At 68.6% G+C, this 56,638-nt stretch carries 51 protein-coding genes and 6 pseudogenes (2 of these 57 only partly in view); 35 read left to right on the top strand and 22 right to left on the bottom strand.

Going from position 1 to position 56,638, the window contains the following annotated elements; all coding sequences use genetic code 11:
- From GI374_RS00240 to GI374_RS00280, 10 genes and pseudogenes are all read left to right on the top strand, one after another.
- Positions 1-599 carry the 3' portion of an MBL fold metallo-hydrolase gene (locus GI374_RS00240; RefSeq protein ID WP_154335017.1) on the top strand. It extends 436 nt beyond the left edge of the window, so only the last 599 of its 1,035 coding nucleotides appear in the window; the start codon falls outside the window, past its left edge; its stop codon occupies positions 597-599.
- A 115-nt stretch (positions 600-714) separates the two neighbouring features.
- The gene (locus tag GI374_RS00245) at positions 715-1,176 is read left to right on the top strand and encodes a tripartite tricarboxylate transporter TctB family protein (RefSeq protein ID WP_154335018.1); all 462 of its coding nucleotides are present in this window, start codon (positions 715-717) and stop codon (positions 1,174-1,176) included.
- Between the two features lie 9 nt (positions 1,177-1,185).
- Positions 1,186-2,691 (top strand): tripartite tricarboxylate transporter permease, encoded by a 1,506-nt coding sequence (locus GI374_RS00250; RefSeq protein WP_154335019.1) that lies wholly within the window; start codon positions 1,186-1,188, stop codon positions 2,689-2,691.
- A 68-nt stretch (positions 2,692-2,759) separates the two neighbouring features.
- Positions 2,760-3,725: a tripartite tricarboxylate transporter substrate binding protein gene (locus tag GI374_RS00255; RefSeq protein ID WP_154335020.1), complete on the top strand. Its 966-nt coding sequence runs from the start codon at positions 2,760-2,762 to the stop codon at positions 3,723-3,725.
- A 135-nt stretch (positions 3,726-3,860) separates the two neighbouring features.
- Positions 3,861-4,637, top strand: coding sequence for an SDR family NAD(P)-dependent oxidoreductase (locus GI374_RS00260; protein WP_154335021.1), 777 nt, complete (start codon positions 3,861-3,863; stop codon positions 4,635-4,637).
- 16 nt (positions 4,638-4,653) lie between these two features.
- On the top strand, positions 4,654-4,950 hold the full coding sequence (locus GI374_RS00265; RefSeq protein WP_154335022.1) for a Dabb family protein: 297 nt from the start codon (positions 4,654-4,656) through the stop codon (positions 4,948-4,950).
- A complete protein-coding gene (locus GI374_RS00270; protein ID WP_154335023.1) occupies positions 4,947-6,869 on the top strand; it encodes an AMP-binding protein in 1,923 nt (640 codons plus the stop codon). Before GI374_RS00265 ends, GI374_RS00270 begins: the two co-directional genes overlap by 4 nt.
- 51 nt (positions 6,870-6,920) lie before the next feature.
- A pseudogene (locus GI374_RS19735) lies at positions 6,921-7,173 on the top strand (epoxide hydrolase N-terminal domain-containing protein); the annotation flags it as partial.
- Between the two features lie 12 nt (positions 7,174-7,185).
- Positions 7,186-7,392 carry an alpha/beta fold hydrolase gene (locus GI374_RS18775; protein ID WP_195759822.1) on the top strand — a complete coding sequence of 69 codons (207 nt, stop codon included), beginning with the start codon at positions 7,186-7,188 and terminating at the stop codon, positions 7,390-7,392.
- A complete protein-coding gene (locus tag GI374_RS00280; RefSeq protein ID WP_154335025.1) occupies positions 7,392-8,069 on the top strand; it encodes an alpha/beta hydrolase in 678 nt (225 codons plus the stop codon). The genes GI374_RS18775 and GI374_RS00280 overlap by 1 nt, the downstream gene beginning before the upstream one ends.
- 260 nt (positions 8,070-8,329) lie before the next feature.
- Here GI374_RS00280 and GI374_RS18980 read toward each other — a convergent pair.
- The 11 genes and pseudogenes from GI374_RS18980 to cofH form a co-directional block, all read right to left on the bottom strand.
- A pseudogene (locus GI374_RS18980) lies at positions 8,330-9,070 on the bottom strand (transposase).
- Between the two features lie 37 nt (positions 9,071-9,107).
- Positions 9,108-9,455: pseudogene (locus tag GI374_RS00295) on the bottom strand (transposase); the annotation flags it as partial.
- A gap of 278 nt (positions 9,456-9,733) precedes the next feature.
- Positions 9,734-10,665 (bottom strand): annotated as a pseudogene (locus tag GI374_RS00300) (IS5 family transposase).
- 315 nt (positions 10,666-10,980) lie between these two features.
- Positions 10,981-12,008, bottom strand: a pseudogene (locus GI374_RS00305) (IS110 family transposase).
- A gap of 85 nt (positions 12,009-12,093) precedes the next feature.
- Positions 12,094-12,730, bottom strand: a pseudogene (locus GI374_RS00310) (transposase); the annotation flags it as partial.
- A gap of 432 nt (positions 12,731-13,162) precedes the next feature.
- The gene (locus GI374_RS00315; protein ID WP_154335028.1) at positions 13,163-14,080 is read right to left on the bottom strand and encodes an LLM class F420-dependent oxidoreductase; all 918 of its coding nucleotides are present in this window, start codon (positions 14,078-14,080) and stop codon (positions 13,163-13,165) included.
- Complete coding sequence (cofC, locus tag GI374_RS00320) at positions 14,059-14,673, bottom strand: 2-phospho-L-lactate guanylyltransferase (RefSeq protein ID WP_154335029.1); 615 nt, start codon at positions 14,671-14,673, stop codon at positions 14,059-14,061. The genes GI374_RS00315 and cofC overlap by 22 nt, the downstream gene beginning before the upstream one ends.
- Positions 14,661-15,584: a 2-phospho-L-lactate transferase gene (gene cofD, locus GI374_RS00325; protein WP_154335030.1), complete on the bottom strand. Its 924-nt coding sequence runs from the start codon at positions 15,582-15,584 to the stop codon at positions 14,661-14,663. Before cofD ends, cofC begins: the two co-directional genes overlap by 13 nt.
- Positions 15,581-16,318 carry a coenzyme F420-0:L-glutamate ligase gene (cofE, locus tag GI374_RS00330; protein WP_154335031.1) on the bottom strand — a complete coding sequence of 246 codons (738 nt, stop codon included), beginning with the start codon at positions 16,316-16,318 and terminating at the stop codon, positions 15,581-15,583. Before cofE ends, cofD begins: the two co-directional genes overlap by 4 nt.
- A gap of 2 nt (positions 16,319-16,320) precedes the next feature.
- The gene (gene npdG / locus GI374_RS00335; RefSeq protein WP_154335032.1) at positions 16,321-16,980 is read right to left on the bottom strand and encodes an NADPH-dependent F420 reductase; all 660 of its coding nucleotides are present in this window, start codon (positions 16,978-16,980) and stop codon (positions 16,321-16,323) included.
- A gap of 11 nt (positions 16,981-16,991) precedes the next feature.
- Positions 16,992-19,394 carry a 5-amino-6-(D-ribitylamino)uracil--L-tyrosine 4-hydroxyphenyl transferase CofH gene (gene cofH, locus GI374_RS00340; protein WP_154335033.1) on the bottom strand — a complete coding sequence of 801 codons (2,403 nt, stop codon included), beginning with the start codon at positions 19,392-19,394 and terminating at the stop codon, positions 16,992-16,994.
- 165 nt (positions 19,395-19,559) lie between these two features.
- On the opposite strand from cofH, the gene GI374_RS00345 reads away from it, so the two are divergent.
- From GI374_RS00345 to GI374_RS00370, 6 genes are all read left to right on the top strand, one after another.
- On the top strand, positions 19,560-20,567 hold the full coding sequence (locus GI374_RS00345; RefSeq protein WP_195759789.1) for an ABC transporter substrate-binding protein: 1,008 nt from the start codon (positions 19,560-19,562) through the stop codon (positions 20,565-20,567).
- Positions 20,568-20,825: 258 nt separating this feature from the next.
- Positions 20,826-21,839, top strand: coding sequence for an ABC transporter substrate-binding protein (locus tag GI374_RS00350; protein ID WP_154335035.1), 1,014 nt, complete (start codon positions 20,826-20,828; stop codon positions 21,837-21,839).
- A gap of 61 nt (positions 21,840-21,900) precedes the next feature.
- The gene (locus GI374_RS00355) at positions 21,901-22,689 is read left to right on the top strand and encodes an ABC transporter ATP-binding protein (RefSeq protein ID WP_154335036.1); all 789 of its coding nucleotides are present in this window, start codon (positions 21,901-21,903) and stop codon (positions 22,687-22,689) included.
- 14 nt (positions 22,690-22,703) lie between these two features.
- Positions 22,704-23,561 (top strand): ABC transporter permease, encoded by an 858-nt coding sequence (locus tag GI374_RS00360; protein ID WP_154335037.1) that lies wholly within the window; start codon positions 22,704-22,706, stop codon positions 23,559-23,561.
- Positions 23,562-23,614: 53 nt separating this feature from the next.
- Entirely contained in the window at positions 23,615-25,570 is a 1,956-nt protein-coding gene (locus GI374_RS00365; RefSeq protein ID WP_154335038.1) for an NAD(P)-binding protein, read from the top strand.
- Between the two features lie 2 nt (positions 25,571-25,572).
- Complete coding sequence (locus GI374_RS00370; RefSeq protein ID WP_195759790.1) at positions 25,573-26,325, top strand: SDR family NAD(P)-dependent oxidoreductase; 753 nt, start codon at positions 25,573-25,575, stop codon at positions 26,323-26,325.
- Positions 26,326-26,337: 12 nt separating this feature from the next.
- On the opposite strand, the gene GI374_RS00375 is transcribed toward GI374_RS00370, so the two are convergent.
- Both GI374_RS00375 and GI374_RS00380 read right to left on the bottom strand, forming a co-directional pair.
- Entirely contained in the window at positions 26,338-27,090 is a 753-nt protein-coding gene (locus GI374_RS00375) for a GntR family transcriptional regulator (RefSeq protein WP_195759791.1), read from the bottom strand.
- 13 nt (positions 27,091-27,103) lie between these two features.
- Positions 27,104-29,200, bottom strand: a complete 2,097-nt coding sequence (locus GI374_RS00380) for an acetate--CoA ligase family protein (protein ID WP_154335041.1) — start codon at positions 29,198-29,200, stop codon at positions 27,104-27,106.
- Between the two features lie 142 nt (positions 29,201-29,342).
- On the opposite strand from GI374_RS00380, the gene GI374_RS00385 reads away from it, so the two are divergent.
- From GI374_RS00385 to GI374_RS00400, 4 genes are read left to right on the top strand one after another with little or no spacing between them, the layout of a single operon-like run.
- Positions 29,343-29,837, top strand: a complete 495-nt coding sequence (locus tag GI374_RS00385; protein ID WP_229582410.1) for a MaoC family dehydratase — start codon at positions 29,343-29,345, stop codon at positions 29,835-29,837.
- Between the two features lies 1 nt (position 29,838).
- Positions 29,839-31,005 (top strand): acyl-CoA dehydrogenase family protein, encoded by a 1,167-nt coding sequence (locus GI374_RS00390; RefSeq protein ID WP_154335042.1) that lies wholly within the window; start codon positions 29,839-29,841, stop codon positions 31,003-31,005.
- A gap of 9 nt (positions 31,006-31,014) precedes the next feature.
- Positions 31,015-31,884 carry a CoA ester lyase gene (locus GI374_RS00395; RefSeq protein ID WP_154335043.1) on the top strand — a complete coding sequence of 290 codons (870 nt, stop codon included), beginning with the start codon at positions 31,015-31,017 and terminating at the stop codon, positions 31,882-31,884.
- 3 nt (positions 31,885-31,887) lie between these two features.
- On the top strand, positions 31,888-33,072 hold the full coding sequence (locus GI374_RS00400; protein WP_154335044.1) for an MFS transporter: 1,185 nt from the start codon (positions 31,888-31,890) through the stop codon (positions 33,070-33,072).
- A gap of 41 nt (positions 33,073-33,113) precedes the next feature.
- On the opposite strand, the gene GI374_RS00405 is transcribed toward GI374_RS00400, so the two are convergent.
- Genes GI374_RS00405 through GI374_RS00415 form a run of 3 tightly spaced genes read right to left on the bottom strand, consistent with a single transcriptional unit; the run spans position 33,114 to position 35,855 of the window.
- A complete protein-coding gene (locus GI374_RS00405) occupies positions 33,114-33,548 on the bottom strand; it encodes a Zn-ribbon domain-containing OB-fold protein (protein WP_154335045.1) in 435 nt (144 codons plus the stop codon).
- A gap of 1 nt (position 33,549) precedes the next feature.
- On the bottom strand, positions 33,550-34,710 hold the full coding sequence (locus GI374_RS00410) for a thiolase (RefSeq protein ID WP_154335046.1): 1,161 nt from the start codon (positions 34,708-34,710) through the stop codon (positions 33,550-33,552).
- Complete coding sequence (locus GI374_RS00415; RefSeq protein WP_154335047.1) at positions 34,707-35,855, bottom strand: acyl-CoA dehydrogenase family protein; 1,149 nt, start codon at positions 35,853-35,855, stop codon at positions 34,707-34,709. Before GI374_RS00415 ends, GI374_RS00410 begins: the two co-directional genes overlap by 4 nt.
- 180 nt (positions 35,856-36,035) lie before the next feature.
- Between GI374_RS00415 and GI374_RS00420 the strand changes: the two genes are divergently transcribed.
- The 6 genes from GI374_RS00420 to GI374_RS00445 are packed head-to-tail and all read left to right on the top strand — an operon-like array spanning position 36,036 to position 42,322.
- Positions 36,036-37,700: an AMP-binding protein gene (locus GI374_RS00420; RefSeq protein ID WP_154335048.1), complete on the top strand. Its 1,665-nt coding sequence runs from the start codon at positions 36,036-36,038 to the stop codon at positions 37,698-37,700.
- 4 nt (positions 37,701-37,704) lie between these two features.
- Positions 37,705-38,499, top strand: coding sequence for an enoyl-CoA hydratase/isomerase family protein (locus GI374_RS00425; RefSeq protein ID WP_154335049.1), 795 nt, complete (start codon positions 37,705-37,707; stop codon positions 38,497-38,499).
- A gap of 20 nt (positions 38,500-38,519) precedes the next feature.
- Positions 38,520-39,413, top strand: a complete 894-nt coding sequence (locus GI374_RS00430) for a 3-hydroxyacyl-CoA dehydrogenase (protein WP_370515067.1) — start codon at positions 38,520-38,522, stop codon at positions 39,411-39,413.
- Positions 39,413-40,582, top strand: coding sequence for a thiolase family protein (locus GI374_RS00435; protein WP_154335050.1), 1,170 nt, complete (start codon positions 39,413-39,415; stop codon positions 40,580-40,582). Before GI374_RS00430 ends, GI374_RS00435 begins: the two co-directional genes overlap by 1 nt.
- A gap of 10 nt (positions 40,583-40,592) precedes the next feature.
- On the top strand, positions 40,593-41,594 hold the full coding sequence (locus tag GI374_RS00440; RefSeq protein WP_154335051.1) for an aldo/keto reductase: 1,002 nt from the start codon (positions 40,593-40,595) through the stop codon (positions 41,592-41,594).
- The gene (locus GI374_RS00445; protein ID WP_154335052.1) at positions 41,591-42,322 is read left to right on the top strand and encodes a glutathione S-transferase family protein; all 732 of its coding nucleotides are present in this window, start codon (positions 41,591-41,593) and stop codon (positions 42,320-42,322) included. The genes GI374_RS00440 and GI374_RS00445 overlap by 4 nt, the downstream gene beginning before the upstream one ends.
- On the opposite strand, the gene GI374_RS00450 is transcribed toward GI374_RS00445, so the two are convergent.
- A complete protein-coding gene (locus tag GI374_RS00450) occupies positions 42,319-43,161 on the bottom strand; it encodes an IclR family transcriptional regulator (protein WP_195759792.1) in 843 nt (280 codons plus the stop codon). The genes GI374_RS00445 and GI374_RS00450 overlap by 4 nt on opposite strands.
- A gap of 190 nt (positions 43,162-43,351) precedes the next feature.
- Here GI374_RS00450 and GI374_RS00455 point away from each other — a divergent pair, with 190 nt between their 5' ends.
- From GI374_RS00455 to GI374_RS00475, 5 genes are all read left to right on the top strand, one after another.
- Entirely contained in the window at positions 43,352-44,506 is a 1,155-nt protein-coding gene (locus GI374_RS00455) for an acyl-CoA dehydrogenase family protein (RefSeq protein WP_229582412.1), read from the top strand.
- Positions 44,503-45,450, top strand: a complete 948-nt coding sequence (locus tag GI374_RS00460; protein WP_154335055.1) for an acyl-CoA dehydrogenase family protein — start codon at positions 44,503-44,505, stop codon at positions 45,448-45,450. The genes GI374_RS00455 and GI374_RS00460 overlap by 4 nt, the downstream gene beginning before the upstream one ends.
- Complete coding sequence (locus GI374_RS00465) at positions 45,443-46,246, top strand: enoyl-CoA hydratase-related protein (protein WP_154335056.1); 804 nt, start codon at positions 45,443-45,445, stop codon at positions 46,244-46,246. The genes GI374_RS00460 and GI374_RS00465 overlap by 8 nt, the downstream gene beginning before the upstream one ends.
- A 167-nt stretch (positions 46,247-46,413) precedes the next feature.
- On the top strand, positions 46,414-46,755 hold the full coding sequence (locus GI374_RS00470) for a hypothetical protein (protein ID WP_154335057.1): 342 nt from the start codon (positions 46,414-46,416) through the stop codon (positions 46,753-46,755).
- Positions 46,742-47,647 carry a dihydrodipicolinate synthase family protein gene (locus GI374_RS00475; RefSeq protein ID WP_154335058.1) on the top strand — a complete coding sequence of 302 codons (906 nt, stop codon included), beginning with the start codon at positions 46,742-46,744 and terminating at the stop codon, positions 47,645-47,647. Before GI374_RS00470 ends, GI374_RS00475 begins: the two co-directional genes overlap by 14 nt.
- A gap of 7 nt (positions 47,648-47,654) precedes the next feature.
- Here GI374_RS00475 and GI374_RS00480 read toward each other — a convergent pair whose 3' ends face one another.
- The 4 genes from GI374_RS00480 to GI374_RS00495 form a co-directional block, all read right to left on the bottom strand.
- Positions 47,655-48,548, bottom strand: coding sequence for a cytochrome c (locus GI374_RS00480; RefSeq protein ID WP_154335059.1), 894 nt, complete (start codon positions 48,546-48,548; stop codon positions 47,655-47,657).
- Complete coding sequence (locus GI374_RS00485; RefSeq protein ID WP_154335060.1) at positions 48,548-49,012, bottom strand: cytochrome c; 465 nt, start codon at positions 49,010-49,012, stop codon at positions 48,548-48,550. The genes GI374_RS00480 and GI374_RS00485 overlap by 1 nt, the downstream gene beginning before the upstream one ends.
- A 248-nt stretch (positions 49,013-49,260) precedes the next feature.
- Positions 49,261-50,112 (bottom strand): sulfite exporter TauE/SafE family protein, encoded by an 852-nt coding sequence (locus GI374_RS00490; protein ID WP_370515068.1) that lies wholly within the window; start codon positions 50,110-50,112, stop codon positions 49,261-49,263.
- A gap of 78 nt (positions 50,113-50,190) precedes the next feature.
- Positions 50,191-51,288: an AbrB family transcriptional regulator gene (locus GI374_RS00495; protein ID WP_195759793.1), complete on the bottom strand. Its 1,098-nt coding sequence runs from the start codon at positions 51,286-51,288 to the stop codon at positions 50,191-50,193.
- A 770-nt stretch (positions 51,289-52,058) separates the two neighbouring features.
- Here GI374_RS00495 and GI374_RS00500 point away from each other — a divergent pair.
- The 4 genes from GI374_RS00500 to GI374_RS00515 are packed head-to-tail and all read left to right on the top strand — an operon-like array spanning position 52,059 to position 56,091.
- Positions 52,059-53,009, top strand: a complete 951-nt coding sequence (locus GI374_RS00500) for a tripartite tricarboxylate transporter substrate binding protein (protein ID WP_154335062.1) — start codon at positions 52,059-52,061, stop codon at positions 53,007-53,009.
- Between the two features lie 52 nt (positions 53,010-53,061).
- The gene (locus GI374_RS00505) at positions 53,062-53,541 is read left to right on the top strand and encodes a tripartite tricarboxylate transporter TctB family protein (RefSeq protein WP_154335063.1); all 480 of its coding nucleotides are present in this window, start codon (positions 53,062-53,064) and stop codon (positions 53,539-53,541) included.
- 3 nt (positions 53,542-53,544) lie between these two features.
- Complete coding sequence (locus GI374_RS00510; RefSeq protein ID WP_154335064.1) at positions 53,545-55,050, top strand: tripartite tricarboxylate transporter permease; 1,506 nt, start codon at positions 53,545-53,547, stop codon at positions 55,048-55,050.
- Positions 55,051-55,059: 9 nt separating this feature from the next.
- Positions 55,060-56,091, top strand: coding sequence for an AbrB family transcriptional regulator (locus GI374_RS00515; RefSeq protein WP_154335065.1), 1,032 nt, complete (start codon positions 55,060-55,062; stop codon positions 56,089-56,091).
- A gap of 52 nt (positions 56,092-56,143) precedes the next feature.
- Here the strand turns inward: GI374_RS00515 and GI374_RS00520 are convergent, their stop codons facing one another.
- Positions 56,144-56,638, bottom strand: the end of a protein-coding gene (locus GI374_RS00520; protein ID WP_154335066.1) for a 2-methylaconitate cis-trans isomerase PrpF family protein. It continues 633 nt past the right edge of the window; 495 of the gene's 1,128 nt are visible here — the last part of the coding sequence; its start codon lies beyond the right edge, outside the window; it ends in the stop codon at positions 56,144-56,146.

Here is a 56,638-nt window from a genome sequence, read left to right on the forward strand (position 1 = left end):
CCGCGGAACTGATCTCGATCCATGGCCGGGAGTATCCGCAGTATGTCGCGCCGCTGCCTTCGAGGTTCCAGCGACTCGTGCATGGCGACACCCTGACCATCGGCGCGAGGAGCTTCCGGGTGATGACCGGCGACGGGCATGCCCCCGAACAGGTCATGCTTCACTGCGCCGACGAAGGCCTTTTCTTCGCTGCGGATCAGGTTCTGGAGCGGATCAGTCCGAACATCAGCGTCGATGCGACCGAGCCGATGAGCGATCCCTTGGGACACTTCATGCGCAGTCTGCGCCAGATCGAGGCCGAGGTGCCCGACAACGTGCTCGTCCTGCCGGGCCATCATCGTCCGTTCAAGGGCCTGTCTGCCCGTTGCCGCGATCTTGTCCTGCACCACCAGGAGCGCTGCGACACGATCCTTGCGGCATGCGCCAAACGGCCGCATTCGGCCGCGGATCTGGTCCCTCTGCTGTTTCAACGGCAGCTTGACCCGCACCAGATGTGGTTCGCCATCACCGAAACGCTCGCCCATGCCAACCGGCTGATACGCCGCAGCCAGCTTACCGTGATCGACCAGAGCGATCGCAGCTTGCTGACACTGGCCTGAGCGGGATGACTCACTTTCTGCTTGCCTAGCGATAAAAGCATGCTTGCCTAGCGCTAAAAACAAACGCACGTTTGTCGTATCTGACCGGGGCCTGACCATTCAGGGGGAAAAGCCCATGCGACCCAGAGTCACGAAGCCCCACTCCGCGCTTGCCGGGATCTTCTTCCTGGCCGCCGGCATCTTCGTCCTGTGGGACATGCGCGGCCACGAACTGGGCACCTTGCGGAACATGGGGCCCGGCTACTTTCCGTCCGTCCTCGGCGGGCTGCTCATCGTGATCGCCTTCGGGATCCTTGCCGACTCGTTCACCGGCAAGGTCGAGGCGATGGAGAAGTTTGACGTCGTTTCGCTGGTTGCCGTGCTGACGGGGACCACGCTTTTCGGCCTGCTCCTGCGACCGGCCGGCCTCATCCCTGCGCTGATCGTGCTGACGCTGTGTGCCGGTGCAGCCCCGCGATCCGGCCTCGGGTGGCGGAGGGCGCTCATCCTCGGGATTGTGCTGGCGGTGGCCAGTGCGGTCATTTTCGTGCTGCTGCTGCGCCAGCCGCTGCCCTTGCTCGGCAGCTGGTTCAGGTAGGCGCCCGGCATGGATTTCATCGCAAATCTCGGGCTGGGGTTTGAGACCGCGCTCTCGCCCGTTAACCTGCTCTACTGTTTCATCGGCTGCTTTCTCGGGACGCTGATCGGCGTGCTTCCCGGGCTCGGCCCGGCAGCGACGGTCGCGATGCTGTTGCCGCTGACGTTCACGCTGGACCCGACGACCTCGCTCATCATGCTGGCGGGCATCTACTACGGCGCGCAGTATGGCGGATCGACCACCGCGATACTCGTGAACCTGCCGGGCGAGGTCTCGTCGGTCGTGACCGCCATCGACGGCTATCAAATGGCGCGTCAGGGCAAGGCAGGGCTGGCGCTCAGCACAGCGGCGCTCGGGTCGTTCTTCGCCGGCTCGGTCGCGACGCTGGCGATCGCCCTCTTTGCGCCGCTGATCGCCGCGGCGGCGCTGCAGTTCCGCGCCCCTGACTACTTCGCCCTGATGGTCCTCGGCCTGATCGCGTCCATCGTCCTGGCCCACGGATCATTCCTCAAGGCGCTGGCCATGGTCGTCCTGGGCGTGACGGTCGGGTTGGTCGGCATCGATGTGACATCGGGCCATTCCCGGATGACCTTCGGCCTCGTCGAGTTGTCGTCCGGCGTCAATCTGGTTGCGGTGGCGATGGGCCTGTTCGGACTGGGCGAGATCATCCACAACCTGTCGTCGGATCAGGAGACCCGCAGCGCCTATGGCAAGGCGATCCGTGGCCTGCTGCCCACCCGGCAGGAACTTCGACAGATCTTTCCGCCGGTCTTGCGGGGAACGGTTCTCGGCTCATTACTGGGCGTCCTTCCTGGAGGCGGCGCGATCCTGTCCTCGTTTACGGCCTATGCCGTCGAGAAACGGATCGCCAAGGATCCCTCCCGATTCGGAAAGGGCGCAATCGAAGGGCTGGCCGCGCCGGAAGCTGCGAACAACGCAGGCGCTCAGACCTCCTTCGTCCCGCTGTTGACCCTTGGCATTCCGTCGAACGTGGTGATTGCGCTGCTGATGGGAGCTATGATCATTCACGGCATCCAGCCGGGCCCGGCAATCATCCGCGAACAGCCCGAACTCTTCTGGGGTCTGATCGTTTCGATGTGGGTCGGAAACCTGATGCTGGTGGTGTTGAACCTGCCGCTGATCGGCCTGTGGGTGAAGCTGCTGACCGTGCCATACCGGTTTCTCTTCCCGGCAATTCTTGCCTTCTGCTGCATCGGGGTGTTTACCGTCAACGGCAGCACGTTCGATGTCGTCGTGATGACCGTTTTCGGTTTCCTCGGCTACCTGTTTCGGAAGATGGAATGCGAGCCGGCGCCGTTTCTGCTGGGCATGGTGCTGGGCCCGATGCTGGAAGAGTATTTCCGCCGCTCGATGCTGGTGGCGCGCGGCGACTTGACGGTGTTTATGACACGTCCGATCAGCGCGACGATGTTGGCGTTGGCACTTGCCATCGTCGTTGCAATGGCATTGCCTTTGATCAAACGCACCCGGGAAGACGCGCTCAGGGAGGATTAGCGCGGCTTCCCGTCATCCGCGGGGCGCGGTCGCCCCGGGATCGCAGACCCGAAAAGGAGGAGTAAAGAATGAAAACCTACATACTCGCAGGCGCGCTCGCAGCGACCTTCGCAATGACGGCACCGTTGCAGGCCCAGGATACCTATCCCGCAGGACCGATCACGCTGGTCGTCCCCTTCGCGGCCGGTGGGCAGACGGACAGTGCTGCACGGGTGCTGGCCGATGCCCTCCAGGTTGAGCTGGGGCAGCCCGTTGTGGTAGAAAACCGCACAGGCGCAGGCGGAGTCGTCGGCACGCAGAGCGTCGCCACGGCCCCACCGGACGGCTATACCCTCGTGATCGGCGGTCCCAGCACATTCGTCACGCAACCGCTGCTCTCGAAGGAGATTTCCTACGACGCCGAGGCGGATTTCGCGCCCATCGCGATTTTCGCGGTCGCGCCGATGATGTTCGTGGTGAATTCTGAGAGCCCCTACAACACTCTCGGCGACCTGATCTCCCAGGGTCAGTCGGAGGAACTGACCTACGGCAGTTCCGGTGTCGGCTCGTCCATGCATCTCGGCGTCGAATGGTTCAAGAGCCTGACCGGCACCCAGGCCGCTCACATTCCCTATCGCGGAAGCTCGCAGTCGCTGCCAGCGCTTCTCGGCGGGGAAATCGACTTCCTGATTGACCCTCCCATCACCGCCCTGCCCCTGGTCGAGGATGGGCAATTGCGGGCCCTTGCCGTCACGGCCCTTACGGACGATCCGCGTCTGGCCGAGATTCCGGCGATGTCCGATGCCGGCGCCGAAGGTTATCAGCAGATGATCTGGAATTCGATCATGGCACCGAACGGAACGCCGCCCGCGATCGTCGGGAAGCTGGAATCTGCGATCGAAACCATCCTGGCCAAGCCGGAGTTCGCCGAACGGCTGCAGCAGCTGAGCCTTTCCGCGCGGTTCATTCCCAGTGACGAGCTGTCCGCTTTCCTTGCGAACGAGCGCGCGGTTTATGGAAATGTGATCGAGCAGAACAACATCAGTCTCGATTGACCCCACGCCGCAAGCGTCGGTGTGGACTCCGATCATTCCGGCGGCGCGACCCATCGCGCTGCCGGTTCCCGCCGCCTGGTAATGCGCGCCCGTGAGGCGACCCCCTTGCCGTATTCGCTGCCCGAGGAAACCGCCATGACCACTGACCGCGACCTGCCGCGTACGCCCTCGTTCTCGTTGGTCGGGCGTCGCGCGCTCGTCACGGGGGCAGGGCGCGGCATCGGTTTCGCGCTTGCCGCGGCGCTTGCCGAGGCGGGGGCCGAGGTCACGCTCTGGGCACGCGGCGCCGAGAGCATCGAGGCTGCAGCGGCACGGCTGCGCACTGCCGGTCGCAGCGCCAATGCGCAGGCCGTGGATGTGTCCGACCGGGCGGCGGTCGAGGCCGCGCTCGACGCGGGCCCCGCCTTCGACATTCTCGTGAGCAACGCCGGGACCAACATCCCGCAGCCTTTCACCGAGATGACCGAGGACGCGTTCGACACGGTCATGGACCTGAACGTGCGCGCCGCCTTCTTCACCATGCAGGCGGTGGCGCGGCGGATGATCGCCGAGGGCGTACGCGGCTCGATCATCCAGATTTCCTCGCAGGCGGGCCTGGTCGGCGCCGCCGGGCGCTCGGCCTACACCGCCTCCAAGCACGCGACCGAGGGGCTGACCAAGGTCATCGCGATCGAGCTGGCGCCGCACGGCATCCGCGTCAACTCGATCTGCCCCACCTTTATCGAGACCGAGATGACCGGCCCGGCACTGGCCGATCCGGCCTTCCGGGGCTTCGTGGAGGGCAAGATCAAGCTCGGCCGGCTCGGCCAAGTCGAGGACCTGATGGGCGCGGCGGTGTTCCTCGCGTCCGACGCGGCGGCGCTGATGACGGGATCGTCGCTGGTCGTGGATGGCGGCTGGACCGCAGGCTGAAACGAGAGGAAGCAGTATGTTCTACCACATCGTGATGATGCAGTTTTCGGACGTGGCGGATGCAGCGTTCTTCGCGCGGGTCGATCACTATTGCGACCGTGTGCGGGCCGAATGCGCGGGCGTGCGCGACTACTTCATGGCGCCGAACGAGGCCGACCGCTCGGACGGGCTGACCCATGCTGTGGTCCTCGTCTGCGACGACTCGGCCAGCCACGACGCCTACCAGATCTCGCCCGCGCATCAGGAGATGAAGGCCTTCATGGCTCCCTTCATCACCCGTATCGTGGTCTTCGACGGCGGGCCGCAGGCATGACCGCTCAACTGCCCACCCTGCAGCGCTTCATCGACCAGCACGGCCTCTCGGGCTGGGATGCCCTCATCGCCCGCGCCGATGCCGAGCCGGAGTGGTTCTGGCCGGCAGTCATCGAATTTCTAGACCTGCGCTTCGGCACACCCTTCGAGCGCATCCTCGACCAGTCGCGCGGTCCCGAATGGGCCGAGTGGTGCGTCGGCGGCACCACCAACATCGCCACGAACTGCCTGCAGCGCCCGCGCGACGCGGGCCTCGGCGGCAAGCCGGTGATCGAATGGGTCGGCGAAGACGCGGAGCGGCGGACCGTCACCTATGACGAACTCGCCGACGAGGTGGCGCATGTCGCCGCCGGCATGCAGGACCTCGGCATCCGACGGGGCGACGTGGTCGCGATCTTCATGCCCTCGGTCCCCGAGGCGATCGCGGCCTTCCTCGCCATCGTGTCGATCGGGGCGATCGCGCTGCCCGTGTTCTCGGGCTTCGGCGACGACGCGCTGGTGGACCGCCTGACCGATGGCGGCGCGGTGGCCGTCGTCACCGCCGACCGCACCTTCCGCCGCGGCAAGGCGATCGAGATGGCGGCGCAGGTCGCGGGTCTGCGTCATCGTTTGCCGGCCTTGCGCCATGTCATCGTGGCCCCACGGGAGCCGGGTGCGTCGGTGGAGGCAGGCTTCGTCTCCTGGGCCGACCTCGCCCGCACCGCACGCGCGCAGCCGCCGCTCGAACTGCCGGCCGAGACGCCGGCCATGCTGGTCTTCACCTCGGGCACCACGGGCCGCGCCAAGGGCACGGTCCACAGTCATTGCGGTTTCATGGTCAAGACCGCCGCCGACTACGGCCTGATCCACGACCTGAACGCGGGCGACCGGCTCCTCTGGATGAGCGACATGGGCTGGCTCACCGGCCCGATGCTGGCCGCCGCCGTGCCGATGATGGGCGCGACGATGATCCTCGTCGAAGGAACGCCGGACTGGCCTGACGCGGGCCGGATGTGGCGGCTTGCGGACGAACTCGGCGCGACCTTCCTCGGCGTGGCGCCGACCATGATCCGCGCTGTGATGCAGCAGCCCGAGGGCACCGTCGAGGCGCATGACCTCTCGGGCCTGCGGATCACCGCCTCGACCGGCGAGCCCTGGACGCCGGAAGCCTGGGAGTGGTTCCGCACCACGGTGCGCCGCGGCGGCGAGGTGCCGCTGCTGAACTATTCCGGCGGCACCGAGATCGGCGGCGGCATCCTTGGCACCAGCCTGCTGCACCGCGACCTGCCTCCCTGCGCCTTCGGCGGCCCGCTGCCGGGCATGCGGGTGGTGGCCCTGGGCGAGGACGGCGCATCGATCCGCCCCGGCGAGGTCGGTGAGCTTGCGCTCGCCGGGCCGAGCATTGGGCTGACCCGCGGCCTCTGGAACGATCCGCAGCGTTATCTCGACAGCTACTGGTCGGCCCGGCCCGGCGTCTGGATGCATGGCGATTTCGTGTCGATCGACGAGGACGGCCACTGGTATCTGCACGGCCGCTCGGACGACACGATCAAGATCGCTGGCAAGCGCATCGGCCCGGCCGAGGTCGAGGCGCTGCTGCTCGGGACCGGGCTGGTGGCCGAGGCCGCCGCGGTCGGCATCAACGACCCGGTGAAGGGCCAGGCGGTCGCCTGCGCCTGTGTCCTCGCCAAGAGGGTCCCGGCCGACGAGGCGACCGCAGGAAAGCTCCGCGACGCGGTGGCAGGAGGTCTCGGGTCCAGCTTCCGTCCGAAGCGGATCGTTTTCGTCCCCGACCTCCCGAAGACGCGGACGATGAAGCTCATGCGCCGCGTGGTGCGCGCGGCATTCGAGGACCAACCTCCGGGGGATTTGTCAGGCTTGGTGAACCCCGAGGCGGTGGAGGTGCTCGCCGACAAGGTCAGGCAACAGGAACGCGCTTAGATGCCGACCCGAAATGAACGGCGCCTGGTATCGCTCAAGGCAGAGCACCGCATGGAACGTTTCGTCATCGACATACCTCAGGAGGCCCTGGACGACCTGTACCGCAGGCTGGAGGCGACCCGCTGGCCGGACGAGCCTGCCTCGGCCTCGTGGCGATACGGGGCGGAACTGGGCTGGATGCGTCGCGCAGTACTGGCGTCACGACTACGATTGGCGGGCGGAGGAGCGGCGGCTCAATCGTTTCGCCCATTGGAGGGCGCGTGCAGGGGGAACGGACCTGCACTTCATCCTCGAACCGGGATCGGGCGCGGCACCGTTGCCGCTGGTGCTGACCCATGGATGGCCGGGATCGTTCGAGGAGTTCACCCAGGTGATCGACCCGCTGGCCCATCCTGAACGCCATGGAGGGCGGGTCGAGGAGGCCTTCACGGTGATCGTGCCCAGCCTGCCCGCTATGGCTTTTCAGGCGCGCCCCGCGAACCCGTCACAGCAGCGCAGATCGGGGCGGCGACGGCCGATCTGATGCACCGAGTGCTCGGCTTCGATCGCTGGGTCGCGCAGGGTGGCGACTGGGGCAGTATCGTGACCGCCCGGATGGCTCTGCTGAACCCGCCCGGGCTGGCCGCGATCCACCTGAACAGCGCCCCGCTTCATGCCAGGGTCGTGCCCAAGGAAATGACCGACGACGAAGCCGCCTGGCTGAAGGCCGGCGCCGCGAAGCGGGCATCGCAGGCGGGCTATCGCATCCAGCAGGGCACCAAGCCGCAGAAGCTGGCCTACGGACTCACGGATTCGCCAGTGGGGCTGGCGGCTTGGATCCTCGACAAGTTCCAGAACTTGACCGTCGGCGGCGAGCCCGTCCCGCCGCCCTTCCCGCTGGATCGGCTGCTGACCAACGTCATGCTCTGCTGGCTGGGCGGGATCAATGCCGCCAACTGGCTTTACATCTCGGTGGTTGAAGAAGGACTTGGCCTGCCGCGCAGGCAGCGGGTCGAGGTGCCGACCGGATTTACCCTTTGCCCGAACGACCTCGGCGTGCCGCCGCCCGACGCTTGGCTCAGGCGCAGCTTCAACATGTTGCATCGCGCCGCTGCCGCACAGGGCGGGCACTTCCTTGCCTTCGAGCAGCCCGAGCTTTTCGTGAGTCGCCTGTGCGCTATCGATCCGGTCCGGTTCGATAAGATGGCCGGTCCTCTATGACAGCGGCGTGCTGAAGGCCGCGGACCGCGCCACCCTCGAATCGCCGGGCAGCGTCGCGGACGGGCACGATTAGGCGTGAGTGGGGATGTGAGCCGCGATCAGTCTCTCGCCTATGCACGCCAAGAACGGCATGCACGAATGCGTGGAAAAGAAGGATTACATTGGTGGCAAGCCACCATGACATGCACGGGGGGCGATATGACCCCGGGGTGTCCTGAAGCCCGCGGCTGGGCTACCACGCCGTTTCCATCTGACCGCCGTCAGCCGCCGAGCGGGTCGAAGGGCTCGTCGAACCTGATGGCAAACTGATTGATCGCTGTCAGCCAGCCTCCACTTCGCGGGGTTTTCTCGTGCTCGCGGATGGCGAGATAGATCAGCTTCTCGGCGGCCTCCTGGGGCGGGAACGAGCCGCGCGTCTTGATGACCTTGCAAATCACGCGGTCGAGCCTCTCCGCTGCATTCGTGCTGTAGATCAACCGGCGAATCTCGGAGCCGAAAGCGAAGAACGGGATGACCTCCGGCCAGGGTCGCCGCCGAGTCTGGGCGATCGGCGGGTAGCGCCCGTCTACGCCTCGCTGACGGCTTTCAGGGCGTCCGCCGCGGCCTTTGCAGTCTCGGCGCCGCAGACACCCTTAGTCGGGCGGCCACCGCCTTGCGGTCCTTCCACGAGCAGAAGTTCAGGGGGAGGCGGACCAGATGCCGACGCAAGTCTGGACCCTCGCCTCAGGGAAGGCGGCGGTGATCGCCTCGGGAAAGCCTCTTGGGTCGTCCACCACCGCAATCGGGATGTCCTGAAGGCCCGGCTGCGCAGTTCGGTCATCACCGACAGCGAGAACTTCGCGCCTCGTTTCGGCGATCCACAGGCCCAGACCTCGCGCCGGACCTCGCCGTTGATCCCGAGGCCCGTCGCATGTGTCTCCCGAGGCAGCCGCAGCATTGCCAGTTCCGCCAGACGGCTCAGCGTCGACCGTGGTGCCTTGGGCGAAGATCGTCGTCAGCATCGCGGCCACCGCGCGCGCTGCTTGGCCGGGGCATGTACCAGGGCCATGTGCCCTCCAGCGGTCGGGACAGGAACGCGTTCACCCGCCGGTCGATCTTGGCGCAGAGGCAGCTCACCTGGCTCTTGGACATGCCGCCCGGGCCCATGGCCTTGGCCAGCTCGTCGACCGACTGCGCCGAGACGCCGTGGACATAGGCTTCCTGAATAACGGCCACCAAGGCTTTCTCGGCCGTCCGGCGAGGTTCCAGAAAACTGGGGAAGTAGCTGCCCTTCCTGAGCTTCGGGATTTCCAGCGCGATCCGGCCGGCCCGGGTATCCCAACCCCGGTCGCGGTATCCATTGCTCTGAACCTCCCGCATCGGCGGACGCGCGCCCTTCGCCGCGCCCGGGTCTCGCAACCCGAACCTTCTCCGAAGATCGACGGTGACCGCCAGCGTCACCCACAGCCGCGCGCTGCGCTACGGGCAACAGCGATCAATGATGGAGGCGACGTTACCACAAGCCTCGGGGTGCCATCCCGGCTACACACAGCAGACCAGTTCAGGTAGGTTACGGCGGTTGCGTGTCCCCGCAACCAATCTCAGCGATGTAACGGAGCCCTGTGCACGGCCTCGGCTCTGTTGCAAAATCAGCTTGGCCGGGGTTCCCCTTTCCCCGGACCGAGTCATCCCAGAGTACCCGTGACGGGCATGCCGAGGGCGGCATAGCCGTTCAGGACGGCAATCCGGACTTGAAGCTCGGCGATCTGGCGATCGAAGTCCCTCGCCATGAGGCGGTGACCCCGCAGTTTGACGCAATGCATCTTAGTCTCGACGCGGCTCCGGCGGTGGTATCCGCTTCATCGTCGCCGAAGCGCGCGGCCAAGGTATTTTGCAGTTCGCTGGGCCTCGTTGCGCGCCGCGGCGCGGCGGTGACGGTCTTCCATGGCTTTGCGTTTCTGCGGGGCGGGATTACGGCGTGCGCGCCGCGCTCGGCGATCGCATCGTGGCACTTGCGGGTGTTATAGGCGCCGTCTGCGGTAACGCTGCCGATCTCCTCGTCCGCCGGGATCTGGTTGAGCAGATCGGGCAGGACCGGCGCGTCACCGATGTGGCTCCCGGTGATCTCGACGGCCCGGACCTCCAGCGTTTCCTCGTCGATCCCGAGGTGGAGCTTGCGCCAGACGCATCGCCTCGGGCCGCCATGCTTGCGGGCGTGCCACTCGCCTTCGCCCTCGACCTTGATCGCAGTGCTGTCGACCAGCCGGTGCAGCGGACCCCTGGAGCCCCGCCACGGGATGTTGACGGCCAGGGTCTTCTCGTGCCGCGACAGCGTGCTGAAGTCAGGCACCGTCCAGTCGAGTCCGACCAGGCGAAGCAGGCTCTCGACGAACCCGGTCGTCTGCCGCAACGCCATGCCGAACAGAACCTTCATGGAGAGGCAGGTGTGGATGGCAGCATCGCTGTAGGTCTGCTGTCGGCCCCGTTGCCCGGTCGGCGCTGCCTCCCAGATCATCTCGGGATCGAACCAGATCGTCAGCGAGCCACGGCGCTTGAGCGCCTCTTTGTAGGCCGGCCAGTTCCAAGTCTTGTAGGTCAGGGGTGCGGGTCTGCTCATGTTGACCAGCTACCATGCTGAATCACGACATGAATCCCTCGGAAGATTGTGCAACATGTGTAACCGCCCCATGCGCAAGAGGGATTTTGCGAGCTGAATCTGGCGCGTCGTCGAGTGCTGACATGTGTCCGGCCTCTAATGCGGCCGCCTACATGCCGCGGGCCCGTATGGTGTTCGCAGGTCCGGTCCAGATCAAAGCCGCGTGCTCGATGGCACTCTGTTGCGCCCTGGTTTTCCCGATCCCGTCTCACGACCGTTGCGCCATACCGCTCCTTGCCCTCTTCCGCGCCGACGCTCTCGCGGCCGGCGGTCGGCTTATGCCGCCGCGACCGGAGACTGGTAGACGCCGCCGCGGGCCATCAGCGCCCAGACGATCCGCGCCATCTTGTTAGCCAGCGCTACGCGCACCAGCATCGGCGGCTTGCGGGTCAGCATCCCGCCCAGCCATGTGCCCGGTCGGGCCGTGGCGTGGACATGCCGCTTGATGATGACGCTGTTGGCGCCAATGATCAGCAGCCGCCTGAGGGACCGCTCTCCATCTTCGTCGTGGCCCCGAGCCGCTGCTTGCCGCCGGTCGAATGCTGCCGGGGCACCAGCCCGAGCCAGGCCGCAAAGTCTCGCCCCCGGCGGAATGTCTCGGGTGGAGGGGCCAGAACCGCGATGGCCGTGCCGATCAGCGGGCCGATGCCCGGGACCGTCATCAGACGTCGGGCGACCTCGCTCTCCTTCGCCCCCCGGGCGATCTCGGAATCGAGCCGGGCGATCTCCGCCTCGAGATTGGCGAGCGCCGCGACCAGCACCTTCAGCGTGTCGGTGGCATCGGCGGGCAGGCCGCTGTCCGGGTCCTCGACGATGGCGATCAGCCGCGCGGCATTGGCCGCTCCCTGGGGCACGATCTGCCCGAACTCGGCCAGGTGTCCGCGCAGGGCATTGATCGCCTGCGTCCGCTGCCGGATCAGAAGCTCGCGCACGCGGAAGACCATCGCGGCCCCTTGGGTCTCCTCGCTCTTCACCGGCACGAAGCGCATCGTCGGGCGCAGCGCAGCTTCACAGATCGCTTCCGCATCGGCGGCATCATTCTTCTGTCGCTTCACGAACGGCTTCACATAGGCGGGCGGGATCAGCCGAACCTCGTGCCCCAGTTTCCCGATCTCGCGACCCCAGAAGTGCACACCGCCGCACGCTTCCATCGCCACCACACAAGGGGGCAACTGGCTGAAGAACGCCAGCACTTGGTCCCGCCGCAGCTTCCTGCGCAGCACCGCCCGTGCCGAGGAGTCAGCTCCGTGCGCCTGAAACACATTCTTCGCCAGATCGAGCCCGACCGTGGTAATCTCCGACATGACCGCCCTCCTTTGTGGATCCTCAAAGACCCACCTTGGCACAGCGATGCCGTCGGGGGGCGGTCACATCATCAGAGCCCATGCTGTCGTGAACATGCTCGGGGCGGACGGAATACTCCCGCGCCCGCAACAACAACGGTCGTGCGCCTTCATGATCCGGTAGCCCCGCTTGTGGTTCGCGGGCGCGAGGCTTTCCGATCGAAGCTGGCGGTTCAGGATCGCGGCGATCCGGCGGTAGCCAGAGGTGGGCGCGCCCCCACGGGCGCGTCTTGCACCTGGTGATAGCGGCGGCGCGGCTTCGTCCTACCTTGTAGCCGGTCGATCAGGTCGGAACGGGTCACCCCTAGGGTGTCAGCCACCCTTTCAGCGGCGACCGAGCAAGCAAAGTCGGTTTTTGTTGAGCGCCTTGTCCAGGGCGCTCGCGTAGGATCTCGGCCTCAAGCGTCTTGGGGCCGAGCTGGCGTTTGAGCTCGCGGATGCTCTTTTCCCTCTGCCGGACGGCCGGATGCTGGTCACATCGTCATCTCCGGACACCGTCACGGCTTCCCCGTCCAGCATCAGGCAACGCCAAGGACAGGGCAGTTCGGCGCCAAGCCATTGCCGCGGGCAACCACCGAGATCCCGGCGCCCTCGTCCAGCGTCTCTTCGACGACGGAAGCTTCTCGGCCGTGCTCCAGCGGCGCGGCAACCGGCGTCGATGATGATGTCTCGATCTCAGCCATAAGCACGTGCTCAGGCCTATGCCTGAGCCTACATGACTATGCCCGGGTGTCCGGTTGAAACGTGGCCAGTTCACCGCTGCGCTGATCAAGGAAGAGCCTGACACAGTCGGCCCGCTGCTCAAGGCAAGTAATTCGAGGCGCTCGATGAGGGGCTCTGGCACGACGGCTTGCTCCCTCCTCGACCGAGCGGAGGTGACCCGCCAAGGATGGGACCTATTGCTTCGCTTCAGAGCGAGCGCACGGAACAGGACTATTCACCCCGGAGCTTACGAGACGACCATCCTTCCTTAGGCGCGCGCTTATCAACAGTCAGCGCCGGGGCGGATCCCGAGTCGGCGCTGAGCAGCTGCGCCGCCGGCGCCTCGAGCCGTGATGTATGGCTGCGTCTGCGCCTCTCGCGAGACGGCGCTTCTCGCCCGGCCCGCGACACGGTCACGCGATCAAGTCACGGAACCGCTTGAGGCTGCCGATCTGCTCGCCCGCGGTCTTGCCCGAGAAGCGGAGATGGATGTGGTTTGCGCCCAGCTCGTGCAGCGCCGCGATCTCGGACGTGACCTGCTCCCGCGACTTGCCGTCCGGGTAGTAGCCGAGCTCGAGGTCGATCGTCTTCGGGTCGCGCCCGGCCTCGGCCGCTGCGGCGTTGACCTTAGCGATCGCCTCCTGCTCCGACGCGTCGAGCGTGTCGTCGCCCTTCTTGATCTGGAACAGCGGGCACCAGCCGTCGCCGATGCGGCCGATGCGGTTCAGCACCACGTCCGGCGGCACCGGGTTCTCGGTCCGGCCGGCACCGATCCAGATCGGGATCGGCTTCTGGATCGGCAGCGGGCGGATGTTCACGTGCTGGAGGTCGTGGAAGTCGCCCTTGAACTCCACCACGTCCTGCGTCCAGAGCAGCCGCAGCACCTTCACCTGCTCCTCGAAGCGGCGGGCGCGGGTCTTGAACTCGGTCTCGAGCGCCGCGAACTCCACCGCGTTGTAGCCGAGGCCCACGCCCAGCAGCATCCGCCCGCCCGAAAGATTGTCGATCATTGCGGCCTGCTTGGCGACGAGCGCGGTCTGGCGCTGCGGCAGGCCGAGGACCCCGGTCACGAGCTTCACCTTGCTGGTCAGGTGGCAGAGATAGGCCATCAGCGTGAAGACTTCGTTGAAGTTCGATTGCGCCGTATAGGGCGTGTAGGGCATCCCGGGATGCTTGGTCACATCCACGCCGACGATGTGGTCCACGAAACGGACCTTGTCGTAGCCCTCGGCCTCGGCGGTGGTGATGAAGTCGAGCATCCCCTGGAAATCGTCGAGATGCGTGAACTGGTTCACGTTGACGGCGTATTTCACGATCTCGTGCGGCTGCATGGGCTGTCCCTTCTTGCGGTGTAATGCGGTGCCAGCGGCCAGAGGCCGAGGTCGGCGGCGGTGTCGATGTCGTGGGCGAGCGCCGGGTGGCGGAAGATGCGGCAGGACGCGCCCAGGCGGGCGGCCTCGGCACGGTGGCGGGCGAGGCTGCCGGGGCCATAGGCGAAGCCGAAGCGGGCGCGTTCGGCCGGGCCGAGCACGAGGAGGTTGGTGCCGTCCTCGTGGCGGTCGGGAACCAGTGTGACGCCGGGCACCTCGGCAGCGGCGAGCAGCGCGGCGGCGCTGAGCGCGGGCAGGTCGGCGGGCAGGACGACCAGCGGCGCGGCATGGCCCAACAGCGCAGCGCCATGCGCCACGGCGGCGTTCAGCCCGACGCCAGGATCGGGAAGCGCCATCGCCCCCGCTGCGAGGGCCAGCGCCGCGACCTCCTCGTCCTCGGTAACGACCGCCACCCGCGCTCCGGTCGAGCGCGCCACGGCCAGTGTGCGGCCCAGCAGGTCGCGGCAGAGCCTCGCGCGCACCGTGGGCGAGAGCACGCTCGCCAGCCGCGACTTGCCGCGGCGGAAGCTCTTGGCCGGGATCAGGATGTCCATGCGAGCGATCCGGCAAGATCGAGGCATTCGCGGGCGAGTGCCAGGCGGTCCTCGTCAGTCTGCATCAGGCTCTTGGTGGCGCGCACGGGGATGCGCAGCCGCGCTGCAAGACCCGCGTCGGCCTCGTCGATCACCATGCCCGAGAGGAGGCTGCCGTAGTGGTCGGCGATCCCTACCGGCGAGGCCTCTGTTCCCAGTTCCCGCAGAAGCCGCGCCGCCGGACCCTTGACCGCCTCGCCGCCGATGATCGGCGAGACAGCGATGACAGGCACCTTCGGCATGGCCTCGCGCAGCCCGGGAACGCTCAGGATCGGGTCGATCGAGACATAGGGGTTCGACGGGCAGATAACGATCGCCTCGGCCGCGGCCAGCGCCTCGGTCAGGCCAAAGGCGGGGCGAGCGGCCTCGATGCCGTCGAAGCGGAAACCGGTGACGGCGCCCTCGGCGCGGCGGCGGACAAACCAGTTTTGGAAGCTCAGTTCGCCCGCCGGGGTCTGCACCATCGTCGCCACAGGGTCGTCGGTCATCGGCAGGATGCGGGCGGTGATGCCCAGTTTCGCCGCGATATCGGCGGTGACTGCCGACAGTGGTTCGCCCTGCCTCAGCCGGTCGGTCCGCAGGATGTGGAGCGCGAGGTCGCGGTCGCCGAGCAGGAACCAGTCCTCGCCGCCGAGTCGCCGGATCCGCTCCATCGCAGCAGTGGTTTCGCCAGCCACGCCCCAGCCCTGCTCGCGATTGGCGATGCCCGCCAGCGTATAGGTCACGGAGTCGATATCGGGACAGATCCGCAGTCCCAGATGGGTGAAATCGTCGCCGGTATTGACGATCACCGTCAGGTCCGCGCCGGCCAGCGCCAGCCCATGCGCCAGCCGTCCGCCGCCCACGCCGCCCGCAAGCGCCACGACCTTCATCGGAAGAGGTCCATCTTCCGCGGCCGCACCAGATCGGCCGCGCGGCCATCGCCCACCACCTGAGGCACGCCGCGCAAGTGCACCACCGGGCGGCCTTCGTCGCCCTGTCCCATCAGCAGCGAGCCCGCCGCCGCAATCTCGTCGGCAAAGGCCAGTTCGCTGGTCAGCATCGAGCGGCCCATCCGGTCCGGGCGACCGCGCAGGTCGATCAGCGCCGGTATTCCAGCGACCCCGATTGCCGTGCCGCAAGTGCCCATCCGCCACGCGCGGCCGAAGCTGTCGTTGATGACCACCGCAAGGCCCAGGGCGTCGGCCAACCGTCGCGCCGACGCGTCGGGATCCACAGGCAGCAACAGCACCCGCTCGTCCGATCCGGCGACATTGGAGGCGTCGATCCCCGCATTGGCCATGACGAAGCCGCGCCGGTCCTCGACCACGATCACCCCCGGCACGCAGCGCAGCACCTCTCGGCTCTCGCGCAGGATCAGCTCGACTACGCGCGGGTCTTTCTGCGCCTTGGCTGCGAGTTCCTCCGCCTTCGGTGAAGGCGCGACATCGGCCAGCGCCACCATCCGGCCCTCGGCCTTGGAGACGATCTTCTGCGCCACCACCAGCACGTCGCTTGCCGCGGGCGTGATCGCGGCCCGCTCCAGCCCCGCGCGCAGGATCGCGGCCAGATCGTCGCCTTCGGTGACTTCGGGCAGGCCGGGCAGGGCGGTCGCGGTCAGCTGCATAGTCAGACGCCGGTGATGCGGATGCCCGAGCCGGGCGACTTGTAGCGGCGGTTGATGGAGATCAGCAGCGAGGTCAGCGCCTCGACCGCGGCGGCATTGGCGACCGGCCCGGCATGATAGGCGCGCAGACCCATCGCCTCGGCCAGCCCGACCGCGACCCCTGCCGCCTCGGCATCGTCGGCGCAGACCAGCACGTCGCATTCCACCTCATGCGAGAGGTCGCGCAGGTGATGGGCCGAGACGTTTTGGAAGGCGGCCACGACCCTCACGCCCTCGCCCAGTTCGGCCTGCAGGTTCGCCACTGCGCTGTCACCCTCGGGCAACTGCACGCGGGCGACCTTGGGCGGCATCAGCGGCACCGTCGCGTCGATCAGCACCTTGCCCTGCAATTGCTCGCGGAGCGCGAGTGCCGTGTCGCGCTGCGCGGCGTAGGGGACGGTCAGGAGGATGACATCGGCCCGCGCGGCGGCTTCGGCGGACGTCGCCCCGGTCGCGTTGTCCTTGGCGATCTCCGCGTTGATCCCCGCGGCGGCCGCCTCGGCCTTTGCAGCATCGCGGCCGCCGATCACCACCCGATAGCCCGCATTGGCCAGTCGCAGGGCGATCCCGCCGCCCTCGGCTCCGGTGCCGCCGATGATGGCGATGGTCGGTTTCTCGGTCATTTGCGACTCCATCAGGCAGCGCGCCGGGCGCGCGGGGTGATTTCGCCCGTCACCAGCGGCGCGAGCGGCTCGGCGGCGTAGCTGCGGGCTGTCTGTCCGGGCGGCACGGTCCCGTAGAGCGTCGAGCGCTGCGCGCCCTTCCGCCCGGCGCGGGCGATCAGGGCGTCCATTTGCGCGGGCGGCAGTTCCTGTCCGAACTCGGTTCCCGCCGCGCGCGAGATGCTCTCGTTCATCAGCGTGCCGCCGACGTCGTTCACCCCGGCGTTCAGCGCCGCCAGGACCCCCTCTGCCCCCAGCTTGCACCACGAGACCTGGATGTTCGGGATCAGCGGATGCAGCGCGAGGCGCGCAACCGCATGCATCAGCACCACTTCGCGGAAGGTCGGCCCCTGCCGCGACTGGCCGCGGTGATACATCGGCGCTTCCATGTGGACGAAGGGCAAGGGAACGAACTCGGTGATGCCGCCGCTGCGCTCCTGCAGATCGCGCAGCGCCAGCAGATGGGCGGCCCAGTCGTCCGGCCCGTCGATATGGCCGAACATGATGGTCGAGGTGGTCGGCAGCCCCACGCCATGCGCGGCCTCGATCACGTCGAGCCAGCCCTGCACGGTCAGCTTGTCGGGGCAGAGGAGCGCGCGGGCGCGGTCGGTCAGCACTTCGGCCGCGGTGCCGGGCAGGCTGCCGAGGCCGGCGTCACGCAGCCGCTCGAGATAGGCCGAAACGGACAGGCCCAGCGTCTCGGCCCCGTGCGCGACCTCGAGCGGCGAGAAGGCGTGGACATGGATGCCTGGCGCCCCGCGCTTGGCGGCGGCGATCAGGTCGAGATAGGTCCGGCCGGTGAAGGAGGGATGGATGCCGCCCTGCATGCAGACCTCGGTCGCGCCGCGGTCCCAGGCCTCGGCCGCGCGGCGGCTGACCTCGTCGAGGTCGACCAGATAGGGCCGCCCGCGCAGGTGATCGGCGGTCTTGCCCTTGGAGAAGGCGCAGAAGCTGCACTTGTAGGCGCAGATGTTCGTGTAGTTGATGTTGCGGTTCACCACATAGCGGACGAGGTCGCCGTTCGCGCGGGCGCGCAGTTCGTCGGCGGCGGTGGCGATGGCCTGCACCTCCGGGCCTCGGGCGCGGAACAGGCGGGCGATCTGAGCGGCGTTCAGACGGTAGCCATCGGCGGCGCGGTGGAGGATCGCGTCGAGATCGGGCGTGGCGCGCGGCGCGAGGCGGGGCAGGCGGGGCACGATCCCTGCCTTGCCCGGCGCCCAGGGGTCGGCGCGGCCCCAGCCATCGGCATCGGCGGCGCGCAGGACGGGCGCATGCAGCACGGGATCGACCCAGCGGTCGAGGGCTGCGACATGCGCCGGATAGACCGGCAGCCGCGAAACCAGCGTCGCACCCGCAGCCTCGGTCGTCCGGCGCAGGAGGTCGAGGTCCGGCCAGCGTGCCTCGGGGTTCACGTGGTCGGGCGTGACCGGCGAGACGCCGCCCCAGTCGTTGATCCCGGCGGCCAGCAGTTCGGGAAAGCGGTCGAAGCTCAGGTTCGGCGGAACCTGTATGTTCATCTCTGGCCCGAAGATCAGCCGGGCGGCGGCGGCGGTCCAGAGAAGCTCCTCCATCGACGGCGCGGCGGCGTCGGCCATGCGGGTGCCAGGCTTCGGCTGGAAGTTCTGGACGATGATCTCCTGGATATGGCCGTGCTCACTGTGCAGCGCCTCAAGGGCGAGCAGCGCCTCGACCCGCTCGGCGCGGGTCTCGCCGAGACCGATCAGGATGCCGCTGGTGAAGGGGATCGCCTGTCGGCCGGCGGCGGCGATGGTTTCCAGCCGCACGGCGGGGATCTTGCCCTTCGAGCCGTAATGCGCCCCCCCCTTCGCCAGCAGCACAGGCGCGGTTCCTTCCAGCATCAGGCCCTGGCTGACGCCCACCCGCCGCAGACGGGCAAGGTCGGCTTCGGCCATGACGCCCGCGTTCAGGTGCGGCAGCAGGCCGGTCTCGCGCAGGACCAGCGCGGCCATCGCGGCCAGGTAGTCGAGCGTAGTTGCATGGCCAAGTTCGACCAGTTCCTCGCGCGCCACCCGGTAGCGGTCCTCGGGCCGCTCGCCCAGCGTGAACAGCGCCTCGGTGCAGCCGGCCGCGGCGCCGGCGCGGGCCACAGCCAGCACCTGCTCGGGCGTCATGAAGGCGCGCTCACCCTTCCGCGGTGGATGGGCGAAGGTGCAGTAGCCGCAGGTATCGCGGCAGAGCTGCGTCAGGGGAATGAAGACTTTGGGCGAGAAGGACACGAGATCGCCGTGGCCCAGCCGCTTCAGGCGCTGCGCCTCCTGCAGCAGGTCGGCGCGCTCCAGCCGCGCCATCCAGTCCCGCAGCAGTTCCGGGGAGGGCAGCGCGCCGTGAGCCGGCGCGGCGATCAGGCCTTGCATGATGTTCCCCTCCTTCGGAACAAGTTTGCAAAGTTGGATAGACAACATTGCTGGACCGATGTAAAGGGCAATCAGCATCCCTCGGCGGCCTTGCCGGAGCCGGTCATGCGCATAGACTGGGGAACCGCGGTCATGCCGCGTGTCAGGAGAGGACGGGACATCATCATGAAGAAATTCCGACAACTCGCCGCCAGTGCCGCCGCCCTCGGGCTGACGGCCGGTGCCGCGCTCGCCCAGGAAAGCGTCCATGTCGCCGCGGCCGCCATCAACATCGCGCATGGCCCGATCGCGCTCGCTGCGGCCGATCCGTCGATCTTCAAGGCGCACGGGCTTGATCTCGAGGTGACCGACCTGCGCGGCGCCTCGCCGAACTGCATCGCGGCGCTGCTGTCGCGTTCGGCCGACCTCTGCCAGGTCGGCACCACCACCGGCACCGACGCCATCGCCGAGGGCGCCGATCTGGTCGCCATCGTGGCCGTCTCGGGGCCCAGCGGCGAGGTTATTCTGTCGGACGACACGGTCGAGCGGCTGGGCGTCGCCCCCGACGCGCCGATCGCGGAGCGCATCCGCGCGCTCAAGGGGTTGAGCATCTCGACTGCTGCGCCGGGCTCGGCGCTCTACACGCTCGGCGACGCCATGCTCGGCACCGTGGGCCTGTCGTGGGACGACCTGAACTACCGCACGCTGGGCGAGGTCCCGGCGATGATCGAGTCGATTCGCAACAACCAGCTCGACGGCGCGTTCTGGGTCTTCGGCTCGCTGGCGCAGCTGCTGGTGGACGGCGAGGGCGTGCGCTGGATCAGTCTCGCACGGGGGGATGTCGAGGAATACGAGGGCCTGCCCTTCGTCGCCGTCTTCGCCCGCCGCGACTGGGTCGAGGAGAACCCCGAGCGCGTGGCGGCCGTGCAGGCCGCCTATGCCGATGCGATCGATCGCCTCATCGACGATCCCGAGGCCTCTTCGGCCGCGATCAAGGCCGAGTTCTTCCCCGACATGGACCAGGCCCTCTGGGATGACGGCTACGAGCAGGCGCAGTTGGCCTTCCTGCGCGGCGGCGCCACCACCGAGGCCCTTTGGCAGCGGTTGCTGGATCTGCAGGCCTCCGCCTCGGACAAGGATTACACCGCCGCCTCCTTCGACAAGGTCGTGATCGGCACCGCGCGGGGCGAGTGACAGGAGGATACGGCCGCGGCTTCACCTGCCGCGACCCAGCGCTTGACGCGGCGGCCGCAGGCTGCCGCGTCTTGCTTTCCGTACCCGGGAGGCGATGCAGAACCGTCCAGCATAGAGAATGCCTTTCTTCATGCTGAAAACTTCTTGCCCGCGGCCGCCCGCTCCCCTAGTGTGCCCGGAAGCGGGGATTCGGACGATCGGGAGTGGATCGGACGGCTGACGGAGGATCAGCGGGCGCCCCAGCCAGGGAGGAATGGGATGAGAGCCACAACGCTGACATTTGTGCTGGGCCTGTCGGCCTTCGGTTTTGCCGCGCAGGCGCAGGACGCATCCGCGCCGGACCAGATCCGCATCGCCACTGCATCGACCTCGGTCGCGCACGGGCCGCTGACCATCGCGATGGTCGATCCGACGATCTTCGGCGACAATGGCATCGAGATAAGCGTCACCGACCTGCGGGGCGCGTCGCCGAACTGCATCGCGGCGCTGCTGTCGCGTTCGGTCGAGCTTTGCCAGGTCGGCACGCCGACCGGGGTCGACGCAATCGCCGAGGGCGCCAACCTGCGGGCCATCGCGGTCCTGACCGGCCCGATCAACGAAATCTTCCTGTCGGCGAAGACCGTCGAGCGCCTCGGCGTCGCGCCGGACGCGCCGATCGGGGATCGGATTGCTGCTCTGGAAGGGCTGACGCTGACGACTTCGGCCCCCGGGACGGCGCATTACCTGACGCTCGGTGCGACACTCGAGAAGGCCGGCCTGAGCTTCGACGACATCCATTATGCAACCTTGGGCGACGTGCCGGCGATGATCGAGTCGATCCGCAACGGCCAGATCGACGGGTCGCTCTGGACCATCGGCTCGCTGGCGCCGCTGCTGCAAGACGGCTCCGGCGTGCGCTGGATCTCGATGGCCCGTGGCGACATCGAGGAGTTCTCGACGCTGCCCTACGTCACCGTCTACGCCCGCGGCGACTGGGTCGACGAGAATCCCGAGCTGGTCGAGCGCATTCACCAGTCCTATGCCGACGCTGTCGACGCGCTGAAGAACGATCCGACCGCATCCGAGAAGATCAAGGCCGAGTTCGCGCCCGATCTCGCCCAGGAGCTGTGGGACGACGGCTTCAGCCAGGCGCAGACCGCCTATCTCGACGGCGCCGCCACGACCGCGGAAGCCTGGCAGCAGTCGATCGACATGCAGGCCCGCAGCACCGGCAAGGACTACACCGCCGCGGCCTTCGACAAGGTCGTCATTCCCTCCGCCCGCGCGGAGTGAGCCAGCCGCGCCGGGCCGCGGTGCGGCCCCGCGCCCTTGCGATCAGCCCCGAGGGAACCCGATGCTTCTTGACATCCATGACGTGCATTTCGGCTATCAGAACGAGGTCGAGTTGCTTCAGGGCTTCGACCTGCAGGTCGAGCGCGGGGAATTCGTTGCGTTGCTGGGCCCCTCGGGTTGTGGCAAGTCCACGCTGATGAATCTTGCGGCCGGGCTGCTGCACCCGCTGAGAGGCGATGTCGATTTCGACGGTGCACCCCTGCGGGGGCTGAACCGCGAGGTTGGCTACATGACGCAGGGCGACACGCTGCTGCCCTGGGCGTCGGTCGCCAAGAACATCACCTTGCCGCTCGAGCTGCGAAAGGTTTCGCGCGCCGAGCGCGAGGAGCGGCTGGACCGAGTGATTCGGCTGGTGAACCTCGCCGACGCCAAGGAAAAGTTCCCCTCCGAGCTCTCGGGCGGCATGAAGCGCCGGGCGCTGCTGGCGCGGTCGATCGTCTATGATCCGCAAATGCTGCTGATGGACGAGCCCTTCGGTGCGCTGGACGCGCAGCTGCGCGAGGTCATGCACCAGGAGCTGCTCTCGACCGTGGCCCGCACCGGCCAGAGCGTCCTCTTCATCACCCATGACATCTCCGAGTCGATCCTGCTCGCCGACCGGATCCTCGTGCTTGGCGGCCTGCCGCTGCGCGTGATGGAAGAGATCCGTCCGCCTTACGGCAAGAACCGAGTGCTCGCGCAGGTTCGCAACGAGGAAAGCTACTTCGAGCTGGAACGGCACCTGCGCGAACTGATGCGCGAGGCCGACGCGGAGACCAAGGCCGCCAAGGCGCGGACATTGGCGCATTGAGAGGGAAGCACCAGATGACGGATGCCAGCATGTCCACCGATCACGCCCCCGCTGCCCGCGTTGCCCGTGTTCCCCGCAAGGCGCCGGTGCGGATCAGTCCCACCCGCCGCCGCCTCGAGAACCTTGTGTTGCAGGTCGTGCTGATCGGCGCCTTCCTGCTTCTGTGGGAATACGCCTCGGACCGTTGGGTGCCGAAGCTGATGGTCTCCAAACCCTCGGATATCTGGACGCAGATCGTCCGCTGGCTGGGCGACGGCACCTTTGCGCGCAATCTCTGGGTGACGATCCAGGCCACGGCGCTCGGCTTCCTGCTGGGCGCTTCGGCCGGAATGCTGCTGGGCTTCGTCACCGGCGCCTGGCGTCGTGTGGGCGAGGTGCTGCAGCCGATCGTGACGGCGTTTTACACGCTGCCGCGCCTCGCGCTGGCGCCACTGTTCCTGATGTGGTTCGGCCTGGGGATGGAATTCCGGGTCATGTTCTCGGCCACGATCGTGTTCTTCCTCGTCTACTACAACACCTATTTCGGGGTGCGCGAGGTCAGCAGCGAGCTCATCTCGGCCGTGCGGATCATGGGCGCGAACCAGCTGCAGGTGGCACTGCGGGTCATCATCCCCTCGGCACTGGTCTGGGTGGCAGCGGGGCTGAAGATCTCGGTCCCTTATGCCCTGGTCGGCGTGGTGGTGGCCGAGATGCTCGCCTCGGACGAAGGCATGGGCTACCTGCTGGCCCGAGGCGCCAGCCAGTTCTCGGCGGCGCAGAGTTTCGCGGCCATTGCCGGACTGCTGGTCGTGGCGCTGATCGTGGACTGGCTGATCACCAGGGTGACGGATCGTGCGTTGCGCTGGAAGACGGCAGGCGTGCCGCAGAACTGAACGCTTCTCCTGGCTTGGGTCCCTTCGGGGACCCTTTCTTTTTGCGAGGCAGCATGCCCGATTCCGCCCCGGCGCCCGCGCGCTATGCCCACCTCTTCTCCTCGCTCGATCTCGGACCGCTGCGGCTCAAGTCGCGGGTGATGATGCCGCCGCATTTCTCGGCGATCGGCAACCTCTGGGGATCGGAGGCGGACGCGGCGCGGACCCTCGCCTATCTGGAGGAGCGGGCCGCGGCAGGCGTGGCCTGGGTAACGATCACCGGACGGGTGGGTAACCATTTCATCCCGGGCTTCGAGCCCTCGGGTCTCTCGGCCGAAACGCTCGGCTTCTTCCGCCTGCCACAGTTCGCCGAACGCTCGCGGCTCGTGACCGAACGCCTTGCGGCACATGAAACGCATGTGCTGATCCAGATGACGATGATCGGCGGCTATCCGAACGCGCCATCCGAGGTGCTGTCGAACCCGGTCGCGAACGCCCATCCGCATGTGATGACGCCTCGCGACATCGACGCGATCGTCGAGGAATACCGCCACTCCGCGCGGATGGTCGCAGAGACGCCGCTGGCGGGCGTCGAGATGCATTTCAATCACGACGATCTGGTGGAGCAGTTCCTCTCGCCCCTCACCAACACCCGCACCGACGACTACGGCGGCAGCTTCGAGAACCGCCTGCGCTTCGCCCGCCGCCTGCTCGCCGCGGTGCGCGAGGAGCTGCCGGGGCGGGTCGTCGGCATCCGCCTCAATGCTTTCGAGGAGATGCCGGGCGGCTACGACGCCGAAGAGGGTATCCGCATCGCCGCCGCCCTGTCGGAGACGGGCGTGGACTACGTCTCAGTCGTGGTCGGCTCGCATTGGGGCAGCCCGAGCTACATCCAGCCGCAGCAATATGATCCCGGCCAGTGGTCGGCCTGTGCCGGGGCGATCCGGCAGGCGGTCACGGTGCCTGTGGTCTATACAGGGTTGGTCGATCACCCCGATCTGGCCGAGGGCATCCTCGCGCGCGGCGATGCGGATGTGGTCGGCATGGCGCGCGCGCAGGTGGCCGACGGGCAGTTGCTGGCGAGGGCGCGGGAGGGCAAGACCGACCTGATCCGCCCCTGCATCGCGGCGAACGACTGCATCAACCGCCGCTATGTGGACGGGCTGCCCTTTGGCTGCGCGGTCAACCCGATGGCTGCCAAGGAGCTGGAGGGGCCGATCCCGAAGGCCGTCTTGCCGCGCGAGCTGCTGGTGGTCGGCGGCGGTCCCGCGGGAATGGAGCTCGCGGCGCTCGCGGCCGAGAGCGGGCATCGCGTCCGGCTCTGGGAGGCGGCGTCGGAGCTTGGCGGCCAACTGCGCATCGCCACCCGCGCGCCCCGCTACGAGCGGCTGGCGCGGTTCCTCGACTGGCAGACGGCGCGACTCGAGCGGCTGGGGGTTGAGGTGACACTGAACCGGCGGGCGGAAGCCGATGACCTGCTGGCCCCTGAGGTCGTGGCGATCGCCACCGGCGCCGCCGGCCGCCGCCCGCCGGTGCCCGGAGCCGAGGCGGCCCTCGAAGCGCGCGACATCCTGAACGGCACGGTCACGCCGGGCCGCCGGGTGCTGGTCGTGGCTGAGGAGGACCACATGCAGCCGCTGGCCCTCGCTGATCATCTGGCGACGCGCGGGCATGAGGTGGTGCTGGTCTACGGCACCAACACGCCCGCGATCCTGCTCGGCCGCTATTCCATCGGCGGGCCACTCGCCCGGCTGGACGAGATGGGCGTTGAGATCAGGGCCATGGAGAAGGTGACGACGATCGGCCCGGACTGGGTCGAGACGATGCAGATCTACTCCAAGCGGCGCACGCGGCTGGACGGCTTCGACAGCATCGCGCTGGCCTGCGGCGGGCGGTCGGACTCGGCGCTCTACGACGCCTTGTCCGAGCGGCGGGGCGATGTGCATCTGCTGGGCGACGCCTTCGCCCCGCGCCGCATGGTCTTCGCCACGCGGCAGGCCTACGCCCTCGCTCGCATCCTTGCGGCATGAGGATGCGCGTGATCGTCACCGGCGCAGCCTCGGGGATCGGGCTCGCAACGGCGAAGCGTTTCGCCGCTGCCGGGGCGCGCGTGCTGATGGCCGACCGCGACGCTGCGGTGCGGGAGCGCGCCGCCGAGGTGCCCGAGGCGGTCGCGTCGGTCGGCGACCTCGAGCAACCCGAGACCCCTGCCCGGATCGTCGCGGCGGCGGTGGAGGCTCTTGGCGGGCTCGACGTGCTTGTCTCCAACGCCGGGGTCAACCTCAAGGCGGCCCTGGCCGAGTTCACCGTGGAGGAATGGGACCGGGTGCAGGCGGTGAACACTCGCGCTACGTGGGCGCTGGGCGTGGCCGCGCTGCCGCATCTGCGCGAGAGCGGCGGCAGCATCGTCGCCACGACCTCGGTTGCCGGCCACAACCCGACGCCGATGTGCGGCGCCTATTCGGTGTCGAAGGCGGCGCAGATCATGCTGGTGCGGCAGATGGCGCTCGAATGGGGGCCGTTGGGCGTGCGAGCCAACTGCGTCTCGCCGGGCTCGGTCCCCACGAGCATGTCGCCCGAACGTTACCAGACCGAAGAGGGACTGGCGCTCGCGCGCTCGCGCAACCCGCTGGGCCGCCTCGGCACGCCCGAGGACATCGCCGAAGCTATCTTCTATCTCGCAAGCCCGGCCGCCGCCTTCATCACCGGCGCGGAGATCGTGGTCGATGGCGGGATGCAGGTCACGCTGGCGCAGCGTGGCGCCGCAGGGCTGACGCGGAGCTGACGACGAACCCGCCTAGGCCGCCGCCGCGGCTGCGCCACGGCGATCCAGTGCCAGGCGCACCTTGTAGCGGCTGGCGGGGAAGCTCACGAGGCCGATCTCGACCAGATCCCCCTCGCTCGAATAGAATTTCGAGCGAACGAAGAGCGAGGGCGAGTCGACCGGAACGCTCAGCCGCGAGGCGATGTTGGCGTCGACCAGCGTCGCCTCGATCTCCTGCTCGACCCGGCTGATGACGATGCCGTGGCGGCGCTCGATCAGGCTGAAAAGCTCGCCCTCGGCGCCGAAGCTCTCGATCACATCGGCAAAGCGCGGCAGGACATAGACCTCGGAATAGGCGAAGGGCGCCGCCTGCCCCTCACGGTGACGGAGGAGCCCCAGGCGCACCCATTCGCTGCCAGCGGGAATGTCGAGCCGCCGGGAGAGCTTGTCGTCCACGATGACCGTCTCGGTAGTGAGGATCGTGGCCTTGGTGATCTTGGCGTAGTCCAGCAACTCCTCGGCCGAGCGGACCGCGTTGACGAAGGCGCTTTCGGGGCTGGCGTTGACCAGCACCGACCGCGCCCCGCGCCGACGCTTGATGTAGCCGAGGTCCTGCAGTTCCCGCAGCGCCTCGCGCACCGTGTTGCGCCCGACCTGGAACCGCTCGACCAGCTCCATTTCGGTCGGAAAGGGCGAGTCCAGCGTCCACTTGCCGCCCTGTATTTCGCTCACGAGGGTCGAGGCGATCTGGCGATAGCCGATGGTCCTGGGCTTCCGTCCGGTCAAGGGTCTCTCCGGCCTAGTCATCCTTCGCGGCGAGGAAGATCTTCGCGTCCACGGCGCAAACGCCTTGCTCCATGACGAAGAGGGGATTGATGTCAAGGCTTTCGAGTTGCGGGTTGTCGAGCGCGATCTGGCCCACGGCCAGAGCGGCCGCGATCAGCGCTTCCCGGTCCGGCTTCTGGCCGCGGTAGCCGTGGAGCAGCTTGCCGAACCTCGTGCGGTCGAGCGCGGCACCCAGCTCCTCCTTCGTGAAGGGCGGGGCGAGGACCGCGGTGTCGCCCAGAAGCTCGACCAGGATGCCGCCCGCGCCGACCACGATCATCGGCCCGAGGACCGGGTCGCGCTGGACCCCGACGATGGCCTCCAGCCCGCCGCCCATCATCTCCTCGACCAGCAGCCGGTCGGCGCCGGGATCGGCCGTGGCGAGATTGGCGCGGACGCGACCGATGGCGGCCTCCAGATCGGCGTCGCTCCGCAGGTTGAGCGCGACCAGCCCATGCTCGGATTTGTGCGCGATCTTGTCGGAGAGGCCCTTAACGACCAGCGGGCGCTGCAGACCGGCGAATGCTTCCAGCCCCTCGTCGGGCTTCAGCACATGCGACTGCGGCACGCGAAAGCCCAGGCCGGCGATCACCGACTTGCTGGCCGCCTCGTCAAGAAGCCCTTCGCCCTTGGGCAGGGAGCCCGCGCCGGGGGCATGGGGCGTCGGCTCCGTCCGCGGCCCGCGCCACCGGGCCAGAAGCTCCATTGCCTGGAAGAGAGGGCGCGGGTCCTCCGACACGGTGATGCCGTGGCGTTGGAACTCGGCCTTCTCCGCCGGGTCCACCTCGGGAGAGGCGATGTAAACCTGCGGGAAGCCCGCAGCCTTGGCATCGAGAATCATCTGCGTGACGCCGCGGCGGATATCGTCCTTGAGCAGCGCGAGACCGAAGATCAGCTGATTGAAATCGTCACGGCGGAAGATGTCGATGATCGTCGGGATGAGCGCGTTCTGCGCCGCGATGTCATAGGGATTGACCGGATGGCTCTGCGTCGGCAGTGCGGTCAACTCCGCCGCGGCGGCAGGCGAGGGGTCGACCAGCGTCAGCCCGCAGCGCGCCATCTCGTCGGCCGCGAGCGCCGCGAAGCCGCCCGAGATCGAGACGATGCAGGGCTTCGCCGGCTCGGCCAGGGGCCACTCCTGGCGCATGACCAGCTCGGTCACGGCAGCCAGCGTCTCGACCGTTTCGGCCACCAGCACCCCCTCGCGCTCGAGAAAGGCCACGGTGTTTCGGTAGCTGCCGGCGATGGCGCCGGTATGCGACAGCGCAGCCTTCTGGCCGCTGTCCGACTGGCCGATCTTCAGCGCGATGACCGGCTTTCCGGCGGCGCGGCAGAGGGCGAGGCTGTCCTTCAGTCCCTGCGGGTCACGCACGGTCTCGAGGAAGAGCACGATCACGTCCGAGTCGGGATCGGCAGCCATGTAGGCCAGGTAGTCGGCGACGTTCAGGATCAGTTCGTTGCCGCAGGTCACGGTCTTCGAGATGCCGATCCCGCGCGGCGTCATCTTCGACAGGATGGTCGAGACCATCGCGCCGCTTTGTGAGATCACCGCGACATTGCCCCCCTTGACGCGTCCCGCGAACTGAAACGCCGGCGCGATGGCAAGCGCCTGGCCGTCCTTGACGTTGGCCAATCCGTTGGTGTTGGGGCCGGTGATCGCCATGCCGTAGTCGCGCGCAGCGGCGATCACACGGGCGTCGCGCTCGATGCCCTTGCCGCCAGCCTCGCCGAACCCTTGCGCGACCAGCACCACCGCCTTGATGCCGCGGCGCCCGCAGGCTTCGAGCGCCTCGATCGCGGCGTCGGCGGGGACGTTCAGCATCGCCGCCTCGACGTGGTCGGGCAGATCATCGATCGAGGCCACGCAGGGGTGGCCCATGATCTCCTGATACTTGGGGTTCACCGCGACGATGTCGCCCTTGTAGCCGAGGTTGTGCATGGCAACGATGGCCGAGCTGCCGAGCTTGGTCAGGTCCGGCGTGGCGCCGACCACGGCGACTGCGCGCGCGTTGAAGAGCTTGTCGATCGCGGCCACCCGCTCGCCCGTCAGTCCCATCACGCCCCCGTCCATCGCTGATCCCTCAAAGTTGTCCAGATTTCTCTTGGGCAAGCTGCGGCAGGATGTCAATCACCTTGGGCGGTGTGCGCGCTGGAAGTCACAGCTATGCGCGTGTCTTGCCGCTTGACAGGGCTGGGGCTGACAGCCTAGTTGCATGGGCAAGTTGGTCGCGCGGCGTGAGGAGGCCGAGATGGGCAAGTACTACGAAGAACTGGAACCCGGTCAGATCTACAAGCACCAGGTCACGCGCACCGTCACCGATGTGGACAACCTGATGTTCACGGCGCTGTCGCATAACGACCAGCCGCTGCATCTGGACGAGGAGTTCGGCAAGAAGTCGATCTACGGCTCGCGCGTCGTCTCCAGCCTCTACACGCTCGCCTTCACCAACGGCGTCGCGGTGCGCACGCTGACGCTCGGCACGCTGATCGGCAATCTCGGCTACGAGCAGATTCGCTTCCCGAACCCGGTGCGGATCGGCGACACGCTCCGCAGCGAATCGGAAGTGATCGAGGTTCGCCCGAGCAAGAAGTATCCCAACGCCGGCGTCGTCACGATGGAGCATCGCGGCTACAATCAGCGTGACGAGGTGGTCTGCATCGCCCGTCAGGTCGGGCTGATGAGTAAGCGCCCGGCCGAGGCCGAATAGCATGGACTTCGCGGGCTCGGACGACCACCGCATCCTCGGGGACGCGATCGACGCGTTGATGCGCGACTTCCCCGACGATTACTGGATGAAGAAGGACCGCGCGCACGAGTTCCCCTGGGAGTTCTACAACGCGTTTGCCGCGGCGGGTTTCCTTGGCCTGATCGTGCCAGAAGAATATGGCGGCGCAGGCCTCGGCCTGGCCGAGGGCGCGCTGGTCCTGTCGCGCGTCGCCGGCTCCGGCGGGGCGCTGTCCGCGGCGACCTCGGTCCATGTCTCGCTCTTCGGGATGACTCCGGTCATCAAGTTCGGCAGCGAGGAAATGAAGCAGAAATACCTGCCGCCGCTGGTCGCGGGCGACCTGCATGTCTGCTTCGGCGTGACCGAGCCTGACGCCGGGACCGACACGACGAGCATCAAGACCACCGCCGTTCGCGACGGCGACCACTACGTCATCGACGGCCGCAAGGTCTGGACCTCGAAGGCCGAGCAGTCGCAGAAATGCCTGCTGCTGGTCCGCACGACCCCGCTGGAACAGTGCCGCAAGAAGACCGATGGCATGACGCTGTTCCTCGCGGACATCCAGAACCCCGCGGTCACCATCCGTCCAATCCCGAAGATGGGGCGCGAGGCGGTCGGCTCCTGCGAGGTCTTCTATGACGGCCTGCGCGTGCATGAGAGCGACCGCGTTGGCGAGGAGGGCAGGGGCTTCCACTACCTCCTCGACGGCTTGAACGCCGAGCGTATCCTCGTCGCCTCCGAGGCGATCGCGGTCGGCCGCCGCGCCATCGACAAGGCGGCGCAGTATGCCAAGGAGCGGGTCGTCTTCAACCGGCCCATCGGCATGAACCAGGGGGTGCAGTTCCCGCTGGCCGATTCGCTGGCGCGGCTCGAGGCCGCGGACCTGGTGACGCAGAAGGCGCTTTGGCAATACGACCAGGGGCTGCCCTGTGGCGATCTGGCCAACATGGCCAAGTATCTCGCCACCGAGGCGGCCTTTGATGCCTGCGACCGCGCGGTGCAGACCCACGGCGGCTACGGCTACGCGGCCGAGTACCACGTCGAGCGCTATTTCCGCGAGACCCGCGTTTGGAAGATCGCGCCCATCTCGCAGAACTTCGTCCTGTCCTACATCGCCGAGAAGATCCTCGGCCTGCCGCGCTCCTATTGAGAGGCTCCGATGCGTCCGATCCGCAGCCTGATGTTCGTGCCCGGCCACAAGGACAAGTTCATCGCCAAGATCCCGACGCTGGGCGCGGACGCCATCGTCCTCGACCTCGAGGATTCCGTGCCGGACGCCCTCAAGGTCGAGGCGCGCGAGAAGGTGGCGAGGCTGATCCCCGGCCTCGCGGGCACCGGCCCGCGGCTCTATGTCCGCACCAACCGGGGCCCCCACGCCTATGACGTGGACGACCTGCGCGCGGTCGTGCAGCCGGGGCTGGACGGCATCTTCGTCTCCAAGGCCGAGGACCCGACCGATATCGAATATCTCTCGCGCCTGATCGCCGAGATCGAGCATCGCCGGGGCATGCAGATCGGGTCGGTCCGCCTGATCGTGCCGATCGAGACCGCGAAGGCCGCCGAGTTCGTCTATGACATCGTCAGCAACCCGCGCGTCGCGCATCTGGTGCAGGTGACGGCCAAGGGCGCCGACCTCGAGCGCAACCTCGGCTTCCGCTGGACGCCGGAGGGGACCGAGACGCTCTACCTGCGCTCGCGCGCGGTCGTCGCCGCGCGGGCGGCGGGCAAGCCCTTCATCATCGGCGGCCTCTGGCAGGAGGTGCACGACCTCGACGGCCTCCGCCGCGCGGCCGGGTTCAACAAGACGCTGGGCTTCACTGGCGAGATCGTCCTGCACCCCTCGAACGTGCCGGTGGTGAACGAGATCTACTCACCCGCGGAGGAGGAGTTCGACTTCTACCGCGGCATGATCGCCGCCTTCACCGAGGCCGAGGCAAAGGGTGAGGGCGCGGTGATCTATCGGGGCGAGCATATCGACATTGCCCATGTCCAGACCGCGCGGGCCTTCCTCGCCCTCTGGGGCGGCTGAGCCATGACCGGGGACGCGGTCCGGCGTCCCTTCTGGGTGCTGGCGCTGCTCATCGGCTCGGCGACCATCGGGATGCACATCTTCGTCCCGGCGCTGCCGCAGCTGATCGAGGAATTCCGCATCGATACCGGCCAGGCGCAGCTGACGATCAGCCTCTACATGTTCATCATCGCCGGCGGGCAGCTGGTCTATGGCCCGCTGTCGGACCGCTTCGGGCGGCGGCCGGTGCTGCTGGGCGCGCTCGGGCTCTTCACGCTGGCCGGACTCGCGGCCATGCTGGCGCAGAGCTTCGACGCCCTGCTGCTGGCCCGCATGGCGCAGGCCGCGGGTGGCTGCGCGGGCCTCGTGCTCGGCCGGGCGGTGGTCCACGACACGGCGCAGGGGACCGATGCGGCGCGGACCATCGCGGCGGTGAACTCGGTGCTGCTCATCTCGCCCACGCTCGCGCCGGTGGTCGGCGTCTGGATCGCCAGCACCTTCGGCTGGCGCGGAATCGCGCTGCTGCTGTCGCTTCTCGGCCTCGTCACGATGGCGGGGGTGTCCTTCGGCCTGACCGAGACGGCGGCCAGCCGCGCCGAGCCGATGCGCCGCATCCTGCGGAAGTACCTGGCCCTGATCCGCTCGCGGCCGTTCCTGCTGCAGGTCATTGGCGGTTCGCTCGTCACCACGACGATGTTCGTGCTGCTGACGGCGTCGCCCTTCGTGGCGATGGAGCGGCTAGGCCGGTCGCTGAACGACGCGATGATTTTCTATTCGATCTTCGTGCTCGGGCTGCTGATGGGGAACCTGCAGTCGGGTCGGGTTCTGCGCCGCTTCGGCTTCGCGCGGACCTTCGTCATCATGTCGGGCGTGGGCCTCACCGGGGCGCTGATCTTCCTCGGCGCGGTCACATGGGACGTTCTGACGGTCCCGGTCTTCGTTGTCGCGGGCTTCCTCTACACGCTGATGGCGGGCACGATGGCGCCGTTGACGCTGACCTATGCCGTCGGCCTCTCGCCGGACCTTCGCGGCTCGGCCACCGGCATCTTCGGCGCCTCGCAGTTCACCGTCGGGGCGATCGGCGTGACGGTGGCCGGCTTCGGCAGCGACATCGTGCAACTCGCGGCGGTGGTGCTGGTCTGCTGCGCCGGCATGGCTTTCGCGCTGTATTCGGCGCTGCTGCTGCGGGAGAGACGGGTCGCTGTCTGACGGCACAGGCGGCGCGCGCTCGCACGCACCGCCCTCTGGCTCTACTCACCCAACCGGAACTCCGGCAGCACCACCCCGTCCGACCGCTCGCGCCAGCCGACGACCAGCCGCGCGCCGATCCGCAACTCACCGAGCCTGCAGCCCACGACATTGCTGATCAGCCGCGCGCCGGGCGCTTGGTCCAGATCGACGAGCGCAGGGACATAGGGAAGGTGCCCCTCCATCTCCGGCGTGATGGCCCGTCGGACCACGCTGAAGCTGAAGAGCGTACCCGTGCCGGGCAGATCCGGCCACTCCACCTCCTGCGAGCGGCATTCCGGGCAGAAGGGTGTCGGCGGCATGCGGAAGGCGCCGCAGTTGCCGCAGCGGCAGGCGGTCAGGCGGCGTTGGCGCGCGGCCTCCCAGAAGGGCGCGGTCCAGCGGTCGGTCGCGAGGGTGAAGAGCGCCTCGGGCGGGCTGACGGCGATCTCGGACATCTCAACTCTCCGCCAGGATCAGGCCGCTCATCGGCGCGTTGGAGGGGCCGCCGGTCACGAGCGCAAGTTCGGCCCCGGCGATCTGGTGGTGCGCGGTGCCGCGCATCTGCTCGACCGCCTCGCGGATATGGGTCATGCCCCAGACATAGGCCCCTGACAGCTGCCCGCCGTCGGTGTTGATGGGCAGGCTGCCGCCGCGCCGGATCGCGCCCGAGAGCACGAACCCGCCCCCCTCGCCGGGCTTACAGAAGCCGTAATCCTCGAGCTGGGCGATCACCTGCGGGGTGAAGTGGTCGTAGATCTGCGCCACGTCGATGTCCTCCGGCCCCACGCCCGTCTGGGCGTAGAGATCGCGGGCCACGCTGCGATGGCCCGAGGACAGGAACTGCCCCGCCGGCATGTTCATCCAGTAGAGCGACCGACCCCAGCCCCGCTCGCCGCCATGCGTGGACCCTTGCACGATCACCGGCTTGCGGCGCAGGTCGCGGGCGCGCTCGGTCGAGGTGACGAGGACCGCGATCGCACCGTCCGACTCGAGACAGAAGTCATAGAGACAGAGCGGATCGGCGATCGGCGGCGCGCTGAGGTAGAGGTCCATGTCCAGCGGCTTCTTCATCAGCGCCAGCGGATGCTCCATCGCGTTCTCGCGTGCGTTGATCGCCACCGCGCCGAACATCTCGCGCGTGTAGCCGTAGTCATGCATCTGCCGTTGGGCCAGCAGCGCGAACATGTGCCCCGGCCCGATCAGCCCGGCAGCCTCGAAGAAGGCGTTCGCCGGCGTGCGGTCGTAGCTTTTCGTGATCGACCCGAAGCGGACCTCGCCCTGCTGGTTGCCGCCGACGACGATCACGTGCTTCGCCAGGCCGGCGACCACTGCCGCGGCGGCCAGCCCCACCGCCCCGGCCGAGCCGCCGCCGGAGCCGGTCAGCATGGCCGAGAAGCGCAGTTCGGGGATGCCCAGCGTCTCCATCAGATAGGAGGAGTCGAAGCCGCCCGAGTAATAGGCAAGGCCGTCCACCTCCGTCACCTCAAGCCCGGCGTCGGCGCAGGCGGCGATGATCGCCTGGCCCACGAGTTCGTTCATCGTGCGCGGCGCCGACTGTCCTCGCTTCCAGTAAGGCGTGGCGCCGAGACCCGCGATGGCGGTCTTGCGGCGGATCATGGGGCACCCTTCAGCACGGCGCGGCCGATGACCAGTTGCTGCACTTCCGATGCGCCTTCGTAGATACGCGCGGCACGCACCTCGCGGTAGAGTTGCTCGATGATCGAGCCTCGCGTGACGCCCAGCCCGCCCCAGAGTTGGACCGCCCGGTCCACGGCGCGTCCCGCGTTCTCGGTCCCCACCAGCTTCGCCATCGAGACCTCGCGCGTGCAGCGCCCGCCGGTGGTGTCCTTGGCCCAGGCCGCGCGATAGACGGCGAGCGCCCCGAGCTCGATCTCGACGTTCATCGCGGCGATCTGGTCCTGGACCCCCGCCAGTTCCGCCATCGGTGCCCCGAAAAGCCCGCGCTCGCGCACCCGGGCCACGGTCTCGTCGAAGGCGCGGCGGGCGAGGCCGATCGAGAAGGCGCCGACCGAGGTGCGGAAGGTGTCGAAGACCCCCATCGCCAGGTGGAAGCCGCGCCCGGCCTCGCCGATCAGGGCGGAGGCGGGAATGCGGCAGTTGTCGAAGCGCAGCGGGCCAGCAGGATGGGCGGCAATCAGGGCCGTTGCCTCGCCGGCGATCAGGCCGGGGGTGTCGGCCGGGACTGAGAAGGCCGAAAGTCCGCGTGCGCCGGGGGCCTCGCCGGTGCGGGCCAGCACGACATAGTGGTCGGCGAAGGGCGCGTTCGAGATATAGGCCTTCTCACCGTTAAGCACATAATCGTCGCCGTCGCGCGCGGCCGTGGTTTCCAGCCCCGCCACGTCCGAGCCCGATCGCGGTTCGGTCAGGGCGAAGGCGGCGATCTTGCTGCCGTCGCGGAAGCCGTCGAGCAGCGCCTTCTGCGCCGCGTTGCCGGCCTGAACGATGGCGCCCGCACCGATCCCCTGCATCGCCAGCACGCAGTCGGCCAGCGCCGAGTGGTAGCCGATCCCCTCGCGCGCGAGGCAGACGGCGCGCAGGTCGATGGCCTCGCCCTCGCGGGGAACGACGAGGTCGAGGAACCCGGCCTGCGCCAGCGAGGCCGCGACCTCGCGGCAGGCTTCGGGCAGGCTGGCCTCCGTGACCTCATGGTCATGCACGGGGCTGCGCCAGGCGGCGACGCGCTCGGCGATCTCATGGTGGCGCGGCTCGAAGAACGGCCATTGCCAGAGTGTCCAGTCCATCGTTCCTCCTCCGCGCGCAACCGCTGCGGCCGCCGTTCTATCGCAATACCGAAACATCTTCTACATGAAGAATTACGCTTGCCCAGACAAGCCGTGCTTGCTAGAGGTTCCGCCGGAGGAGCCATGGCGCGACGGCCATGCGCCGGTCCGGTCCGCCGGCCGAGGATGGGAGCTTGACCGATGTCGGTGCTGACCTACCCGCATTTCACCCCGCATTTCCCGCGCGACATGTGGGTTCTGCCCAGGGTGCTGGAGCATCAGGCCGTCCACCGCGCCGACCGCCCCTGCATCCAGTGGACCGACGAGGGCGAGATCCTCACCTTCGCCGAGGCCAACGCCCGCGTGAACCGGCTGGCGCATGGCCTGGCCGCGGCGGGGATCGGCAAGGGCGACCTGGTCGTCCTCTACCTCCCCAACAGCCTCGAATTCGTGCTGCTCTGGTGGGCGCTGCAGAAGATCGGCGCGGTCGAGGTGCCGGTCGGCCCGGTGCAGAAGGGCGCCTTCCTCGTGCATCAACTCAATCTCTCGAAGGCGAAGACCATCGTCACCTGCGCCGAGCTGCTGCCGCGCCTGGTCGAGGTTGAGGCCGAGGTGCCGCATCTGACGCGCTGCTACCTGCTGGACGAGGCGGAGCCCGCGCTGGGCCGGGTCGAAACCCGCGCCTTCGACGAACTCTGGACCGACAACACCGCCAACCCCGGCGTGGAGGTCACACCGCAAGACCGGGCGGCGATCATCTACACCTCGGGCACCACCGGCTGGTCGAAGGGGGTCGATATGCCCCATTCGCAGTTCTACTTCTTCGCGGAGGAGGACGTGCAGCTTGTCGGCCTGACCGAGGATGACGTCTACATGACGGCGTTCCCGTTCTTCCACGGCAACGCCCAGTTCCTGACCATCTATCCCTGCCTGATCGCGGGCGCCCATTGCGTCCTCTACCCCAAGTTCTCGGCTTCGGACTATTTCGGCCGCGCGCGGCGCTCTGGTGCCACGGTGTCGAACCTGATCGGCGCCACGATGGCCTTCATCTGCGCCACGCCGCCCTCGCCCGAGGACCGCGACCACAAGCTGCGGACGATCTATGCCGCGCCCTTGGCCTTCGATCTGGCGAGGGAGTTCACCGAGCGTTTCGGCGAGATCGAGTTCGTGGACGGGTTCGGCCAGACCGAGATCTCGAACATCTTCCAGACCCCGCGCGGCGCGAAGCGGCCGGAAGGCGCGTCGGGCGTGCTGATGGATCAGTGGTTCGAGGTCCGCCTCGCCGATCCCGAGACCGACGAGCCGGTGGCCGAGGGCGAGATCGGCGAGCTGCTGATCCGCCACAAGCATCCGGGCACCATCTCCAGCGGCTATTATGGCCAGCCGGACAAGACGGTCGAGACCTGGCGCAACCTCTGGTTCCACACTGGCGACGCCATGCGCCGGGATGAGAACGGCTGGTATTTCTTCGTGGACCGCGTGAAGGACGCGCTGCGCCGGCGCGGCGAGAACATCTCCTCCTTCGAGGTCGAGAGCGTCATCCGCACCTTCCCCGGCGTGGCCGAGGTCGCGGTGATCGGCGTGCGTGCCGACGAGAAGGCGGGCGAGGACGAGGTGAAGGCCTGCATCATCATGCGCGACGGGCAGACGCTCGACCACGCGGCGCTGATCGCCTGGTGCGACGATCGCATGGGGTCGCATATGGTGCCCCGCTACATCGAGGTGATGGACAGCCTGCCGCAGACACCCTCCGAGAAGGTCAAGAAGAAGGACCTGCGCGAGCGTGGCGTGACCTCCGAGACCTGGGACCGGAACCGCGCCGGTGTGCGCTTGGGCTCTGAAGGAAAGGCGGTGCGGAGTGCCTGACGGGATGCAACCGAACGGAGCCGAGGCGATCGTCGTCACCCGCGAGGGCGCGGTCGCGGTTCTCACGCTGAACCGCCCGCAGCGGATGAACGCGATCAACAACGCGATTCGCGGCGGTCTGCCGGACGCGCTCGCCGCGTTGGACGAGGACCCCGAGGTGCGGGCCATCGTCATTCATGGCGGCGAGGGCCGCGGTTTCTGCGTCGGCGCCGACATCACCGAGCCGCGCGCCCCGCGCAGCCCCGTAGCCGTGCGCCGCGAGATGATGGGGCGGGCCTGGGTCGATTCCTTCGACCGCTGCGCCACGCCCGTCATCGCCGCGGTCCACGGCTTCTGCCTCGGCGGGGGCCTCGAGATCGCGCTCGCCTGCGACATCCGCATGGCCTCGCCCGACGCGAGCTTCTCGCTGCCCGAAACCGGGCTCGGCCTGATCCCCGGCGCGGGCGGCACGCAGCGGATGCATCGCATCCTCGGCCTCGGGCGCACGCTGGACCTGCTGCTGACCGGCGACCGGATCGACGCCGCGGAGGCGCATCGCATCGGCCTCGTCACGCGGCTGGCGAAGGACCGTGAAAGCCTGCTGGCCGAGGCAGTGGAGCTGGCTGCGCGCATCGCCGCCCGCGCCCCCGCCGCGACCGTTTACGTCAAGGAAGCCGCGCGCTCCGGCGCCGACCTGCATCTCGCCGCCGGCATGGCGCTGGAACGCAGCCTTTTTGCGCTGCTCAGCGGCACCGCCGACAAGACCGAGGCCGCCGCCGCCTTTGCCGAGAAGCGCCCGCCGCGGTTCACCGGCGAATAATCCCGAAGGAGATCAATTCCGTGCCGACAAACGATCGGATCACCGTGGTGGGGGCCGGCCAGATGGGCCTCGGCATCGCTCACGGCTTTGCTGTCGCCGGCCATCCGGTCGTGCTGGTGGATGTGAGCGAGGGGCAGCTGGAGAAGGCGAAAACCGCCATCCTCGGCATCATCGACGAGGGCGTGAAGCGCGGCAAGGTCGACGCCGCCATGCGCGGCCAGGTCGAGGGCGGGCTGACCCTTTCGAAGGATCTCGCGGCAGCCTCCGCCGGGGCCGATCTGGTGGTCGAGACGGCGACCGAGAACCTCAAGATCAAGCTCGACATCCTCAAGACCGCCGCCGACGCAGCCGGCGAGGACGCGGTCATCGCCACCAATACCTCGGCGCTGTCGATCACCGAGCTCGCCTCGGCGGTCAACAATCCCGGCCGGGTGATCGGGATGCATTTCTTCAACCCGGTCCACAAGATGAAGCTCTGCGAGGTCATTCGGGGCCTGCAGACCACCGACGAGACCGTGACCCGCACCCGCGCCTGGGCCGAGGGGATGGGCAAGACCCATATCCTCGTCAACGAGGCGCCTGGCTTCACCACCAGTCGCATGTCCGCCATGCTCGGCAACGAGGCGATGTGGATGCTGTCGGAGGGCGTCGCCACGGCTGAGGACATCGACACCTCGCTGCGGCTGGCGTTCAACCACCCGATGGGGCCGCTGGAACTGGGCGACCTGACCGGCTGGGACACGCGCCTTTCGGTGCTGCACTACCTCCACCAGACGCTGGGCGAGAAGTTCCGGCCCTGCCCGCTGATCTCGAAGATGGTCAAGGCCGGCCGCTACGGCCGCAAGGTCGGGCATGGCGTCTACAGATACGAGGACGGGCAGAAGGTGCCCGGCTCGGGGCTGAGGCCGGTCTGATGCGCAACGTCGTGATCGTGGATGCCGTCCGCACGCCGGTCGGCCGCTTCCGGGGCGCGCTGGCGCCGGTCCGTGCCGACCACCTCAGCGCCGTGGTGCTGCGCGCGCTGGCCGAGCGCAACGGGCTCGATCCGGCGTTGGTCGATGACGTGATCTTCGGCTGCGTCACCCAGATCGGCGAGCAGAGCGCCAACATCGGCCGCACCGCGCTGCTGTCGGCGGGCTGGCCGGAGACCGTGCCGGGCCTGACGGTAGACCGCAAATGCGGCTCGTCCGAGGTTTCGGTGCATCTCGCCCACGCGATGATCGCCGCGGGGCAGGCGGACATCGTGGTCGCAGGTGGGGCCGAGGCGATGAGCCGGGTGCCGATGGGCTCGAACCGCGACATCCACGGCGAGCCGTTCGGCCACAAGTGGCTCGACCGCTACGAGCTGACCTCGCAGGGCGAGGGGGCCGAGCGCATCTGCGACCGCTGGCAGCTGACCCGCGAGATGCTGGACGATTACGCCTTCGCCAGCCATCAGCGCGCGGCAGCGGCCGCCGATGCCGGGCGCTTCGACGACCAGATCGTGCCGGTCGACGTGGCTGAATGGGGCGAGAAGGACGCCGAGATCACGGTCCCTGTCCTCGGCGCCGACCAGACCATCCGCCGCGACACCAGCCGCGAGAAGCTCGCCACGCTGAAGACCAGCTTCCGCCCGGACGGCCGGGTGACGGCCGGCAACGCCTCGCAGATCTCGGACGGAGCCGCCGCGCTGCTGCTGATGGAGGAGGCGACGGCCCGGCGGCTGGGCCTGCGTCCGCGTGCGCGAGTGGTGCAGGCGACGACGGTGGGCTCGGACCCGGAACTGATGCTGACGGGGCCAGTGCCGGCGACGGCGAAGGTGCTGGATCGTGCCGGTCTCGCTCATGACGACATCGACCTCTACGAGGTGAACGAGGCCTTCGCGCCGGTGCCACTGATGTGGCTCAAGGAAACCGGAGCCGACCCGGCGAAGCTGAACGTCAACGGCGGTGCCATCGCGCTCGGCCATCCGCTCGGCGGCTCGGGCGCGCGGCTGATGACAACGCTGTTCCATGAGCTTGAGCGTCGCGGCGGTCGCTACGGCCTTCAGACGATGTGCTGCGCCGGCGGTCTCGGGACCGCCACGATCATCGAACGGCTGTGAGGGGGACGCGATGAGACAGGTCGCACTCGGCAATTCCGGCATCTCCTGCGGCGCCCTCGGCCTCGGCTGCATGGGCATGTCCGAGTTCTACGGCCCGCCGCAGGACGAGGCGGTGTCGCAGGCCACGCTCAAACGGGCATTGGAACTGGGCGTCACCCTCTTCGACACCTCGGACATGTATGGCCGCGGTCATAACGAGGAGCTGATCGGCCGCTTCGCCCGCGGCAAGCGCGACCGGCTGGTGATCGCGTCGAAATTCGGCGTCGTGCGCGACCCGGACGGTCCCTCGGGCAGCCTCCACGACCGCGAGCTCGACAACTCGCGCGACTACATGCGCCGGACGCTGGAAGGCTCGCTGAGGCGGCTCGGCACCGACGTGGTCGATCTCTACTACGTCCACCGCATGGACGCCCGCCGCCCGATCGAGGACACGGTGGGCGACCTCGCGGAGCTGGTGCAGGAGGGCAAGATCCGCGCCATCGGCCTGTCGGAAGTCGGCCCCGAGATCCTGCGCCGGGCGGCCTCGGTCCATCCGATCGCGGCGTTGCAGTCTGAATACTCGCTCTTCCACCGCGACGTGGAAGCCGAGGTGCTGCCGACCTGCCGGGAGTTGGGCATCACCTTCGTGCCCTACAGCCCCCTCGGCCGCGGTTTCCTGACCGGCGCCATCACGTCGGCCGCCTCGCTCGACGCCAACGACCTGCGCCAGAACGCGCCGCGGTTCCAGGGCGAGAACATGGACCGCAACCTCGCGCTGCTCGAACAGGTGAAGGTCATCGCCGCCGCCAAGAACTGCACGCTGGGGCAGGTGGCGCTGGCATGGCTTTTCGCGCAGGGCGACGACATCGTGCCGATCCCCGGCACCAAGCGGGTGAAATACCTGGAGGAGAACGTGGGTGCGGTGGGTATCCACCTGACCCCCGAGGAGGCCGGCTCGATCAGCGCGATCCTGTCGCCCGAGAACATCGCCGGCTCGCGCGAGTGGAAGGCGCCGGAAGCGGCGCCGCGTTGAGCGCGCCGCGCTTCACGCTCTACGGCAGTCTCAGCCCGAATGTGCAGAAGGCCATCCTCATGCTCGAGGAGGTCGGGCAGCCGTTCAGGATGGTGCCGCTCAACGTCCACCGGGGCGAGCATTTCGCCCCCGAGTTCACCCGTCTGAACCCGCTGCAGCGGGTGCCGGTTCTGGTGGACCATGCCGCCGACGAGCCGCTGGTGATCGCCGAATCCGGTGCGATCCTGATCCATCTGGCCGAGAGCTTCGGCCATCTGCTGCCGACCGAGCCGCGGCGTCGCGCCGAAGTGCTGCAATGGCTCATGTACCAGACGAGCACGGTCGGCCCGGTTTGGGGCCAGCTCAACCATTTCGCCCGTGACGGCAGTCATGATGCCTACGGCCTCGCGCGGTTCGCCTCGGCCGCGCGGCTGGTCTATGACCGGCTGGAGGAGCGGCTCGCTGTCAGCCCGTGGCTCGGCGGGGCCCAGTATTCCGTCGCCGATGTGGCGGTCTGGCCTTGGGTCTCGATCGAGGCGCGGCTCTTCGGCACGCGCTTCCCGCACATGGCGATAGACGCGCCCGGCCATCCGCGCCTGACCGCCTGGTTCCGCCGCATCGAGGCCCGGCCCGCGACGCGGCGCGCAATGGCCCACATCGCGGCGCTGCCCTCGAACCGCAACACCGGCACGGCGGAGCAGGAGGACCGGCTGGTGGGCCGGGGCGCCTTCGCGCGGAGCCTCGATTAACCGGGCAGGGCGCGCGCCGCCTGCCGCGAGAAGCCCTCCAGGTCGCGGATGATGTCCTTGGCGCGCTCGGGGTCGTATTGCCCGGCGAACATGTTTGCCGTCACCGCAAGCGCGGCATGGCCGTCCTGGTCGAGGATCGGCGTCGAAAGCAGCACCGTCCCTTGCGCGAAGTTGCCGGCATCCTCCGCCCAGCCCTGCTCGCGCGCCTCGGCCACCTGCTCCATGAACTCCTTGAAGGTCAGCGGACCGTTCCAGCGGATCGCCTCGAACTGGCGGCGGATCTCGTCCACGCTCATCTCGCTGAAGGCCGCGAAGATGCGGCCGGTGGCGCCGATCAGCAGCGGCAGTCGCTGGCCCACGGCCATCTGGATCCGCATGGAGCTGCGCGGCTGCGCCGCCATGATGAGGATCTTGCGGTCGCGCCCGGTCGGCTGCCACAGCGTCACGGTCACGCCATGCTCCTGCGCCAGCCGCTCCATCGCCGGGCGCACAGTGCCGATGTCGCCGCCGATCGACATCGCCGCCTGCGCGATCCCGAGGATGCCGAGGCTCAGCGTGTAGGTCTTCGACAGCTGCTCGAACTGCACGAAGTCGTAGAGCATCAGCGTCCGCAGGATGTTGAAGGTGGTCGAGGTGTTCAGCCCGGTTTCCTTGGCGATGCGCGAGACGCCCAGCGGCTCGCGGGCGGCGGCCATGAATTGCAGGATCTTGATCGCCGCGACGACCGCGCCGACCATCTTGCCGGAGGACATGGCCTCGCCGTTCGCGGCCGGAGGGCCGCCCCGGCGCTTCGGTGCCGCGACCACGTCGGCGTCGTCGTCGGTCAGGCTGTCGGGCATCACCATCTCACTGCTTCGGGGCGGGCTTTGCCCCTGTATAACCGGATTTCCTATCGAGAACAGGGGAACCATGCGCCCTTCATTCCCGATGGAGAAGATTCTTCGGCATGAAGAATTGCTGATTGCCATCCCGCCATCCCTGCCGTAAGCCGACCCCAAAGGCCGTGACCTCGGGGGAGGAAGGATGTCCATGTTCCGCCTGTTTCCGCATCCCGACGCCCAGCCCGAGGTGCATGACCCCGCCGCCGCGCTGCGCGCCGAGGTCCGCGCCTTTCTCGCCGAGGAACGCGAGAGCGGCGCGATCCGCCCCGGCCGGCAGGGCTGGACCACATGGGACCGCGGTTTCTCGCTCCGCGCCGCCGCGCGCGGCTATGTCGGCATGACCCTGCCGCCGGAGTTCGGCGGCCATGGTCGCAGCGCCTGGGAGCGTTACGTCGTCTGCGAGGAGATGCTGGCCGCGGGCGCGCCGCTCGGCTCGCACTGGATCGCCGACCGCCAGTCGGCGCCGCAGATCCTGCGCCACGGCTCCGAGGCGGTGAAGCGCGCGATCCTGCCGCGCGTGGCGCGGGGCGAGATCACCTTCGGCATCGGCATGAGCGAGCCGGACAGCGGCTCCGACCTCTCCTCGATCCGAACCAGGGCCGACCCGGTCGAGGGCGGTTTTCGCCTCGACGGGCGCAAGATCTGGACCACGAACGCGCAGCACGCCGAATACATCATCTGCCTCTGCCGCACGGCGCCAAAGGGTGAGGACCGCTACGCCGGCCTGTCGCAGCTGGTCGTGCCGATGGACAGCCCCGGCATCACGGTGCGGCCGCTGCGGAACCTCGCGGACGAGGAGGAGCTGAACGAGATCACCTTCGACAGCGTCTTCGTTCCGGCCGACCACCTGCTGGGGCAGGGCGGCGACGGCTGGGCGCTCGTCAATGCGGAGCTGGCTTTCGAACGCTCCGGCCCCGACCGCATCCTCTCGTCCTTCGGCGTCCTCGCGGTCATGGCGCAGATGCTGGCCGAGACCCGCGACCCGCGTGGCATCGCCGAACTGGGTGGGCTGGTCGCCCGGCTGACGGCGATCCGCCAGCTTTCGCTGCAGATCAACGCGATGCTCGGCCGGGGCGAGAAGGTCGGCGGCATCGCCACGGTGATGAAGGACCTCGGCACCACGCTCGAGCAGGACATTCCCGAGGTCGCGCGGCGGCTCATGGACATCATGCCCGCGCTGGATGGCGACACGCCCGCGGCGACGCTCGCCACCGCGATCCTGAACGCGCCCTGCTACTCGCTGCGCGGCGGCACGCGCGAGATCCTGAAGGGCATCATTGCACGGGAGCTTGGCCTCAGATGAGCGAGAACGCCCGCCTCCTCGATGACATGGCCGAGCGGATGTTCGGCCAGTTCCTCGCCGATCCCCTGGCCCGCGCCGACGCGACCCTGCCCGAGCGGCTGGCCGAAGCCGCCGTGGAAGCCGGGCTCCCGCTCGCCCTCGTGCCCGAGGCGGACGGGGGCATGGGTGCGACCTTGGAGGACGCCGCCATCATTGCCTGGCGCGCGGGCTATCACGCGGCACCGCTGCCGGTGGTGACGCTGCTGCTGGCCCCGACGCTGCCGATCGAGGGGCCGTTCGCCCTTGCCGCGCCGGGCGCGCAGCTGGCCGAGGGTCCTTCCGAGCGGATAGCGCTCGTGGCCGCCGACACGCTGACGCTGCACGCGGCCGAGCCCGCCGTGACGGCGCTGGACCACCGCCCGTGGGTCCGCCCCACCGGCGAGGCGATCGAAACACACAGCCTCGCCGGCATCGAGGACCGGCTGCGAATGCAGGGCGCCTGCCTCACGGCGGCAGCCATGCTCGGCGCGATGCAGCGGGCCTGCGAGATCACCATCGAATATGCCAACACCCGCCGTCAGTTCGGCCGTCCGCTCGCCGCCTTTCAGGCGATCCAGCACCGCATCGCGGAGGCGGCCTCCGAGCAGACCGTCGCGCAGGCCGCCGTCGCGGGCGCGATCCGCGCGGCCGATGGCGGCTGGTCGCGGCCGATCCTCTGGCAATCGGCCAAGGTGCAGGCGGGTCGCGCCGCGAGCGTGGTGACGGCCACCGCGCACCAGGTTCTCGGCGCCATCGGCTTCACCGAGGAGCATGTGCTGCACCACTACAGCAAGAAGCTCTGGGTCTGGCGCGACGCCTGGGGCCGGCAGGCCGCGCTCGAAGCCGGGATCGGCCAGGCCGCGGTCGCGGATGCGCGCGGGCTCTGGTCCCATATCGTCGATACTGAGGAGACGCAGCATGGGTGACGCGCCCGTCATCATCGAACGCGAGGGCGCCATCGCCCGCGTGACCCTGAACGAGCCAAAGTCGCGCAATGCACTTTCCGGCCCCGTCCTCGACCTGCTGCTGCCGTTCCTCGAGAACGCCAATGCCGACGAGAGCCTGTCCTGCATCGTCGTGACCGGCGCCGGTCCCAGCTTCTCCTCCGGCGGGAACGTGAAGGACATGCGCGATGGCACCCATCCGATGTTCACCGGCGCCCCGCACGAGATGCAGGAGGGCTACCGCCGCCATATCCAGCGGATGCCGCGCGCCTTCCATGCGCTCGACGTGCCGGTGATCGCGGCGGTGAACGGCACCGCCATCGGCGCCGGTCTGGACCTCGCCTGCATGTGCGACATCCGCATCGCTGCGCCCGAAGCGACATTCGCCGAGAGCTTCCTGCGCGTCGGCCTGATCTCGGGCGACGGCGGGGCCTGGTTCCTGCCGCGCGTGATCGGCCGGGCGCGGGCGATGGAACTGGCGCTGACCTGCCGCGTGCTCGACGCCGAGGAGGCCGAACGCTGGGGCGTCGTCAGCCAGATCGTCGCGGCCGATGCGCTTGTGGATACCGCCATGGACCTCGCCAGCCAGATCGCCGGCTTCCCGCCGAAGAGCCTGCGCCTGAACAAGCGCCTGCTGCGGCAATCGGCGGAATCCGACCTCGACACGGCACTGGAGCTGGCCGCCGCCTATCAGGCCATTGTCCAGTCGAGCGCCGACCAGCGCGAGGCGGTCTCAGCCTTGCTGGAGAAGCGCGTGGCGCGGTTCTCGGGACGTTAGCTCAAGAGAAACAGTGATCAAATCCTGTGCCCGCTAGCACCGAAACTTGACTCAGACGCGCGATGGCCTCCCTCGGGAGGCCGTTTGCATTTGTGCCCTGAACATCTCCGAAACAGCCGGGCATCCGAGCTGCGGATCTCCACCCGCTGCCCGTCACGTGCATCCTCATGCGGCCGGACGGCATCGGTTCCCAGCAGCTCCCGCAGGAGCCGGTTCGCCTCGACGAGTTCGTCGGTGCCCTCCAACGGCGCGAGGAGCAGGTCGCCGCGCTCAACGACGAGGTCCTGTCGCTCAGGGTCGAGATGCAGCGGCTGGCGAGCCTCGGTCGCGCCCCCGACGTCTACGATCCGGGCGGCGCTGAGGGCGAGATGGGACCGGCGGCGAACGCAGCTCGGGCTGCTGCTGATGTCGGACCTCTTCCACCCGAGATGCTTGACCCGGCCGCGAGGATCAGGGACGCCGGGGGCAGCAGCCCTCCTGACGGATACCCCGATCATGACAGCCCCTGAACTCCGCGGCGTTCTCACGCCAGTCGTCACCCCCTTCGACGCCGGGCTGCGGCCCGACCTGCGGCTGCTGGAGCAGCATTGCCGCTGGCTCCTCGAGCAGGGCTCGGGTCTCGCGGTCTTCGGCACCAACAGCGAGGGCAACTCGCTCAGCGTGCCCGAGAAATCCGACATCCTCGACCATCTCGTCGGCGCCGGCATCCCGGCCGCGCGGATGATGCCCGGCACCGGTGCCTGCGCGCTGCCCGATGCGGTGGAGCTGTCGCGCAAGGCCGCGAGGCTCGGCTGCGGCGGGGTGCTGCTGCTGCCGCCGTTCTACTACAAGGGCGTCGAGGATGAGGGCATCTTCCGCTTCGTGGCCGAGTTGATCGAGCGTGTCGGCGATGCGCGGCTGCGGGTCTATCTCTACCACATCCCGCCGGTGGCGCAGGTCGGCTTCTCGCTGCCGCTGATCGAGCGGCTGGTCGCGCGCTACCCGGGGCAGGTGGTCGGCATCAAGGATTCCTCGGGCGACTTCGGCTATACCAAGCAGATCATGGAGATGCTGCCCGGCTGGGGCGTGTTCTGCGGCAACGAGATCAATCTTCGCGAGGCGATGAGCCTCGGCGCGGCCGGGTGCATCTCGGCCACCTGCAACATCAATGCAGGCCAGATCGCGAAGCTGGCCGAGGGCTGGCAGGACGAGGGTGCCGAGGTCCTGCAAGGCCAGGTCAACGCGGTCCGCGCGACCGTGTCGAAGTTCCCGATGATCGCCGCGCTGAAGGCGGTGGCCGGGCGCTTTCACGGGGCGCCGGAATGGGACCAGCCGCGCCCGCCGCTGCTGCCGCTGACGGAGGGGCAGAAGGCAGACCTCTTCGGGCAGCTCGACGGGCTGGACTACTCGATGCGCCGTTAAGCTGCGCCTACTCCACCGCGGGCACCGCCTTCAGGTAACGCGCGACCGAGCGCAGGTCCTCCTCGGGCAGGTTCGAGAGCGAGCGGACCACCTCGGCCATCTGCGCCCCGGCGGTGTCGAAATCGGGCGTGAAGCCCGAGCGCAGGAAGGCCGCGATCTCGTCCTCCGACCAGGTCAGCCGTCCCGGCGTGATGTTCGGCACCCGCCCCTCGCCGGCCGGGTTGGGCGCGCCGGAGAGCCAGGCGCCACGCTGCAAGCCGCCGAACGCGTTGCGGGGCGTGTGGCACTCGCCGCAATGGGCGAGGGCCTCGGCGATGTAGCGGCCGGTCTCGGCGTCGGGCGGGACCGCCGTCACCACCCAGCCGTCCCGGACGAACATCAGGTCCCAGAGGCCGAGCGCGCGGCGGATGTTGAACGGGAACGGCACCTCATGCGCCCGGTTTTCACTCGCCACGGTTGGCAGGGTCGCCATGAAGGCGCGCAACGACACCATGTCGTTCAGCGTCATCTCCTCATAGGCGTCATAGGGCATCGCCGGATAGAGGTGCCCCTCCGGCCCAATGCCATGGAGGAGCACGTTCACCAGGTCGGCGTCGCTCCAGCGGCCGATCCCGTGCTCGGGGTCGGGAGAGATGTTGGGGGCGTAGAAGGTGCCGAAGTCGCTGACGAAAGCCTGCCCGCCGCCGAGCCGCAGCTGGTCCTCGCCCTCGGCTCCGGGCGCGCTGTGGCAGGAGGCGCAGCCGGCGCCGTGGAAGACGTATTCGCCGCGCACCGGGTCGGCGGTCAGGCCGGAGAGTTCCGCGGCCGAGACGCTGCCCGGCCGCGTGAGAAACCAGAGGATCGCGACGGCGAGGATCGCCGCCGCGGCCAGGATCAGTCCGAAACGGTGCAGCCTCCGCATCAATCCGGCTGGCGGTAGGCCTTGTGGCAGGCGCTGCAGGTCTCGCCCACCGCGCCCATCGCGCCCTGCACCGAGGCAAGGTCGGTGCCGGCGACGCCGGCCATGGCCTTGGCGGCGTCGGCCAGCGCCTGCTGCTTGGCCTCGAAATCGGCCATGTTCGTCCAGATCGCCGGCAGCGCGCGCGTGTCCTCGACCTCGCCCACGGCGGTGCCCTCGGGGAAATAGGCGTGCCAGTCGGTGCCCGCGATCACGGCGAGGTTGTCGGCGGCGACCTGGGCGAGTTCAGCGTCGTACTCGGCCTGCCCCTGGGCCATGCGGCCGAGGATGCCGAGGTTGAACGCGTGCAGATGCATCTGCGAATGACGCGCCTCGACGGCCGGGTTCTCGTTCTCGTGGGCGATGGCGGCCGTGGCGCAGAGCGCGCCTCCGAGCATGGCGAGGATGAGGTGTCTGGCGAACGGCATGATTGCTCCCTGTTTGTTGACGAGGGGGCGAGGCGGAACCGTCACCGGCGACCGTTCTGCGGCGCATGCGCCAGCATGGTCCCGACGACCTCCCCCGGCCCCCGTTTCTTCGTGCGGCCTTCGACGTTCCGGAGCGGTCGCTGCCTCGGCATCGGAGAGGTTCGCGCAGCCCCTGCGTCAATTAGTCACGGGTTGCGGCGTTTTGTCGAGGACGACGTGCGCAAGCTGCAGCGGCCGGTCCGGTCCTCTCAGCCGAACAGGCTCACCGCGAAGCGCAGGCTGACGAGCAGCAGGAAGATCCCGAAGGCGGCCTCGAGCCGGCGCTTGGAGAGGGAATGGGCCAGCCGAGCGCCCATCGGCGCGATCATCGTGCTGGTCGGGATGAAGAGGACCAGCCCGATCAGCGACACATAGCCGAGCGCCAGCGGCGGCTGCAGCACCGCCACCTCGGGATAGTCGGCCATGCGCGGCCAGCCGGCGAGGATGTAGCCGACGGTGCCGGGGACCGAGATCAGGATGCCCAGGCCAGAGGAGGTCGCGATGGCCTGGTGGATCGGGCGGTTGTAGAAGGTCATGAACATGCTCGACAGCTGCCCGCCGCCGATGCCCATCAGCGCCGACAGCACCCCGATCAGCCAGCCGTAGCCGACCATCACCGGCCGGCCGGGGATGTCGTCGCCCAGCCGCCAGCTGTCCTTGCCGAAGAGCAGCCGGATCCCCGAGACGCCGGCGACGAGGACGAACACCGCCATGAACACCGCGGCCGGGGCGAAGCGCGCGATGACGCTGCCCATGACCACGCCCACGACCACCGGCACCGCCCATACCCTGAGGATCGAGAGGTCCACCGCCCCCTTGGCCCGATGCGCGTTGAACGAGCGGATCGAGGTCGGGATGATGATCGCGAGCGAGGTGCCGACGCAGAGCGGCATCCGCACCGCCTCGGGGACCTCGAGCAGGCGGAACAGCTCGTAGAGGATCGGCACCGCGACCGCGCCTCCGCCGACGCCGAAAACCCCGGCGAGGAGGCCGGTGAGCGCCCCGGCGGCGAGGACCGCGACGAGGAGCCATGCGTATTCCAGAAGCGAAGCGTCGTGCACCGGGTGGGTTCCTGTCGGCTGGAGGGGTCGTGAGCGGATGACTATGACGGCGTTGCCGGCTTGACCACCATGCGCGGTTCAGGCCCGCCCCGAGCCGACGCCCCAGTGGCGCGCCAGCCGGTCGGTGAGGCCGATGATCGTCCCCGCAAAGGGCAGGATGATGAAGATCCGCACGAGGTGGAAGGCGGTTACGACCGCCAGCCCCTCCTGCAGGATCTTGGCCGTCAGCGCCATCTCGGTGACGCTGCCCGGCGCGGTGGCCAGCACCATCACCTGCCATGGCTGACGGGTCCACCAGGCGAGGCCCAGCCCCATCAGGATGCAGAGCGCGATCATCAGCGCCGAGGCCACGATCGCGCCGGGGATGAAGCCGCGCGCCCGCAGCAGGAGCTCGCGGTCGAAGACCGCGCCCAGCCAGACGCCGAGGAACACCTGCGCCAGCACGAGAACCGGATAGGGATGGGCGGTGATCGGCAGGCTCAGCGCCGCCGCGAGCGCCGCGCCGCCGAGGGAGCCGACGAAGTAGGGGTTCGCCATCCTCACCGCGCGGGCGACGAGCGCCCCCGCGAACCCCGCGGCGGCGAGGAGCAGCGCGCCGCCGGGCGTCCACGGCACGGCGCTGAGGACCGCGACCGGATCGCCGATGCTGCCGTCGAGGGCCACGATCACCGGCGGGATGACGGTCACGATCAGCATGATCCGCAGCGTCTGCGCGAAGATCACCGGCCCCGGCGAGACGCCGTGCCGCACCGCGAGATTGGCGCTCTCGACCGGTCCCATGGGGATCGCAGACAGCGCCGCCGTGACCACGTCGACCCGCGCCATGCGCATGAGGCTCGCCGCGACGACGAAGCCGAGGCCGATCGTGACCATGGCCGCCCCGACCATCGGCGCCAGCAGCGATCCCATCGTCCGCACCGCCTCGGGGGTGAAGGACAGCCCCACCGAACTTGCGACAAGCATCTGGCCGAGCTGGCGGCTCTGCACCGGGATGTTCACCGGCCGGTCGAAGAGCCGCACCGCCGCTGCGAAGACCATGGCCCCGAACATCCAGGGCAGCGGGAACCTGACCCAATGCGCAACGAAGCCGCAGGCGAGCGCGCCGGCGTAGATCAGAACCGCATGGATCAGCCGCGCGAGCAGCGCCGGTCTGGGCTTTCTGACGTAGCTCGGCATGGCGTCTCCCGGCTCCTCCGTCGCCTCCATAGCGCCGGGCGGAAGCGGGATGCCAGCCGCGAAAGCCGGGCGGCGATGCGGGGGAAGGCTCGGGCAGGCGCCGGCAAGCGGAGCGTTGGCGGGCTCGGGGACTCGTTTGGCGCGGGGAGAGATCAGGCGTTTTCTTGAAAAAGGAGAGGGACGGAAACAAGCTGCAACTATGAGTTGCTCAATTCCGCATGAGTGTTCCGCAACGCCATGTCTTTTTAGCAGGAAGCATATTTCGGACCACGGACCATGCGGAATGCGGATTTTCTCTGGACAGGCGGAAAGCCGCTCGCTTAATCTCAACCCAAGGAGGGGGTAATCGGGACAAGACTTGTTGTCGAAGGAGGCCGCTTGATATGCGCGAGCCTGCAAGGAGCGGTCATTTTTTCCAATGTTTGCAATTCCGGTCGGGATCCGAAGCCTGCGCTGATTTTATACTGGCGTGTTACGATGCGTATTTCATCGCGGATCCCTGACCGTCCCGTTTTCACCGCAGTCGGAAACGGAAATCGAATAACACCGGACTCTCGCGTGGCTCAGGCTGCTGGTTCAGGTTTGCCGCCACCCGCACCGCTATCCCAAGGGCGGCGGTGTGCGTCGGCGAGCCTCGACCTCCCGTCACCGAACCGGCAGGGCCCTGCCAGCAACCCCGTTGCACGAGCCGCGATTTTGGCCTCAACTCGCGCGGACGAACCGGAGCGCGCGCCTCGCAGCACGCGCCAGACAACAGGGAGAACGGTTTCATGATCCGGACATTGATCGGCGCGGCGGCCGCGGTGGTGACGACGGCGGGGCTCGCCATGGCCGACCCGGCGGTGGTGATGGCGCCCGGCGGCCCCGGCGGCGGCTACGACGCGATGGCGCGCCAGCCCTTCGAGGCGATGGCGGCGGACGGCATCTTCACCGATGGCGCGACCTTCACCAACCGCGGCGGCGCCGGCGGCACCATCGGCCTGGCGGAGTTCGTCAACGCCAACCGCGGCAACGACAACGCCGTCATGTCGATGGGCTCGATCCTCGTCGGCGGCATCCTGCTGAACGACTCGCCGGTGACGCTCGAGGACGTGACGCCGCTCGCGCGGCTCATCAACGACACCGGCGTCGTCGCGGTGGGCACCAACAGCCCGTTCCAGACCATCGACGACCTGGTGGCCGCGATGAAGGAGAATCTGGGCGGGGTCTCGATCGGCGGCGGCTCGGCCGGCGGCGTGGACCATATCGCTGCGGCGCTGATCGCGCAGGGGGCCGGGCTGGACCCGAAGGCGGTCAACTACATCGCCTATGATTCCGGCGCCGACGCCGTCACCGCCATCGGTGGCGGCGCGATCACGGCCGCGATCTCGGGCGTCAGCGAGTTCAAGCCCATGGCCGACGCCGGCCGCATCCGCATCCTCGCGGTGACCTCGGAGGAACGCTTCCCCGGCATCGACGCGCCGTCGCTGAAGGAAGCCGGCATCGACGTGGCGATCGGCAACTGGCGCGGCTGGGTCGGCGCCCCGGACATGTCCGAGGAGGGCCGGCAGATGTGGCTCGACCGGCTGACCCGGATGCATGAGGGCGAGGCCTGGCAGAAGGTGTTGGAGACCCAGGGCTGGGAGGACGCCTTCCTCGCCGGGGAGGACTTCGTCGCCTTCCTCGAGGAGGAGAAGGCGCGTCAGGCGGGCGTTCTGCGCGACATCGGCCTGATCGACTGATCCTTCGGGCCGGGCCGCACGCCCGGCCCTTCCAGCTAAAGGGGCGCCCCGGATGGAACAGCAGAAGCGGCCCTACTGGCTCGCGGCGGCGGTGGCCCTCTGGGGCATTGTCTGGGTCTGGCAGGGGCTGCGGCTGCCCCTGACCGACCGCTACGCCTATATCGGCCCCGGCCTGCCGGTGGTGGGGATCGGGGCGGGTCTGGTGATCCTCGCGCTGATCCTCGCGCTGCAGATCCGCGGCGGCGTGCCCTTCGAGGAGCAGTCGGCCGAGGATGTCTCGGCCGATCACCACGTCTCGTGGTACGGCCTGGCCTTCGCGGCGGCGGGCGCGGCGGTGCCGATGCTGACGATGCGCCATCTCGGCTTCGTCATCACCTGCATGCTGGCCTTCTGGCTCATCACCCGCGCCTTCCGCTCGCCCCGGCCCGCCCTCGACCTGGTGATCGGCGCCGTCGTGTCGCTGGGCGCCTGGTATCTCTTCCGCCTGCTCGGCGTGCAGCTGGGCGGCCTCCTTCCGATCGCGGGGATCTGAACCATGGACGCCCTTGCCGCGCTGTTCGACGGCTTTGCCATCGCGCTGCAACCGATCAACCTGATGTGGGCGCTGATCGGCACCTTCATGGGCACCGCCGTCGGCGTGCTGCCCGGCATCGGCCCGGCGCTGACCATCGCGCTGCTGCTGCCGGTCACGGCCAATGTCGCGCCGACCTCGGCCTTCATCATGTTCGCGGGCATCTTCTACGGCGCGATGTATGGCGGCTCGACCACCTCGATCCTGCTCAACACGCCGGGCGAAAGCGGGTCGATGATGACCGCGCTCGAGGGCAACAAGATGGCGCGCAAGGGCCGCGGCGCGGCGGCGCTGGCCACCGCCGCCATCGGCAGCTTCGTCGCCGGGACCATCGCCACGCTGGGCCTGACCTTCCTCGCGCCGCCGATCGCGGAGCTGGCCTTCATCTTCACCCCGCCCGACTATTTCGCGCTGATGCTGCTGGCATTCCTGTCGGTCTCGGTCGTTCTGGGCGCCTCGCGGGTGCGCGGCTTCATCGCGCTCTTCATCGGCCTCGCCCTCGGCCTGATGGGCATCGACTCGCAGTCGGGCGTGCAGCGGCTGACCTTCGGCCTTCCGGCGCTGCTCGACGGGGTCGAGATGACGGTGGTGCTGGTCTCGCTTTTCGCCATCGGCGAGACGCTCTATGTCGCGAGCCGCTTCGCCGGGCAGCCGCCGAACCTGAACCCGCTTGCGGGCGGCGCCTGGATGACGCGCGCGGACTGGCGGCGCTCGTGGAAGCCGTGGCTGCGCGGGACCGCGATCGGCTTTCCCATCGGCGCGCTGCCGGCCGGCGGGTCCGAGATCCCGACCTTCCTCTCCTACGCGGCCGAGCGCCGCCTCACCGCCCACCCCGAGGAGTTCGGGCATGGCGCGATCGAGGGCGTCGCCGGGCCCGAGGCCGCCAACAACGCCTCCGCCGCGGGCGTGCTGGTCCCGCTGCTGACGCTGGGCCTGCCGACCTCGGCCACGGCGGCGATCCTGCTCGCGGCGTTCCAGAACTACGGGCTGCAGCCGGGACCGCTGCTGTTCATCAACTCGGGCGATCTCGTCTGGGCGCTGATCGCGTCCCTCTATGTCGGCAACCTGATGCTGCTGATCCTGAACCTGCCGCTGGTCGGCCTCTGGGTCAGGCTGCTCTTCATCCCGAGACCCTATCTCTACGCCGGCATCCTGATCTTCGCGCTCGTGGGCATCTGGGGGGTGGCGAACTCCTGGATGGACCTTGCGATGATGTTCGGGGTCGGGCTGATGGGTTATGTGATGCGGGTCTATGACTTCCCCATCGCGCCGGTGCTGATCGGCCTGATCCTCGGCCCCATGGCCGAGGTGCAGCTGCGCCGCGCCCTCGCCATCGGGCAGGGCGACCCGATGGCGCTGGTCTCGACGCCGCTCTCGGCGGTGTTGGTGACGATCTGCGTGCTGATCCTCGTGGTGCCGCCGGTGCTGAGCTGGCGGCGCGCGCGCAGGGTCGCGGCGGGGAGCACGTGAACCGGGGTCATGGGCCGCAGGGAGAGACTGAGGCAACGGGCGCTGACGCTGGCTGCTGCCGCCGCGGGCGTGGCGCTGTTCCAGCTGCTCGGCCTCCCCCTTCCGTTCCTGTTCGGCCCGATGTTCGCCTGCCTCGCCGCCGCCCTCGCGGGCTGGCCGCTGATGGGCATGGGGCGGCTTTCGGTTGCGGCGCGGGCGGTCCTCGGCGTGGCGGTCGGCGCCTCGCTGACGCCTGCGGTTGTCTCGCTGATCCCGAACATGCTGGGATCGGTGGCGCTGATGCCGGTCTATATCGTCGCTATCGCGGCGGTCGGCGTGCCCTTCTTCCAGCGGTTCGGCGGCTATGACCGCGTCACCGCCTTCTTCGCCGCCATGCCGGGCGGCGCGGCCGACATGGTCATCTTCGGCGAGGCCGCGGGCGGCGACACGCGGGCGCTGTCGCTGATCCATGCGACGCGGGTGCTGGTGATCGTGGTGGTCGTCCCGATCGTGCTGACGCAGGTCTACGGCGCCACCCTCATCAACCCGATCGGCGCGCCGCTGAACGAGGTGCCGCTGGTCGAGCTGCTGCTGATGATCTTCGCCGGCGCCCTCGGCTGGTTGGGGGCCGAGCGGGTCGGCCTCTTCGGCGCCGCGGTCCTGGGACCGTTGATCGTGGCGGGCGTGCTGTCGATGGCGGGGCTGATCCACGTCCGCCCGCCGCGCGAGGCGATGATGGCGGCGCAGTTCCTGATCGGTCTCGGCATCGGCGTGCAATATGTGGGCGTCACCCTGCGCGAGCTGCGCCGCACCGTGACGCTGGCCGCCGCCTTCATGCTGTTGCTGGCCGCGCTCGCCGGCATCTTCACCGAGATCGTGGTCCTCACCGGCCTCGCGCCCCCGGTCGAGGGCTTCCTCGCCTTCGCGCCGGGCGGGCAGGCCGAGATGGTGACGCTGGCGATCATCGCCGGGGCGGATCTGGGCTTTGTCGTGACGCATCACCTCGTCCGGGTGATGCTGGTGCTGCTCGGCGCGCCGCTGGTCATGCGCGGGCGGCGCTGACGATCCTTCGTAGAAGGATCGTGACCGAAATTTCGTCGCAATTTCGGCGGCGTCAGTCCACCGCGACCTCGCCCTGCATTAGCCGCCGCGCGGTGCGGAAGCTCGCCGCACTCTCGGCGATCCAGGCATCACCCTCGCGCCGCACCTTCGCGCCGACCGAGATGATGCCCGAGGGATTGCCGACCCGCACCTCCTCGCCCATTGCGGTCGAGAGGCGGTGCGGCAGCGTCCCCTCGATCTTCGCCGCGACCCCGAGGCACAGCGCCGAGGCCAGCGGCACTGCGCGATGCGGGCGGCCCATCGACAGCATCCGCGTGGCGATGTCGTGGCTGCCCGCCTCGTGCCGCGCGCCGTCGAGACTGGTGAAGGCCGCAGGGGCCGAGACTACCGCGATGCGCGGGTTGAACATGCCGAGTGCCTCCGGCGCGGGGCCGAGGCCCATCATCACCCCCGCCTGCCGCCGGATCGCGTCGAGCCGGGCCATGACATCGCCGCGCGCCTCGATCGCGTCAGGGCTTTCGGTCCCGTCGAGCCGTACCGCGGCGGC

It is taken from the genome of Paracoccus sp. S-4012 (assembly GCF_009674885.1).
In the GTDB taxonomy this organism is placed as follows: Bacteria; Pseudomonadota; Alphaproteobacteria; order Rhodobacterales; family Rhodobacteraceae; genus Paracoccus.

Coding starts and splice junctions, on each gene's coding strand:
- GI374_RS00245 (WP_154335018.1), top strand. CDS start 715: ATGCGACCCAGAGTCACGAAGCCCCACTCCGCGCTTGCCGGGATCTTC.
- GI374_RS00250 (WP_154335019.1), top strand. CDS start 1,186: ATGGATTTCATCGCAAATCTCGGGCTGGGGTTTGAGACCGCGCTCTCG.
- GI374_RS00255 (WP_154335020.1), top strand. CDS start 2,760: ATGAAAACCTACATACTCGCAGGCGCGCTCGCAGCGACCTTCGCAATG.
- GI374_RS00260 (WP_154335021.1), top strand. CDS start 3,861: ATGACCACTGACCGCGACCTGCCGCGTACGCCCTCGTTCTCGTTGGTC.
- GI374_RS00265 (WP_154335022.1), top strand. CDS start 4,654: ATGTTCTACCACATCGTGATGATGCAGTTTTCGGACGTGGCGGATGCA.
- GI374_RS00270 (WP_154335023.1), top strand. CDS start 4,947: ATGACCGCTCAACTGCCCACCCTGCAGCGCTTCATCGACCAGCACGGC.
- GI374_RS00280 (WP_154335025.1), top strand. CDS start 7,392: ATGCACCGAGTGCTCGGCTTCGATCGCTGGGTCGCGCAGGGTGGCGAC.
- GI374_RS00315 (WP_154335028.1), bottom strand. CDS start 14,080: ATGCAGCCGCACGAGATCGTGAAATACGCCGTCAACGTGAACCAGTTC.
- cofC (WP_154335029.1), bottom strand. CDS start 14,673: ATGGACATCCTGATCCCGGCCAAGAGCTTCCGCCGCGGCAAGTCGCGG.
- cofD (WP_154335030.1), bottom strand. CDS start 15,584: ATGAAGGTCGTGGCGCTTGCGGGCGGCGTGGGCGGCGGACGGCTGGCG.
- cofE (WP_154335031.1), bottom strand. CDS start 16,318: ATGCAGCTGACCGCGACCGCCCTGCCCGGCCTGCCCGAAGTCACCGAA.
- npdG (WP_154335032.1), bottom strand. CDS start 16,980: ATGACCGAGAAACCGACCATCGCCATCATCGGCGGCACCGGAGCCGAG.
- cofH (WP_154335033.1), bottom strand. CDS start 19,394: ATGCAAGGCCTGATCGCCGCGCCGGCTCACGGCGCGCTGCCCTCCCCG.
- GI374_RS00345 (WP_195759789.1), top strand. CDS start 19,560: ATGAAGAAATTCCGACAACTCGCCGCCAGTGCCGCCGCCCTCGGGCTG.
- GI374_RS00350 (WP_154335035.1), top strand. CDS start 20,826: ATGAGAGCCACAACGCTGACATTTGTGCTGGGCCTGTCGGCCTTCGGT.
- GI374_RS00355 (WP_154335036.1), top strand. CDS start 21,901: ATGCTTCTTGACATCCATGACGTGCATTTCGGCTATCAGAACGAGGTC.
- GI374_RS00360 (WP_154335037.1), top strand. CDS start 22,704: ATGACGGATGCCAGCATGTCCACCGATCACGCCCCCGCTGCCCGCGTT.
- GI374_RS00365 (WP_154335038.1), top strand. CDS start 23,615: ATGCCCGATTCCGCCCCGGCGCCCGCGCGCTATGCCCACCTCTTCTCC.
- GI374_RS00370 (WP_195759790.1), top strand. CDS start 25,573: ATGCGCGTGATCGTCACCGGCGCAGCCTCGGGGATCGGGCTCGCAACG.
- GI374_RS00380 (WP_154335041.1), bottom strand. CDS start 29,200: ATGGACGGGGGCGTGATGGGACTGACGGGCGAGCGGGTGGCCGCGATC.
- GI374_RS00385 (WP_229582410.1), top strand. CDS start 29,343: ATGGGCAAGTTGGTCGCGCGGCGTGAGGAGGCCGAGATGGGCAAGTAC.
- GI374_RS00390 (WP_154335042.1), top strand. CDS start 29,839: ATGGACTTCGCGGGCTCGGACGACCACCGCATCCTCGGGGACGCGATC.
- GI374_RS00395 (WP_154335043.1), top strand. CDS start 31,015: ATGCGTCCGATCCGCAGCCTGATGTTCGTGCCCGGCCACAAGGACAAG.
- GI374_RS00400 (WP_154335044.1), top strand. CDS start 31,888: ATGACCGGGGACGCGGTCCGGCGTCCCTTCTGGGTGCTGGCGCTGCTC.
- GI374_RS00405 (WP_154335045.1), bottom strand. CDS start 33,548: ATGTCCGAGATCGCCGTCAGCCCGCCCGAGGCGCTCTTCACCCTCGCG.
- GI374_RS00410 (WP_154335046.1), bottom strand. CDS start 34,710: ATGATCCGCCGCAAGACCGCCATCGCGGGTCTCGGCGCCACGCCTTAC.
- GI374_RS00415 (WP_154335047.1), bottom strand. CDS start 35,855: ATGGACTGGACACTCTGGCAATGGCCGTTCTTCGAGCCGCGCCACCAT.
- GI374_RS00420 (WP_154335048.1), top strand. CDS start 36,036: ATGTCGGTGCTGACCTACCCGCATTTCACCCCGCATTTCCCGCGCGAC.
- GI374_RS00425 (WP_154335049.1), top strand. CDS start 37,705: ATGCAACCGAACGGAGCCGAGGCGATCGTCGTCACCCGCGAGGGCGCG.
- GI374_RS00435 (WP_154335050.1), top strand. CDS start 39,413: ATGCGCAACGTCGTGATCGTGGATGCCGTCCGCACGCCGGTCGGCCGC.
- GI374_RS00440 (WP_154335051.1), top strand. CDS start 40,593: ATGAGACAGGTCGCACTCGGCAATTCCGGCATCTCCTGCGGCGCCCTC.
- GI374_RS00450 (WP_195759792.1), bottom strand. CDS start 43,161: ATGCCCGACAGCCTGACCGACGACGACGCCGACGTGGTCGCGGCACCG.
- GI374_RS00455 (WP_229582412.1), top strand. CDS start 43,352: ATGTTCCGCCTGTTTCCGCATCCCGACGCCCAGCCCGAGGTGCATGAC.
- GI374_RS00460 (WP_154335055.1), top strand. CDS start 44,503: ATGAGCGAGAACGCCCGCCTCCTCGATGACATGGCCGAGCGGATGTTC.
- GI374_RS00465 (WP_154335056.1), top strand. CDS start 45,443: ATGGGTGACGCGCCCGTCATCATCGAACGCGAGGGCGCCATCGCCCGC.
- GI374_RS00470 (WP_154335057.1), top strand. CDS start 46,414: ATGCGGCCGGACGGCATCGGTTCCCAGCAGCTCCCGCAGGAGCCGGTT.
- GI374_RS00475 (WP_154335058.1), top strand. CDS start 46,742: ATGACAGCCCCTGAACTCCGCGGCGTTCTCACGCCAGTCGTCACCCCC.
- GI374_RS00480 (WP_154335059.1), bottom strand. CDS start 48,548: ATGCGGAGGCTGCACCGTTTCGGACTGATCCTGGCCGCGGCGGCGATC.
- GI374_RS00485 (WP_154335060.1), bottom strand. CDS start 49,012: ATGCCGTTCGCCAGACACCTCATCCTCGCCATGCTCGGAGGCGCGCTC.
- GI374_RS00495 (WP_195759793.1), bottom strand. CDS start 51,288: ATGCCGAGCTACGTCAGAAAGCCCAGACCGGCGCTGCTCGCGCGGCTG.
- GI374_RS00500 (WP_154335062.1), top strand. CDS start 52,059: ATGATCCGGACATTGATCGGCGCGGCGGCCGCGGTGGTGACGACGGCG.
- GI374_RS00505 (WP_154335063.1), top strand. CDS start 53,062: ATGGAACAGCAGAAGCGGCCCTACTGGCTCGCGGCGGCGGTGGCCCTC.
- GI374_RS00510 (WP_154335064.1), top strand. CDS start 53,545: ATGGACGCCCTTGCCGCGCTGTTCGACGGCTTTGCCATCGCGCTGCAA.
- GI374_RS00515 (WP_154335065.1), top strand. CDS start 55,060: ATGGGCCGCAGGGAGAGACTGAGGCAACGGGCGCTGACGCTGGCTGCT.